55 protein-coding genes and 1 other RNA gene (2 of these 56 running past the window's edge) are annotated in these 57439 nt (G+C 57.7%); 18 read left to right on the forward strand and 38 right to left on the reverse strand.

Annotated elements, in window-relative coordinates; all coding sequences use genetic code 11:
• On the forward strand, positions 1–2802 hold the 3' portion of the coding sequence (locus SLIT_RS15290) for a bifunctional diguanylate cyclase/phosphodiesterase (protein ID WP_013030150.1). The gene continues 234 nt to the left of window position 1, outside the view; the window shows 2802 of its 3036 coding nt (coding positions 235–3036); its start codon lies beyond the left edge, outside the window; the stop codon is at positions 2800–2802.
• A gap of 49 nt (positions 2803–2851) precedes the next feature.
• Here SLIT_RS15290 and purL read toward each other — a convergent pair whose 3' ends face one another.
• Complete coding sequence (purL, locus tag SLIT_RS10120; RefSeq protein WP_013030151.1) at positions 2852–6727, reverse strand: phosphoribosylformylglycinamidine synthase; 3876 nt, start codon at positions 6725–6727, stop codon at positions 2852–2854.
• 74 nt (positions 6728–6801) lie between these two features.
• On the opposite strand from purL, the gene SLIT_RS10125 reads away from it, so the two are divergent.
• From SLIT_RS10125 to SLIT_RS10140, 4 genes are all read left to right on the forward strand, one after another.
• A complete protein-coding gene (locus SLIT_RS10125; RefSeq protein WP_013030152.1) occupies positions 6802–7710 on the forward strand; it encodes an NAD(P)H-hydrate dehydratase in 909 nt (302 codons plus the stop codon).
• Positions 7711–7714: 4 nt separating this feature from the next.
• Positions 7715–8254: a DUF2937 family protein gene (locus SLIT_RS10130; RefSeq protein WP_013030153.1), complete on the forward strand. Its 540-nt coding sequence runs from the start codon at positions 7715–7717 to the stop codon at positions 8252–8254.
• A complete protein-coding gene (locus SLIT_RS10135; protein ID WP_013030154.1) occupies positions 8251–9006 on the forward strand; it encodes a fused MFS/spermidine synthase in 756 nt (251 codons plus the stop codon). The genes SLIT_RS10130 and SLIT_RS10135 overlap by 4 nt, the downstream gene beginning before the upstream one ends.
• Before the next feature lie 118 nt (positions 9007–9124).
• The gene (locus tag SLIT_RS10140) at positions 9125–9484 is read left to right on the forward strand and encodes a DUF2934 domain-containing protein (protein WP_013030155.1); all 360 of its coding nucleotides are present in this window, start codon (positions 9125–9127) and stop codon (positions 9482–9484) included.
• Here the strand turns inward: SLIT_RS10140 and SLIT_RS10145 are convergent, their stop codons facing one another.
• The 9 genes from SLIT_RS10145 to rluD form a co-directional block, all read right to left on the reverse strand.
• Entirely contained in the window at positions 9485–9802 is a 318-nt protein-coding gene (locus SLIT_RS10145; protein WP_013030156.1) for a DUF190 domain-containing protein, read from the reverse strand.
• Positions 9803–9811: 9 nt separating this feature from the next.
• Positions 9812–10195, reverse strand: coding sequence for a fluoride efflux transporter CrcB (crcB, locus tag SLIT_RS10150; protein WP_013030157.1), 384 nt, complete (start codon positions 10193–10195; stop codon positions 9812–9814).
• Entirely contained in the window at positions 10192–10551 is a 360-nt protein-coding gene (locus SLIT_RS10155) for a YkgJ family cysteine cluster protein (protein ID WP_013030158.1), read from the reverse strand. Before SLIT_RS10155 ends, crcB begins: the two co-directional genes overlap by 4 nt.
• Complete coding sequence (rimO, locus tag SLIT_RS10160; protein ID WP_013030159.1) at positions 10527–11852, reverse strand: 30S ribosomal protein S12 methylthiotransferase RimO; 1326 nt, start codon at positions 11850–11852, stop codon at positions 10527–10529. Before rimO ends, SLIT_RS10155 begins: the two co-directional genes overlap by 25 nt.
• A 4-nt stretch (positions 11853–11856) precedes the next feature.
• A complete protein-coding gene (locus SLIT_RS10165) occupies positions 11857–12630 on the reverse strand; it encodes a ZIP family metal transporter (protein ID WP_013030160.1) in 774 nt (257 codons plus the stop codon).
• A gap of 44 nt (positions 12631–12674) precedes the next feature.
• Positions 12675–14318, reverse strand: coding sequence for a methyl-accepting chemotaxis protein (locus tag SLIT_RS10170; protein ID WP_013030161.1), 1644 nt, complete (start codon positions 14316–14318; stop codon positions 12675–12677).
• Positions 14319–14448: 130 nt separating this feature from the next.
• Complete coding sequence (locus SLIT_RS10175) at positions 14449–16029, reverse strand: MFS transporter (RefSeq protein ID WP_013030162.1); 1581 nt, start codon at positions 16027–16029, stop codon at positions 14449–14451.
• A 35-nt stretch (positions 16030–16064) separates the two neighbouring features.
• Positions 16065–16802: a peptidoglycan editing factor PgeF gene (gene pgeF / locus SLIT_RS10180; protein ID WP_013030163.1), complete on the reverse strand. Its 738-nt coding sequence runs from the start codon at positions 16800–16802 to the stop codon at positions 16065–16067.
• Positions 16789–17784 (reverse strand): 23S rRNA pseudouridine(1911/1915/1917) synthase RluD, encoded by a 996-nt coding sequence (gene rluD, locus SLIT_RS10185; RefSeq protein ID WP_013030164.1) that lies wholly within the window; start codon positions 17782–17784, stop codon positions 16789–16791. Before rluD ends, pgeF begins: the two co-directional genes overlap by 14 nt.
• Between rluD and SLIT_RS10190 the strand changes: the two genes are divergently transcribed.
• Entirely contained in the window at positions 17783–18577 is a 795-nt protein-coding gene (locus SLIT_RS10190; RefSeq protein ID WP_013030165.1) for an outer membrane protein assembly factor BamD, read from the forward strand. The genes rluD and SLIT_RS10190 overlap by 2 nt on opposite strands.
• A 4-nt stretch (positions 18578–18581) precedes the next feature.
• On the forward strand, positions 18582–19124 hold the full coding sequence (locus tag SLIT_RS10195; RefSeq protein WP_013030166.1) for an NUDIX hydrolase: 543 nt from the start codon (positions 18582–18584) through the stop codon (positions 19122–19124).
• Positions 19125–19384: 260 nt separating this feature from the next.
• On the opposite strand, the gene SLIT_RS16115 is transcribed toward SLIT_RS10195, so the two are convergent.
• Positions 19385–19558 carry a hypothetical protein gene (locus tag SLIT_RS16115; RefSeq protein ID WP_190272129.1) on the reverse strand — a complete coding sequence of 58 codons (174 nt, stop codon included), beginning with the start codon at positions 19556–19558 and terminating at the stop codon, positions 19385–19387.
• Between the two features lie 878 nt (positions 19559–20436).
• Between SLIT_RS16115 and SLIT_RS10200 the strand changes: the two genes are divergently transcribed.
• A complete protein-coding gene (locus SLIT_RS10200) occupies positions 20437–20814 on the forward strand; it encodes a c-type cytochrome (RefSeq protein WP_013030168.1) in 378 nt (125 codons plus the stop codon).
• A 93-nt stretch (positions 20815–20907) separates the two neighbouring features.
• On the opposite strand, the gene SLIT_RS10205 is transcribed toward SLIT_RS10200, so the two are convergent.
• From SLIT_RS10205 to SLIT_RS10230, 6 genes are all read right to left on the reverse strand, one after another.
• Complete coding sequence (locus SLIT_RS10205) at positions 20908–21882, reverse strand: FecR family protein (protein ID WP_150102994.1); 975 nt, start codon at positions 21880–21882, stop codon at positions 20908–20910.
• A gap of 207 nt (positions 21883–22089) precedes the next feature.
• Entirely contained in the window at positions 22090–22344 is a 255-nt protein-coding gene (locus tag SLIT_RS10210; protein WP_013030170.1) for a helix-turn-helix domain-containing protein, read from the reverse strand.
• A gap of 362 nt (positions 22345–22706) precedes the next feature.
• Positions 22707–22991, reverse strand: coding sequence for an HU family DNA-binding protein (locus SLIT_RS10215; protein WP_013030171.1), 285 nt, complete (start codon positions 22989–22991; stop codon positions 22707–22709).
• 185 nt (positions 22992–23176) lie between these two features.
• Positions 23177–24031 carry a M48 family metallopeptidase gene (locus SLIT_RS10220; protein WP_150102995.1) on the reverse strand — a complete coding sequence of 285 codons (855 nt, stop codon included), beginning with the start codon at positions 24029–24031 and terminating at the stop codon, positions 23177–23179.
• The gene (locus SLIT_RS10225) at positions 24028–24522 is read right to left on the reverse strand and encodes a hypothetical protein (RefSeq protein WP_013030173.1); all 495 of its coding nucleotides are present in this window, start codon (positions 24520–24522) and stop codon (positions 24028–24030) included. The genes SLIT_RS10220 and SLIT_RS10225 overlap by 4 nt, the downstream gene beginning before the upstream one ends.
• Positions 24519–26333 carry a CHASE2 domain-containing protein gene (locus tag SLIT_RS10230; RefSeq protein WP_013030174.1) on the reverse strand — a complete coding sequence of 605 codons (1815 nt, stop codon included), beginning with the start codon at positions 26331–26333 and terminating at the stop codon, positions 24519–24521. The genes SLIT_RS10225 and SLIT_RS10230 overlap by 4 nt, the downstream gene beginning before the upstream one ends.
• A gap of 165 nt (positions 26334–26498) precedes the next feature.
• On the opposite strand from SLIT_RS10230, the gene SLIT_RS10235 reads away from it, so the two are divergent.
• The gene (locus SLIT_RS10235; protein WP_223293787.1) at positions 26499–27188 is read left to right on the forward strand and encodes an MlaA family lipoprotein; all 690 of its coding nucleotides are present in this window, start codon (positions 26499–26501) and stop codon (positions 27186–27188) included.
• Between the two features lie 51 nt (positions 27189–27239).
• Here the strand turns inward: SLIT_RS10235 and htpX are convergent, their stop codons facing one another.
• Positions 27240–28121: a protease HtpX gene (gene htpX / locus SLIT_RS10240; protein ID WP_013030176.1), complete on the reverse strand. Its 882-nt coding sequence runs from the start codon at positions 28119–28121 to the stop codon at positions 27240–27242.
• A gap of 251 nt (positions 28122–28372) precedes the next feature.
• Between htpX and SLIT_RS10245 the strand changes: the two genes are divergently transcribed.
• Together SLIT_RS10245 and SLIT_RS10250 are read left to right on the forward strand one after the other, a co-directional pair.
• Positions 28373–28915 carry a cytochrome b gene (locus SLIT_RS10245; RefSeq protein ID WP_013030177.1) on the forward strand — a complete coding sequence of 181 codons (543 nt, stop codon included), beginning with the start codon at positions 28373–28375 and terminating at the stop codon, positions 28913–28915.
• A gap of 53 nt (positions 28916–28968) precedes the next feature.
• The gene (locus tag SLIT_RS10250) at positions 28969–29532 is read left to right on the forward strand and encodes a YceI family protein (protein ID WP_013030178.1); all 564 of its coding nucleotides are present in this window, start codon (positions 28969–28971) and stop codon (positions 29530–29532) included.
• A 127-nt stretch (positions 29533–29659) separates the two neighbouring features.
• Here the strand turns inward: SLIT_RS10250 and SLIT_RS15660 are convergent, their stop codons facing one another.
• The 16 genes from SLIT_RS15660 to gyrA form a co-directional block, all read right to left on the reverse strand.
• Positions 29660–30121, reverse strand: coding sequence for a ComEA family DNA-binding protein (locus SLIT_RS15660; protein ID WP_013030179.1), 462 nt, complete (start codon positions 30119–30121; stop codon positions 29660–29662).
• A gap of 58 nt (positions 30122–30179) precedes the next feature.
• The gene (gene rfaD / locus SLIT_RS10260) at positions 30180–31181 is read right to left on the reverse strand and encodes an ADP-glyceromanno-heptose 6-epimerase (protein ID WP_013030180.1); all 1002 of its coding nucleotides are present in this window, start codon (positions 31179–31181) and stop codon (positions 30180–30182) included.
• 1 nt (position 31182) lies between these two features.
• A complete protein-coding gene (gene rfaE1 / locus SLIT_RS10265) occupies positions 31183–32121 on the reverse strand; it encodes a D-glycero-beta-D-manno-heptose-7-phosphate kinase (protein ID WP_013030181.1) in 939 nt (312 codons plus the stop codon).
• Positions 32118–32834 (reverse strand): orotidine-5'-phosphate decarboxylase, encoded by a 717-nt coding sequence (pyrF, locus tag SLIT_RS10270; protein WP_013030182.1) that lies wholly within the window; start codon positions 32832–32834, stop codon positions 32118–32120. The genes rfaE1 and pyrF overlap by 4 nt, the downstream gene beginning before the upstream one ends.
• Positions 32831–33991 (reverse strand): lipopolysaccharide assembly protein LapB, encoded by a 1161-nt coding sequence (gene lapB, locus SLIT_RS10275; protein WP_013030183.1) that lies wholly within the window; start codon positions 33989–33991, stop codon positions 32831–32833. Before lapB ends, pyrF begins: the two co-directional genes overlap by 4 nt.
• A gap of 26 nt (positions 33992–34017) precedes the next feature.
• Complete coding sequence (locus SLIT_RS10280; protein ID WP_013030184.1) at positions 34018–34311, reverse strand: LapA family protein; 294 nt, start codon at positions 34309–34311, stop codon at positions 34018–34020.
• Positions 34312–34417: 106 nt separating this feature from the next.
• On the reverse strand, positions 34418–34705 hold the full coding sequence (locus tag SLIT_RS10285; RefSeq protein ID WP_013030185.1) for an integration host factor subunit beta: 288 nt from the start codon (positions 34703–34705) through the stop codon (positions 34418–34420).
• 9 nt (positions 34706–34714) lie between these two features.
• The gene (gene rpsA / locus SLIT_RS10290) at positions 34715–36421 is read right to left on the reverse strand and encodes a 30S ribosomal protein S1 (RefSeq protein WP_013030186.1); all 1707 of its coding nucleotides are present in this window, start codon (positions 36419–36421) and stop codon (positions 34715–34717) included.
• Positions 36422–36602: 181 nt separating this feature from the next.
• The gene (locus SLIT_RS10295; RefSeq protein ID WP_013030187.1) at positions 36603–38546 is read right to left on the reverse strand and encodes a bifunctional 3-phosphoshikimate 1-carboxyvinyltransferase/cytidylate kinase; all 1944 of its coding nucleotides are present in this window, start codon (positions 38544–38546) and stop codon (positions 36603–36605) included.
• A 16-nt stretch (positions 38547–38562) separates the two neighbouring features.
• Positions 38563–39432 carry a prephenate dehydrogenase gene (locus tag SLIT_RS10300; protein ID WP_013030188.1) on the reverse strand — a complete coding sequence of 290 codons (870 nt, stop codon included), beginning with the start codon at positions 39430–39432 and terminating at the stop codon, positions 38563–38565.
• A 3-nt stretch (positions 39433–39435) separates the two neighbouring features.
• Positions 39436–40452 carry a 3-deoxy-7-phosphoheptulonate synthase gene (gene aroF, locus SLIT_RS10305; RefSeq protein ID WP_013030189.1) on the reverse strand — a complete coding sequence of 339 codons (1017 nt, stop codon included), beginning with the start codon at positions 40450–40452 and terminating at the stop codon, positions 39436–39438.
• On the reverse strand, positions 40449–41570 hold the full coding sequence (hisC, locus tag SLIT_RS10310) for a histidinol-phosphate transaminase (protein WP_013030190.1): 1122 nt from the start codon (positions 41568–41570) through the stop codon (positions 40449–40451). Before hisC ends, aroF begins: the two co-directional genes overlap by 4 nt.
• Before the next feature lie 24 nt (positions 41571–41594).
• Positions 41595–42659 carry a prephenate dehydratase gene (gene pheA, locus SLIT_RS10315; RefSeq protein ID WP_013030191.1) on the reverse strand — a complete coding sequence of 355 codons (1065 nt, stop codon included), beginning with the start codon at positions 42657–42659 and terminating at the stop codon, positions 41595–41597.
• Entirely contained in the window at positions 42656–43846 is a 1191-nt protein-coding gene (locus SLIT_RS10320) for a phosphoglycerate dehydrogenase (RefSeq protein WP_013030192.1), read from the reverse strand. The genes pheA and SLIT_RS10320 overlap by 4 nt, the downstream gene beginning before the upstream one ends.
• Positions 43839–44921, reverse strand: a complete 1083-nt coding sequence (gene serC / locus SLIT_RS10325; protein WP_013030193.1) for a 3-phosphoserine/phosphohydroxythreonine transaminase — start codon at positions 44919–44921, stop codon at positions 43839–43841. Before serC ends, SLIT_RS10320 begins: the two co-directional genes overlap by 8 nt.
• A 24-nt stretch (positions 44922–44945) precedes the next feature.
• Positions 44946–47495, reverse strand: a complete 2550-nt coding sequence (gene gyrA / locus SLIT_RS10330) for a DNA gyrase subunit A (RefSeq protein WP_013030194.1) — start codon at positions 47493–47495, stop codon at positions 44946–44948.
• Positions 47496–47739: 244 nt separating this feature from the next.
• Between gyrA and ubiG the strand changes: the two genes are divergently transcribed.
• The 7 genes from ubiG to SLIT_RS10360 all read left to right on the forward strand — a co-directional run bounded on the left by ubiG (position 47740) and on the right by SLIT_RS10360 (position 54254).
• The gene (ubiG, locus tag SLIT_RS10335) at positions 47740–48435 is read left to right on the forward strand and encodes a bifunctional 2-polyprenyl-6-hydroxyphenol methylase/3-demethylubiquinol 3-O-methyltransferase UbiG (RefSeq protein ID WP_013030195.1); all 696 of its coding nucleotides are present in this window, start codon (positions 47740–47742) and stop codon (positions 48433–48435) included.
• On the forward strand, positions 48428–49081 hold the full coding sequence (locus SLIT_RS10340) for an HAD family hydrolase (RefSeq protein WP_013030196.1): 654 nt from the start codon (positions 48428–48430) through the stop codon (positions 49079–49081). Before ubiG ends, SLIT_RS10340 begins: the two co-directional genes overlap by 8 nt.
• Before the next feature lie 46 nt (positions 49082–49127).
• On the forward strand, positions 49128–50504 hold the full coding sequence (locus SLIT_RS10345) for a hemerythrin domain-containing protein (protein ID WP_013030197.1): 1377 nt from the start codon (positions 49128–49130) through the stop codon (positions 50502–50504).
• Between the two features lie 37 nt (positions 50505–50541).
• Positions 50542–50909: a transfer-messenger RNA gene (ssrA, locus tag SLIT_RS15665) on the forward strand.
• A 190-nt stretch (positions 50910–51099) separates the two neighbouring features.
• Positions 51100–51303: a hypothetical protein gene (locus SLIT_RS10350; RefSeq protein ID WP_013030198.1), complete on the forward strand. Its 204-nt coding sequence runs from the start codon at positions 51100–51102 to the stop codon at positions 51301–51303.
• Between the two features lie 235 nt (positions 51304–51538).
• Positions 51539–53317, forward strand: a complete 1779-nt coding sequence (gene tfpB, locus SLIT_RS10355; protein ID WP_013030199.1) for a type IV pilus assembly ATPase TfpB — start codon at positions 51539–51541, stop codon at positions 53315–53317.
• A 34-nt stretch (positions 53318–53351) separates the two neighbouring features.
• Positions 53352–54254, forward strand: coding sequence for a D-hexose-6-phosphate mutarotase (locus SLIT_RS10360; protein ID WP_013030200.1), 903 nt, complete (start codon positions 53352–53354; stop codon positions 54252–54254).
• A gap of 67 nt (positions 54255–54321) precedes the next feature.
• Here SLIT_RS10360 and efp read toward each other — a convergent pair whose 3' ends face one another.
• The 4 genes from efp to SLIT_RS10380 form a co-directional block, all read right to left on the reverse strand.
• A complete protein-coding gene (efp, locus tag SLIT_RS10365) occupies positions 54322–54888 on the reverse strand; it encodes an elongation factor P (RefSeq protein ID WP_013030201.1) in 567 nt (188 codons plus the stop codon).
• 33 nt (positions 54889–54921) lie between these two features.
• Positions 54922–56061, reverse strand: coding sequence for an elongation factor P maturation arginine rhamnosyltransferase EarP (gene earP / locus SLIT_RS10370; protein WP_013030202.1), 1140 nt, complete (start codon positions 56059–56061; stop codon positions 54922–54924).
• Entirely contained in the window at positions 56051–57250 is a 1200-nt protein-coding gene (locus SLIT_RS10375; RefSeq protein WP_013030203.1) for an ABC transporter permease, read from the reverse strand. Before SLIT_RS10375 ends, earP begins: the two co-directional genes overlap by 11 nt.
• 150 nt (positions 57251–57400) lie before the next feature.
• Positions 57401–57439, reverse strand: partial view of an ABC transporter permease gene (locus SLIT_RS10380; RefSeq protein ID WP_013030204.1) — the end only. The gene runs 1170 nt beyond the window's last position; the window shows 39 of its 1209 coding nt (coding positions 1171–1209); the start codon falls outside the window, past its right edge; it ends in the stop codon at positions 57401–57403.

A 57439-nucleotide genomic window follows, 5' to 3' on the forward strand; every position in this document is an offset into this window, starting at 1 on the left:
GATGGCAAATTGAGCGAGTTCCGCAAGCAGGTGGACGAAGTTGAAGAACGTTTTCCGGAACAATCGCTGCTGCAGATCGCCGTGATCGATGCCCAAGGTTATCTCGCCTACTCCAACCTCGGCATGAAGGAACGGGTATACCTGGGTGACCGCGAACACTTCAAGGCACATTTGGGGAGCGATAAGACGCAGCTGTTTGTCAGCGCTCCCGTGTTGGGCAGGGTCTCCAGGCAATGGTCCATCCAGTTCACCAGGCCGCTCCTGCGCCACGGCCGGTTTGCAGGTGTCATCGTCCTCTCGCTGTCGCCTGAGTATCTGCACAAGACATTGCGCGAGTTGTCGTTGGGGCGAGAAGACTCGATAGCGATCTTCCGGCAAAGCGGGGAATACCTTGCGCGTAACGTGGACAACGAGATCGCGCTTGGCAAAGCGGTAGGGCCACGTCCGTTTCTCGGTCCCGATGCGCCATCTGGCGGGCTGTTCAAGTCCAAGGCCTATTTCGACAACGTGGTCCGCTTGTTCCAATGGCGCCGCCTCAGCGATGCCCCGGTCGTCGTTGTGCTGGGGCTGAGCGAAACAGCCTTGCTGAAGCCGGTCGATGCGATCATTCACAAGAACCGCTGGCAAGCCGGTATCGCAACGGCCCTGCTCTGGCTGTTGACGCTCGGAGCCATCCTGCTGTTGCAACGCCTGAGTTCGCAGCAGAAATTGATCGTGCGGCACGCACAGCGATTGCAGGCAACGAGTAACGACCTGCAAGAGAGCGAGAAGCGCTTGCGCACCATCTTCGAAACCGAGCCGGAATGCATCAAGGTCGTGGATCGCAATGGGGAACTGGTGGAAATGAATCAGGCAGGCCTGGCGATGCTGGAAGCAGCTACCCTGGAGGAAGCACGACAGAAAAAACTGATCGACTATGTCGCCCCGGAGGATCAGGCTGCTTTTTTAGCATTGCATCGCCGCGTGATGAATGGAGAAAGCGCTGTTCTGGAGTTCAAGATCACCGGGCTCAAGGGCACTTTGCATCACCTGGAAACCCATGCCACTCCGATGCCCGATGCGAATGGCAATATCTCGCTACTGCTCGGCATCACCCGCGATGTCACAGCCAGCATGCACGCCAAACAGCAGTTGCGCATCGCGGCCACTGCGTTCGAGTCGCAGGAAGGCATGCTGGTCACCGATGCCGTCGGGGCCATTCTGCGCGTGAACCAGGCCTTCACGCGGATCACTGGTTACACCGCTGATGAAGTCATCGGCAAGAATCCGCGCATCCTCAACTCGGGCCGGCACGATGCCTATTTCTACAAGGAGATGTGGGAAAGGATCAAACGTACCGGCGAGTGGGAGGGCGAAATATGGAATCGGCGCAAGAACGGAGATGTCTACCCTGAGCACCTTACCATCACCGCGGTCAAGGACGCCGGGGGGAACGTGGTGAATTATGTCGCGACCCTGATGGATATCACCGCAAGCAAGGCATCCGAAGAAGAGATCAGGAATCTGGCTTTCTTCGATCCGCTCACCCGGCTGCCCAACCGGCGGTTGCTGCAGGATCGCCTGCAACAGGCACTGGCTTCCTGCGGCCGGTCCGGCAAGAGTGGTGCGATACTTTTCATCGACCTGGATAATTTCAAGAATCTCAATGACACGCTCGGCCATGACATCGGCGATCTGCTGCTGGAAAAGGTCGCCATACGGCTGAGCAGTTGTGTGCGCGAAGGCGACACCGTTGCCCGCATCGGAGGCGACGAGTTCGTCGTGATGCTGGAAGACCTGAGCGACAACATCCTTGATGCAGCGGAACAGACCGAATCTGTCGGCAGCAAGATCCTCGCCTCCCTCAACGTGCCTTACCAGCTTGGCATACACACCTACGACAACAGCCCGAGCATCGGTGCGACCCTGTTCAACGACAACCATAATTCGATCGACGAACTGCTGAAACAGGCCGACATCGCCATGTATCAGGCAAAGAAGGCCGGGCGCAACACCATGCGCTTCTTCGATCCGCGCATGCAGCAATCGCTCAGCGCCCGCCTGGCACTCGAACTGGAATTGCGCAAGGCGATCGAAAAAGACCAGTTCCAGCTTTATTACCAGATCCAGGTCGATGAAACGCACCGCCCGCTGGGAGCCGAGGCACTGTTGCGCTGGATGCACCCCGAGCATGGCCTGATGGCGCCCGCAGAATTCATACCGATGGCGGAAGAAACAGGCTTGATCGTCCCCATCGGCTGGTGGGTGCTCGAAACCGCTTGCACCCAGCTCAAGGCATGGGAGAAGGATCCACTCACCCGCAACCTGGTCCTATCCATCAACGTGAGTGCCAAGCAATTCCACCAGCCCGATTTCGTGGATCAGGTACAGGCTGCCGTGGATCACTATGGCATCGACCCTGCCCTGCTGAAGCTGGAGCTCACTGAAAGCATCCTGCTGGAGAATGTCGACACCACGATCAAGCGGATGTCCGCATTGAAAAAGACCGGGGTCGGCTTTTCGCTGGACGACTTCGGTACCGGTTATTCTTCCCTGCAATACCTCAAACGTCTGCCGCTCGATCAGCTCAAGATAGATCAGTCGTTCATGCAGGAGATCACTTCCGACAGCAGCGACATGGCTATCGTGAGCACCATCATCGCCATGGCTCAAAGCATGCAGATGGGTGTCATCGCCGAAGGTGTAGAGACGGAAGAACAACGGCAGCTCCTCCTGCGAAAGGGCTGCAATCACTTTCAGGGATATCTGTTCAGCAAACCCGTTCCTGTAGAACAATTCGAGAAACTGCTGCATCGTGGCTGAATAAAAAGGCGACCATCGGTCGCCTTTTCCCGTTCGCCTCCAACTATCCCTACCCCACCCATTTCCGTGCGTTCTGGAACATGCGCAGCCATGCGCCGTTCTCCTGCCACTCGCGCGGATACCAGGAGTTCTGCACGGCACGGAACACGCGCTCCGGATGCGGCATCATGATGCTGAAGCGCCCGTCCGGGGTGGTGAGTCCGGTGATGCCGTGCGGCGAGCCATTGGGATTGAGCGGATAAGTCTCGGTCGCCTTGCCGTGGTGGTCGACATAGCGCAGTGTGACCAGTGCGGCTTTCTGTTTTTTGACGCTGCCGAAATCGGCATAGCCTTCGCCATGCGCGACGACGATGGGCATGCGGCTGCCGGCCATGCCGTCGAACAGGATGGAAGGCGACTGCTGCACTTCCACCATGACGAAGCGCGCCTCGAACTGTTCCGACTGGTTGCGCGCAAAATGCGCCCAGTTCTCGGCGCCGGGGATGATCTCGTGCAGGTTGCTCATCATCTGGCAGCCGTTGCACACGCCCAGCGCAAACGTATCGCTCCGTTTGAAGAATCCTTCGAACTCTTCGCGCGCGCGCGGGTTGAACAGGATGGACTTGGCCCAGCCCTCGCCCGCCCCCAGCACGTCGCCGTAGGAGAATCCGCCACAAGCAGCAACGCCTTTGAAATCGGCCAGTTTCACGCGTCCGCTGATGATGTCGCTCATGTGCACATCCACCGCGGCAAAGCCGGCGCGATCGAATGCGGCGGCCATCTCGACCTGGCCGTTGACACCCTGCTCGCGCAGGATGACCATCTTCGGGCGCGAGGTCAGCAATGCCGGAGCGACGTTCTCGTTGAGATCATAGGTCAGTTTCACATGCAGCCCTGTATCCCTCGCATCCAGCGTGCGGTCATATTCCTGCTGCGCGCAGACCGGGTTGTCGCGCAGCTTTTGCAACTGGTAAGTGGTCTCCGACCATATGCGGCGCAGGGTGATCGCGTTCTCGCTGTACAGCTGCGTCTTGCCGCGCATGATGGTGATGCTGCCGCTGGTATTGAGACGCGCCACTTCATGCACGCTGGAAAGTCCAGCCTCGTCGCACTGCACGAAGATGTCGGCCAGGTCGTCGCGGCGCACTTGCACCAGCGCGCCGAGCTCTTCGTTGAACAGGATGTCGAGGTCGCCGCCCCTGCATTCGTCGAGCCGGATATCCATGCCGATGTGCGAAGCGAAAGTCATCTCGCACAACGCCGCCAGCATGCCGCCGTCGGAACGGTCATGGTAGGCCAGCAGTTTGCCTGCACGGTTGAAGCGCTGGATGAGGTCGAAGAAGGCCTTCAGCTGCTTCGCATCGTCGACGTCCGGTGCCACATCGCCGACCTGCTTGTACGCTTGTGCCAGTGCCGAACCGCCCAGGCGGTTGCGGCCGCAGCCCAGATCGAACAGCAGCACCACGGTGTCGGTGTCGGCTGCCAGTTGCGGGGTGAGAGTCTTGCGCGCATCCGGACAGGGGGCGAAGGCGGTGACGATGAGCGACAGCGGCGCGGTGACGGCCTTGTTCTGCTCGCCCTCTTTCCACGTCGTCTTCATTGACATCGAGTCCTTGCCCACCGGGATGCTGATGCCGAGCTGCGGGCACAGTTCCATGCCCACCGCCTCGACGGTGTCATACAGGGCGGCATCTTCGCCGTGATGTCCGGCGGCGGCCATCCAGTTGGCGGAGAGTTTGATGTCGCCGATCTTGTCGATCTGCGCCGCGGCGATGTTGGTGATCGCCTCGCCGATGGCCATGCGGCCGGAGGCCGGGGCGTTGAGCACGGCGATGGGCGTGCGCTCGCCGAGCGCGAAGGCTTCGGCGCGGTTGGTGTTGAAGCCCATCAGCGTGACGGCTACATCCGCCACCGGCACTTGCCACGGGCCGACCATCTGGTCGCGCGCGGTCATGCCGCCGACGGTGCGGTCGCCGATGGAGATGAGGAAGGTCTTGTCCGCCACCGAGGGCATGCGCAGTACGCGCTCGACGGCTTCCTTCAGCACGATGTTGCCGGTGTCGAACTTCGGCAGCTGCACTTGCTCGCGCTGCACCTTGCGCGTCATCTTCGGCGGTTTGCCCAGCAGCACGGAGAGCGGCATATCCACGGCATAGTTGTCGAACTCTTCGTCATGCACCACCAGGCTGTCTTCGCTGATGGCCCGGCCCAGCACGGCGAACGGGCATCGCTCACGTTCGCACAGCGCCTGGAATTCCAGCACGCGCTCCAGCGGGATCGCCAGCACGTAGCGCTCCTGCGCTTCGTTGCTCCATATCTGCATCGGCGACATGCCGCGCTCTTCGGAAGGAATGGAACGCAACTCGAAGAACGCGCCCTTGCCGCCGCCATGCACCAGTTCCGGCAGCGCGTTGGAGACGCCGCCCGCGCCCACGTCGTGGATGGAGAGGACGGGGTTGTTGCTGCCCATCTGCCAGCAGCGGTCGATGACTTCCTGCGCGCGACGCTGCATCTCGGGGTTGCCGCGCTGCACGGAATCGAAGTCGAGGTTCTCGGCATTGGCGCCGGTATCCATGCTGGATGCCGCACCGCCGCCCAGACCGATCAGCATGCCGGGACCGCCCAGCTGGATCAGCACCGCGCCTTCCGGCAGGTTGTGCTTGCGGGTATGCGTGGCGCTGATGTTGCCGACGCCGCCGGCCAGCATGATGGGCTTGTGGTAGCCGCGCACTTCGCCGTTCACCTGCTCTTCGAAGGTGCGGAAATAGCCAGCCAGGTTGGGGCGGCCGAATTCGTTGTTGAACGCCGCGCCGCCGAGCGGGCCGTCGATCATGATCTGCAGCGGCGATGCGATGCGTCCCGGCTTGCCAACGGGATCCGCTTCCCACGGCTGTTCGAAGCCGGGAATATGCAGGTTGGAGACCGAGAACCCGGTCAGGCCCGCCTTGGGTTTGGAACCTGTACCGGTCGCACCTTCGTCGCGGATCTCGCCGCCTGAGCCGGTCGCCGCACCGGCGAACGGCGCGATGGCGGTCGGGTGGTTGTGCGTCTCCACCTTCATCAGGGTGTGGGTGAGTTCCTTGCCGAAGGCATAGCCGCCGTCGGTGCGCGGATAGAAACGTTCGATCTCGGCACCCTCGATGACGGAAGAGTTGTCGGAATACGCGATGATCGTGCCTTCCGGGTGCAGGTTGTGCGTGTTGCGGATCATGCCGAACAGCGAATTGGGCTGCTTCTCATCGTCGATGACCCAGTCGGCGTTGAATATCTTGTGGCGGCAGTGTTCGGAATTGGCCTGCGCGAACATCATCAGTTCGACGTCGGTGGGATTGCGTTTCAGCTTGGTGAAATTCGCCACCAGATAGTCGATCTCGTCGGCGGACAGTGCCAGCCCCAGCTCGCGGTTGGCGGTCTCCAGTGCGGCTTTGCCGCCCGCAAGGATGTCCACGCTGGAGAGCGGCTGCGGCGTACCGTGCCTGAATATCCTGTCTTCGATGCCGTCGATGTCGGTGACGACCGATTCGGTCATGCGGTCGTGCAGCAGCGGCAGCACGGCCTTTTTTTCCGCATCTGTCAGTGGTTTGCCGCTCTTGCTCTTGAGGTAATACAGCACGCCGCGCTCGATGCGCTTCACTTGCGGCAGTGCGCAATGGCGGGCGATGTCGGTGGCCTTGGATGACCACGGCGAGATGGTACCGAGGCGCGGCACCACCAGCAGACTCTGCACCTTACCCTCCAGTTCGGGTTCGCCGGCGCTTTTGTCCAGGCCAAGCAAGCGATCCAGTAGGTCAACATCAGCCGGGGTGAGATCGACGGACAGTTCGGTGAAATAACAGTGGCGCGTATCTTCGAGAGTGACGCCCGACTTGGTGGCGTTCAGCGCAGTGCGCAGTTTGTCGAGGCGGAAAGAAGAAAGAGCGGCTTTACCTATCGAAGTGCGAAACATGGCATGGATAAAAGGCGTTGAAAACAGGATGCAATTATAATGCAGCCGACCTCACTAAACTCAGGGAAAACAACATGACAGCGACACGCCCCACGCCCATAACGCAAAAAAAGGTCGCCGCCTTCCTCAAACCGCGTCCGAAGGACAGTCATAAAGGCATGTTCGGCACCGTCACCGCGATCGGTGGCAGCAACGGCATGGTGGGGGCTGCGATCCTGGCCGGCCGCGCCGCGCTGAAAATGGGCGCAGGCTGCGTGCATATCGGCCTGCTGGCGGACAAGATGCCTATGGTGGACATGCGGGTACCGGAACTGATGCTCTATCCAGCACATGAAGCATTGCAAAGCATCCCCCACCCCAACCCTCCCCCGAAGGGAGAGGGGGCAAACGTGAAAAGCAATTCCAGTCCTTCTGTGTTGCTGATCGGCTGCGGCCTGGGACGCAGCCTGGCCGCGCAGAAACTGCTGTACGACGCACTGCTGCTCGACGTACCGCTGGTGCTGGATGCCGATGCGCTGAACATCATCGCCCAGCGCCCCGACCTGCGCGGCATGCTGCATACCCGCAAGGCTCCCGCCGTATTCACCCCGCATCCCGGCGAAGCCGCACATCTGCTGGCCTGCAAGGCGGAAGATATCCAGCGCGACCGCAACGCAGCCGCGCGCGAACTGGCCAAACGCCTGGGTGGCAGCGTGGTGCTGAAAGGCGCAGGCAGCCTGTGCGCCACCCGCGACGGCAAGCTGCACCTCAACCAGACCGGCAATCCCGGCATGAGCAGCGCCGGCATGGGTGACGTGCTGGCCGGCATGATCGCCGCATTCATCGCACAGGGGCTGAATGCGGACGAAGCCATGCTGCTTGCTGTGCACCTGCATGGCGCTGCCGGCGATGAACTGGCCAAGCAGCAGGCCACGCTCGGCATGAGCGCGACCGAAGTGATCGAATGGGCGCGCTGGCTGCTCAACCGTATGGCACCCAAGTGACCAGATGCCGGCCTTCCTATACCGTTACCTGATGATCGTCGTCGCCTGCATCGCCCTGTTGATCGGGCTGCAGGTACCGAATTTCATCGACCAGTACCAGAAGCGCATCGATGCCCACCTGCGCGAGGTGAGCGTCAATCTGCAGCCGTTCCAGGAGATCGCCAACAAGTACTTCAGCGGTGACATGCACAAGCTCATCGAACTGCATCGCAACAGTGAAGTGAAGGCGTTCCAGGACGAAGGTGCGGCCATCGAGAAGATGGTGCAGCGCAAGCTGCGTTTCGAGGCCGATCTGGCCGCGCTGAAGACCAGTCTGCCGATGAAAGCGCTGCAAGTGCTGCTGCACGGTGACCACGAGATGATCGACGAAGCGCTGGGACTATACAGCTATGCCGTGCCGCTGGACCAGGATGCATTGGTGTTCGGCGCATGTGCCGCCCTTGCCATGCTGCTGTTCGTTGAACTATTGCTCGCGCTGGTGCGCTTTGCCGGTGCAAGGCTCTTTCCTTCCCTATTCCACCCCATCTCCAATAAAGCACAATGAGCCACCCCATCGATATCAGCGAGGAGGCGGGCATCCGCTATCTGCATTTCGGTTCGCTCTGGATCCAGGGTGCGATGCGCATCGCGCGCCCCTGGCATCTGGAGCTCGACTACACCAGGGAGATGATGGCGAGCCTGCTCATGCGCGACGATTCGCGTTTTCCGCGCAATGTCCTGCTCATCGGCCTGGGAGCGGCGTCGATCACCAAGTTCCTGTACCGCAACTTTCCCCTGTCCAAATTGACGGTGGTGGAGATAGAACCGCGCGTGGTGGCAGCGGCCCGACAGTTCTTCAAGCTGCCGGACGACCCGAAAAGGCTGAATATCGTGATCGCCGACGGCGCGAAGTTCATCGCCGGGAACGACAAGAACTACGATCTGATCATGGTCGATGGCTTCGACGAGGATGCGCGACCGGGTGAGCTGGACACGCTGCCGTTCTACCAGATGTGCCGTGCGCGCTTGAATGACAACGGCATCCTGGCCGTGAATCTGCTGGGCCGCAGTCGCGGCTATGCGGCCAGCCTGGGGCGCCTGCGCGAAGCGTTCGAGGCGCGTGCGCTGGCCTTCCCTTCCTGTGAAAGCGGCAATGTGATCGCACTGGCTGCGACAGGCGAGCCCGTCCGCATCGAGTTGGACGACCTCAAGGAGCATGCGGAAAGATTGAAGGCGGAGACCGGCTTGAACCTGTTGCCGACCCTGGCGCGCATCGAGGAAGCGCAGACCTGTCCGGGCGGCGTGTTCTTGCTTTGACACAAATTAATCACAAACCACCGGGCATTTGTGTTTAGAATTGGCGGCGGGGGATACATCAAATTACAAGTTTCATTTCGCAAATTCTAATGAACTTAATTTTTGAAAGGTAGCGAACATGGCAACTGCAAAATCCACCACCGCAACAAAAACCTCCGTCACCAAACCCGTTGCCAAAAAGACGACCGCAGCAGCCACCGGCAAAACAGCGGCCAAGAAGGTGACCACCAAGACGGCGACAACCGCCAAAAAGCCGACAACGGCAACCAGCAAGCCTGCAGTCGCGACGAAACCTGCCGCAAGCGCCAAAGCCACCACGCCAAAGACTGCACCGACACCTGAACAACGCTACAGAATGGTCCAGGACGCGGCCTATTTCATCGCCGAGAAGAATGGTTTCGTCAAAGGTTCGATGGATTACTGGATCGCCGCCGAGGCCGAGATCGAGGCCCTGCTGACCGGCAAGGGCAAGAAGTAACTAGATCCGGGTGGTGCCGGATTCGACGGTGTAACTCACGTAGTTCAATTTGATCTTTTCCGCGCCGACCGCGGCAAGCAGCCGTTCTGCACTCTGTTCATCGATGATGAATTCGACTGCTACGGCAAGTTCTCCCGCCAGTTCGAAGAAAGTCTCTTCATGCAGTCTGCCGTGCTTGCCGAATCCGGCGATGGCGCGGAAGGCCGATCCGCCCGGCAGTTCCAGACGTTGCCCCAGACGCAACAGCCATTCGTACAGCAGTTCGCCCTGGTGATGTTGCTTCTCGGAAACGTAGAATCTGAGCACGACTGTCTGCATGTTGCCCCCCTATTGCTGTACCAGTTTGAACGTATACATCCCCAGCACCGTCATCAGCAGCGAACCGCCGAGGTGCAGCGCAATGATCGCCGTGCCCCAGGCATATTGCCCGCGCATCAACAGCGTGACGGTCTCTGCCGAGAACGTCGAAAAGGTCGTGAGCCCGCCAAGGAATCCGGTGATGATGAACAGGCGCCATTCCGGCGACAGGCCTGGGTGCTGGATGAAGAAGGCGATGGCCAGTCCGATCAGGTAGCCGCCGACGAGATTGGCGACAAGCGTGCCCGGCGGAAGCTCGGGCAGCGCCGGATTGAGCCACAGGCCCAAGCCCCAGCGCAACCAGGCGCCGACAGCGGCGCCCAGCCCTACAGCGAGGAAAGCATAGATCGTCATGAATCAATTGTAGCAGGCGGAATGATGCCGCGCAGCTTGAAGCAACGCATGTTGGGCGAGCCGTCCAGTTCGTATTCGTTGAACTCGCGGCAAGTCGTGGGACGTTGTTCGTAGATGGCGCACGAGACCTGTTTGCCGACCTCGCCGCGCAATGCGACACAGCGTACCGGATAGCTATTGGTCCCTTTCATGCACAGCATCTGCTGGTTCACTTGCTCGGTCAGTTCGGCAGGTACGATACCGCCCGGCGCTTCGGTGGATTCGCCCCAATAGAGCGAAACGCGATAGTGGGCGCAGCAGGCGCCGCAGGTTTGACAGGGATTGCCCCCGCTCACTTCTTGACCACTTCCGCCCATAGATCGTGCTCGTCGGAGTCGATGATCTTCACGGTGACGAACTCGCCGACTTCCAGTTGTTCGTCGTCGATGTACACCAGGCCGTCGATCTCCGGTGCGTCGGCAGCACTGCGTGCAACAGAGCCGTCATCATCCACATCGTCCACCAGCACGGTCATGGTCTGGCCGACTTTCTTCGCCAGCTTCCCTGCACTGATCTCTTCCTGCAGGTACATCAGGCGCGCCAGGCGGTCTTCCTGCTCGTCGGGGTCGACATGATCCGGCAGTTCGTTCGAAGCGGCACCTTCCACCGGCGAATACTTGAATGCGCCAACGCGATCGAGCTGCGCTTCTTCGATGAAATCGAGCAGTTCCTCGAACTCTTCTTCCGTTTCGCCCGGAAAACCGACGATGAAGGTGCTGCGCAGCACGATGTCAGGGCAGATGCTGCGCCATTGCTGGATGCGCTTGAGCACGTTCTCGCTGCTGGCCGGACGCTTCATCAGTTTCAGTATCCGCTCGTTGGCGTGCTGGAACGGGATGTCGAGGTACGGCAGTATCTTGCCCTCGGCCATCAGCGGGATGACGTCGTCCACGCTCGGATACGGGTAGACGTAATGCAGGCGCACCCACACGCCGAGGCTGCCGAGCGCTTCCGCCAGATCGGTCATGCGCGTCTTGAGCGGCTTGCCGCCCCAGAAGCCGGTGCGGTATTTCACATCCACGCCGTAGGCCGAGGTGTCCTGCGAGATGACCAGCAGCTCCCTGACGCCGGACTCGACCAGTTTCTCCGCTTCCAGCATCACATCGCCGACCGGACGGCTCACCAGGTCGCCGCGCAGGCTGGGGATGATGCAGAAGGTGCAGCGGTGGTTGCAGCCCTCGGATATCTTCAGGTAGGCGAAATGCTGCGGTGTGAGGCGCACGCCCTGCGGCGGCACCAGGTCGACATAGGGGTCGTGCAATCTGGGCAGGTGCTGGTGCACTGCGTTCATCACGGCATCCGTCTCATGCGGGCCGGTGACGGCGAGCACCTTGGGGTGCGTCTGCATTACGATATCGCCTTTGGCACCAAGGCAGCCGGTGACGATGACTTTTCCGTTCTCCTGCAATGCTTCGCCGATGGCTTCCAGCGATTCCGCCACGGCGCTGTCGATGAAGCCGCAGGTATTCACAACCACCAGATCGGCGTCTTCGTAACTCGGCGTGATGATGTAGCCTTCGGCGCGCATGCGCGTGAGGATGTGTTCGGAATCGACCGTCGCCTTGGGGCAACCAAGCGAGACGAAACCGATCTGCGGTGCTGTTTTGCTGGATGTCATCGAATCAACCTTCGATCAAATAGTTTGCCATCGCCACAGTGGCGATGCCCGCCGCGATCAGCAGCACTTGCTGCACGGTGTCGCGGATGTGGGTGCGTTTGTGCAGGCCGGGGATAAGATCGGCCACGGCGATATAGATCAGGCTCGCTGCAGCCAATGCCAGCAGTGTCGGCACCAGCGATTGCATGTCCTGCAGAGCGACATAGCCCAGCACACCGCCGACCAGCGTGGCGAAACTGGAAATCAGGTTGAGCTGGAAGGCCCGCTTCTTGGTGTAGCCGGAATGCAGCAGGACGGCGAAGTCGCCGACTTCCTGCGGGATCTCGTGCGCAATGATGGCCAGCGAAGTGACGATGCCAAGATGCACGTCGACCATGAAGGATGCGGCGATGATGATGCCGTCGATGAAGTTGTGGAAGGTATCGCCGACGATGACCATGGCACCGCTGCGCCCATGATCGTGCTCGCCGTGCTCATGCGGCTCGTGCGCCTCGCAATGCTCATGGTGGCAATGGCGCCAGATCAGCACCTTCTCCAGCGTGAAGAACAGCAGGATACCGAGCAGCACCGTGGCGCTGACTGCGCTCACATTGGTGGTCAATTTGATCGCCTCGGGCAGGATGTCCAGGAACACCGCCGCGAGCAACGCACCGATGGCGAAGCTCACCAGCCCGCCCAGATATTGGGCCCGGGCCGTAAGCACGAACAATGCTGCCGCCAGCACGCTCAAGATGCCGCCCAGCAGGCTGGTGGTGACGATCCACGCCAAGATACTCATGCTAGAAGACCAGAATTAGGACAGGGCGCGGATTATACCCAGTATCAATGTCTGGCGCCGAACTCTGGCTGCTTGTTGTAGTACTTGAAGCTTTCACGCATGCGCCTGGACACGTCGTCGGGCACCTGCTCGAAGGCCACGCCGCAGATGTGCTTGTCTTCCTCGACGCGCTGCCAATTGATCCGCCCCCGCAGTTTGACCGGTTGCTGGCTCTGGTATTGCCTGAGGTCTTCCTGCGGCAGATACAGTTTCATCTCGATCGGCCGATTGCGTTCCAGCGCCTTGTTCATCTGCAATCGGATGCCGGTCATGCTGAAATCAAGGCTGCAACATTCCATCGATGTGTCCCCTTGTGTCACATGCACCAACAGCCGGTTCGCCGCGCGCGGGGCGGCGCGTTTTTCGTGATGTTCGATGGGCACGGGCTGAACATGATCGAAGTTGAACCCAGTCATCAACTGGTTGAGCTTGCCGGTGACCTTGTGCAGTCCGTCGCCGATGATCGCCGTCGTTTCCACCTTCTCCGAGCTCTCATGCAGGGTCGCGAAGAGCTCCTCCAGGGTCATGCGCAGCACATCCACATTGCCTATCTGTTTGCCGCTGGCCTCGGAGATGCCGCTGTTCGCGCTGGCAGTCTCCTCGATATCCACCGAGATGCGCTCGATCACCGTGGCGGTCTCGCCGGCCAGTTTCTGGTTGTCGTGGACCTTCCCCACCACCACGTTCATCGAATCGGTCACTTCGTGCACCTGTCCTCCAAGGCGCCCGATGATCTGCGATATCTCATCCGCAGACAGCGTCGTGCGTTCCGCCAACTTGCGCACCTCGTCCGCCACCACCGCAAAGCCGCGCCCCTGTTCGCCGGCCCGCGCCGCTTCGATCGCGGCGTTGAGCGCCAGCAGGTTGGTCTGCCCGGCGATATCCTGGATCGTGGTGATGATGTCGTGTATCTGCGTTGCCGACTTCTCCAGTTCGGCGATCTTGACGGCAGCCAGATTCACTTGCTGCACCGTGTCTTCCATTTCGGAGATGCTTTTCTTGACGGTGTCGATGCCCTCGCGCGCCTTGGCTTCGGTCTCCCGCGCTCGCAGGGTCGCTTTCGTCGCCTGCTCCTGCACACTTTCCGATATCTGGTGCAGCTGACGGGTCGCGTCGTTCACCTCATCCGAACGGCTCTGTTCCTTGCGCCCCACTTCGGCGATCTCGTGCGAGATCTTGGCGATCTGGAACGCCGACTGCTCCATTTCCTTGCCGCTCTCGTCGACCTCGCGCATGATGTGGTTGAGCTTGGAAAGGACGTCGTTGAAGCTCTTTTCCAGCTCGCCGATCTCGTCGCGCGAACGGTGCTCCACTTCCCTGGTCAGGTCGCCCGCTTCGACCGCCTTCAATGCGTGGCAAAGTGCCTGGATCGGTTTGACGAACAGGTTGGCCACGAAGGCGATGATGAAGAACTGGAGCATGAACTCCAGCCCCGATTCCCAGAACGAATTGAAGATGTAGGCGCCATGATTCGCTTCGAGCTGCCGGATGACTTCCTGGCTGACCTGACCTGCACGCGCGATCTCGACCATCTTGCCCAGTTCATGCGAGGCAAGCATACGGTTGTAGACGGTAGTGACCATCGTCACCATGAAGAAGCCGATCTGCAGCTTCCAGCGTATGCTGAGCGAGTTGTACCAGTTTCTCATCCAATTCTCCAGAATAGCTCCCCACTTGTGCCAAATGAAGCCAGCATCTCTATGACGACATCATGGGGAAAAACTTGAGGGAATTTAAGCGATCCGCCCAAAACACGGGATCCAGGATATTTCCGCGGGGTTAATGCCGCAGATCGACCTTGCTGGTCTCCGGCAGGAACAGCAATCCGACCAGCGAAGCCAGGATCAGCATGCCTACCGGGTACCACAGCCCCGCCAGCGCGTCGCCCGCCTGCACCGAAAGGAAGGTGACCATGAACGGCGACAGGCCGCCGATCCAGCCGGCGCTGAGGTTATGCGGCACCGCGGCCGCGGTATAGCGCGTGCGCGCGGTGAACAATTCCGCCAGCACCGCCGTCTGCGGCCCGGTGATGAGTGCCACAGCGATGACCGGCACGACCAGCAGCAGGAACAGCATGTAACTGTTCACTTGGGTGCGGTCCGCTTTATCCACCCAGCCTTTGTTCTTCAATGCCTCACCCAAAGCTGCCGGCTGGTAGCCATATACCTCGCTATTGCCGCCAATGCTCACCACGGTGTTTTGCACCGCGAGTTGCTTCACGGTATAGGAGACGCCATTCTTGGTAAGGAATTCCTGGTTGCGTTCGCAATCGTTGGACACCTTGCGGAACGGGCCGTAATGGCAATCGGTGCCATACAGCACGACCGGAACTTCGCGATTGAAGCGTTCCTGCGCCGGGTTGCCGTAATGCTGCAGCGCCTTGAACACGGGCAGGATGGTTGCCGCACCGAGGATCAGCCCGGCCAGCAGAACGGGTCTGCGTCCGATCTTGTCCGACAGCCAGCCACACACGATGGTGAGCGGGAACAGCAGCAGGGTGCTGGTCATCACCAGCGTGCTGGCGAGTTGCGCATCCAGCCGCACCACGCTTTTCAGGAACACGTTGGCATAGACCTGCGAGGAGAAGAACAGCAACGATCCGCCGGCCGAGATGCAGAAGAACAGCAGCGCCATCCGCCCCAGCGTGCGGCGGTCGCTCAGGCATTCGCGCAGAGGCGCTTTGGAAACCGCACCCGCCGCCTGCAACTCGCGGAACACCGGCGATTCTTCCAGACTCATGCGCGTCTTGATGGAGATGAACAGCAGCAAGGCAGAGAACAGGAACGGGATGCGCCAGCCCCAGCTATTGAACGAGGGATCCGACAGGAACTGGTGCAGCAGAACGATCTGAAAGGTGGACACCAGGATGCCCAGCGGCCCCATCAATTGCAGCACGCTGGTGTAGACGCCACGCTTGCCGTGCGGCGCATGCTCGGTGAGATACACCGCCACGCCGCCGATCTCGCCGCCCACCGCGAAGCCTTGCAGCAGGCGCAACAACAGCAGCAGCAAGGGTGCCGCGAAGCCGATCTGCGCGTAGGTCGGCAACAGCCCGACCAGAAAGGTGGTCGCGCCCATCAGCGAGATGGTGGCGATAAAGATGGGACGTCGCCCGAATTTGTCTGCCAGCGATCCGAACAATGCCGAACCCAATGGCCGCACCACCATGCCGACGCCGAAAGTACCCAGGCTCATCAGCAGCGCCGCAGTGGGATTGTCCGGCGGGAAGAACAGCACGCTGAAATAGGTCGCCAGCGTGGCGAAAGTGAGGAAGTCGTACCATTCGAGAAAGGTGCCGAAACAGGAAGCGAGGACGATCTTGCGCTGGGTGGGAGTGAGTTCCTGCAGGGTCTTTTTCATGTATGTCTATTCAGTCGATCTTGATCGTAACGGCATCATGCCAGCCAGATGAACGTACCCATGCGCCCGGTCACGCCATCGCGACGGTAAGAGAAGAATTTGTCTTTCTGGTGATACGTACAGAACGTGCCGCCGAAGATGCGACTGATGCCGAGTGCTTCGAGCCGTTGGCGCGCCAGCAGGTAGATGTCGGCGCGATATTTGCCTTCAGTTCCAAGCGGGATGAACGCCTCCTGCGCCTTGGCATCATGCGCCATGAAAGTCGCGCGCACTTCGGGCCCCACTTCGAATGCATGTGGGCCGATCGCCGGTCCGAACCAGGCCATCAACTCTTGTGGCGCCCTCCCCATCGCCTTGACCGTCGCCTCGATCACGCCAGCCGCGAGCCCCTTCCAGCCTGCATGCACCGCACCGACCACGGTGCCCGCCTCATCGCACAGCAGCACCGGCAGGCAATCCGCCGTCATCACCACACACACTGAGCCGCGCTGTCTTGCGATGCAGGCATCCGCATGCACACGGCATGCCGCCGCATCGGCATCCGCCACGATCGTGCCGTGCACCTGCTCCAACCACACCGGTTCGCTCGGCATGAACGGTGCAAGTGCCTGGCGATTGCGATTCACCCGCACGGGGTCGTCGCCGACATGCAGGCCCAGATTGAGCGAGTCATAGGGGGCGGCGCTGATGCCGCCACTGCGCGTGGTCTGCAACGCCTTCACACCTGCCGGCGCGGGCCAGTCGGGATGGATGAAGGTTTCACTCAATTGCATCGCTCGCCTCGTCGATCTGCTCCAGCAATTCTTCCATATCCTCCGGCAACGGGGAATGGAACTCCATGCGCTCGCCGGTAACCGGATGGTTCAATGCCAGTTGCGTGGCATGCAGCGCCTGGCGCGGGAAACCATTCAACAGTTCACGCAATTGCGGCGAGCATTTCTGGGTGCCGCGCTGATAGACCGCATCGCCTATCAACGGGTGGCCGATGTGGGTCATGTGCACGCGTATCTGGTGGGTGCGTCCGGTCTCCAGCCGGCAGCGTACCAGCGTGCAGTAGGGGAAGCGCTCCTCGATGCCGACGTGGGTGATGGCTTCCTTGCCGCTCTCGGTCGTGGCCATCTTCACGCGCTGCGAGGGATGACGGCCGATAGGGACGTTGATGGTGTAGTCGCGGTCCAGTTCGCCCCAGACCAGCGCGAGGTATTCGCGCTTGACGCTGCGCGCCTGCATCTGACGCACCAGCGCGGTCTGCGCAACAAGCGACTTGGCCACCACCATCAGGCCGCTGGTGTCCTTGTCCAGCCTGTGCACGATGCCAGCGCGCGGCACATCGGCGAGTTGCGGAGCATGATGCAGCAATGCGTTGAGCAACGTGCCTTGCCAGTTGCCGCTGCCCGGATGCACCACCAGGCCGACCGGTTTGTTGATGATGAGCATGGCATCGTCTTCGTAGACGATGTCGAGGGGAATGTCCTCGGCATGGTAGGGCTGTTCGGAAGGATGTATCTGCGGCGATACACTGATGTGCTCGCCGCCCCATACCTTCTGCTTGACGCTGCCTGCCTTGCCGTTGACCGTGACCAGGCCTTGCTCGACCCAGTCCTGCAGGCGGCTGCGTGAATATTCGGGAAACAGCTTGACGAGGGCCTGATCGAGACGCAGTCCGCCGTGTTCCATGGGCACCTGCATCTCAAGCAGGTCGGCAGACTCTTCGTCTTTGCTATAATCGGATAAATCTTCTTCGGGTTCTATCATGCGCCATAGTTTAGCCGTTTTCCTCCTGCTCACGTTAGTTGCTTGCAGCTCCGACCCCTCAAAAGAGGGGCAGAACCTGACTGCGGACGAGTTGTACGCGAAAGCGCAAGCCTCGATGCAGGATGAAAATTACGAAAAGGCGGTCAAACAATTCGAGACGCTGCAGTCACGATATCCGTATGGGCGTTATGCGCAGCAGGCGCAGATGGAAATCGCCTACGCCTACTATAAGCACAGCGAACCGGCACCGGCGATAGCCGCACTGGACCATTTCGCAAAGATGTACCCCATGAGCACGCATCTGGATTACGTGCTCTATCTCAAGGGGCTCATCAACTTCAACGAGAACATCAACAGCCTTTTCGGCACCATGTTCAAGCAGGACCCATCGGAACGGGATCCTTCGGCATTGCGTGAATCATTCAATTCGTTCAAGGAACTGGTCACGCGCTTTCCCGACAGCAAATACGCACCAGACGCCAAACTGCGCATGCAATACCTGCTCAATTCACTGGCCAGTTCGGAAATACATATCGCCAGCTATTACCTGCGGCGCGGAGCCTATGTCGCTGCCGCCAATCGTGCCAAGAGTGTATTGATCGACTTCCCGAATACTCCGCAAACTCGCGAAGCCCTGCAGATACTGGTACAGGCCTACGATGCGATGGGGATGGAAGTCCTGCGCGACGACACGCAGCGTGTACTTTCCCTTAATGTCGCCAAAGACGGCAACCAGCCCGCCATCAAGGAAACACCACGGAACAGCTCGCCGTGGTGGGAATTCTGGGACTGATGCCGTGAAGTTCTGTCCGGAATGCGGCGCCCCCGTCGCGTTGTCGCTGCCACAGGATGACCACCGCGAGCGTCACGTCTGCACCGTCTGCAACACCATCCATTATCAGAATCCCAAACTCATCGTCGGCGCGATCCCCGAGTGGCAAGATGGGCGTATCTTGCTTTGCCGCCGCGCCATTGAACCGCGTCATGGACTGTGGACACTCCCTGCGGGGTTTATGGAGAATGGCGAAACAACGGCACAGGCAGCCGCTCGCGAAACGCTGGAAGAAGCCAATGCCCGCATCGAGATACTTGATCTCTATGCGATGTACAACCTGCCTTACATCAATCAGGTACAACTGCTTTATCGGGCAACGCTGCTCGATCTGGATTTTTCACCTGGCGTGGAAAGTCTTGAAGTGGAACTGTTCGGCGAAAACGAGATACCATGGGACACGCTCGCCTTCCGCCCGATACGCTACACTCTGGAACACTATTTCGCCGACCGCAAACGCGACGAATTCATTTTCCGCAACACCGATCTGACGCCCCCGACACGCTGAACCCACAACGGAATATCTGAATCAGCAGATCAGCTTGTTGTCGCAATTCCGGGTTTGATAATGCAGCTTGCATGCACTGACCAGCCAGGCAGTCTGGTGAACGAATCGAATCGCATAAATGATCAGACAAAAAAAGAAGAAACAATGATCAATATAAATAAAGCTGCAAGACCCACGGCTAGTTTTTTTAATGACTGTTCGGTTTGTTTTTTGTGTTGAGCGTATAGATCTTCGAAATTGTTTGGCAAAATGACTTCCCTTTAGAATGTATCCGGTTTCGCTTCCGGAGCGAATGTGCGAACTTTGATTCTTTCCCGTTTATAGTTCGCTGCGCCCACTTCAAGGCTGTCGGAAATAACAGCATCACAAAACATACTTCTCTCAATCCAGCCGGGTTCGGACTTGTGCTTCTCCTGAAAGTTCAAGGTAGCCATCAGTTTTTCTGGAAGCCCCTGCTCTGGTCAAAACTGCAAATCAAACATCGCCGCGTATTCCAATTCAGATCGCATGCACTTTCGTTGCATATGTATTTTCAATTGATCAGGCGCATTCAAATAACATGATTAATATTCATATGGTTGACCTGGCTAAGGTGCGTTATCCAGCGCTGTCTTCACGGGGTAATACTTGACTTTATTTCTTGGTTATGGCAGTGTATTTTCACATCAGCTATCGCTCAACACAGAAAGTAGTAGTCGCATGGCGAGTTCTGATTGCCACTTTTCGTAACAGTAATGCGTACAGGAGGTAATCATCATGGACACGACCTTAAAATCCAGCCACGGCAAAACATGGCTCGCAGATGATGGAAATTTCTATACTGAGCTTGGCGCACTTGCAGTCGATTTGTTATTGATTTCTTTTTTGCTGGTTTGATCTGAGTGATCAATTTCGTTGCTGGCCATTCGTGCCGGTGCAACAAAGTGTATTGCCAGTACTGTTTTGATGCAGTGCGAATTTGAATCGAAAATTAGGACAATGCAGGTTAGGCGCATGTGGTGAAGCCTGTGTGCATTTTTTCAATCGAAGCTGACTATCCCTTGTTTAAATCCTCATTATCATCACTGATTGTTTTCCGCCTTGCATTTTGTCTATGCAATTATCAATATTGATAAAAGGCCTAATACAGGCCCCTCTACACTGTTTTTTATAGCATCACATTTTCTTTACGCTATATTGGCGATGCCTTTACGGAGCCGCTGGTAGCATGTTTCCAGTGGGCTAACCGAAATCTCTAATGCCCTCTCTGTATCCTTGCGATAAAAGGACAGAAATAATTCATCCGCACTTCAACTAAACTAAAAGGGAAATCATGAAATCAGTTATCGTCAGCATGACAGTAGCAGCAGGATTGATGGTTGCAGGTAGCGCAATGGCAACCGAGATGCCAGCTTTGGCCAAGAAGAACGGCTGTACCGCTTGCCACGCAATCGACCATAAGGTGGTCGGCCCGGCATGGATGGATGTGTCCAAAAAATACAAGGGCGCAAAAACATATAAATATTCCAACACTGGCTCGGCTGCCGCCAATGCCAAGGAATATCCCCTGGTTGAAGGCTTGATGATGAAGGTTTCCAAGGGTGGCCATGGTAACTGGGGTTCTGCAGCCATGATCCCCAACGATCCAGCCGGCAAGAAGCAAGGCGAGATCAAGGAGTTGGTCGAGTTTGTATTGGGCCTGGACAAATAAGTCTAGGACGAACAATAAAAAAGCCGGCAATAGCCGGCTTTTTTATTGTTCAAAATTCAGATGACCACGTCACAGTGCACATGTAATTCCGATTCAGTTCGCGCGATGGCCGCGCTCAAACCTGTCATGCCTTTCTTCGGAACTGCCAGATTTTCCCCGATTGAACTTTCTGCGTCGATCTGAACTGGCTTTGAACATTTCCAGATTCTGCCCACGCCTGCGCTCAAACTCCATTCGGCGCACCTGTGACGACCGCGACTGCTCCAGCCGATGCTGGTCATTGCGTCTTCCTGCTACCTGCCCTTGACCATGTCCTGACACACTCCTGCGCTGGTTCACGATGTGACTGAGCCGCTCCCTATGCAGAGACCTGAATTTCCTGATGCGATCTTCGCGCATCTGATTGAGGCGGCCATGCAATATTTCTTTACGTCGCTGAATGCGCTCTTCGATCCGGAGTCTGCGAACTGCGAAGAAGTGCGGACGCCGGGCAAGGAAGAAAGGAGCGATCACTCTGCCTTTAGGAGCAAATGCATACTTCCCCGGCGTAACTTCGGCTTCGCCTTGCGCCGTTCGCAGCACAGTCGCCCCTTCGTTGACATTGTCATAGGTACCTGGCTCATCGCCATCTCCCTTATCAATCACGGTGGTCTCATGGTCGGTACCCCGGATGCCGATCGTGGCAGTAGGCGTAGTCAATCGATAGGCAGAAGTATTGAATTTCCCTATCCAGCCGGTGATGGAGCGAATCGAGCCTTTGAGCAGCGACATGAATATCTTGTCAGATGAATCGCCCTCAGCCTTGTATTCGTCCACGCGAAATACGCTATTCGGCCTGATCGCGATGATGCCACCATCTTCTGTTACAAGATGAACTTCGCCTTCGGACCCGGAGTTTATCGTCTGACCTTCGAATATCTTCAAACCGACAGAAACAACTGTGGTCTTGCCTGACTGATCTGCGATATAGGCCTTGCCGGAAAGGGCGTCAACGGTACCAAACAGCTCCGCCGAATACGCGAAATTGCAAACCATCAGTGACGCCAATATTGCAAGTACGTTTCTCAATGGCCCCTCTCGAGTTCTTGCGCGACCCCGTTTCGTTTCAGGATTTTATTTTAATGCAAACACGACGAATTGGTCATTTACGGCAAGATACGTTGATCAACTGGATCGAGTTCTCCAAATCGACCATCGCATGGGACACTTTGGGCAACCGGAGCAGAGGCGGCCGAGATCGCTATGCCACCTGTTCCGCCCAAATGGGAGATCAAATTACGATAGCTTCAATTGTGCCTTTGATTTCCGGCCTGGAGTTGCGGGAGGAATGTAGCCAGATATCCGGCATTTTATCCCCTCTATCTTCTTGCCCTTTTCAAACCTGATAGAAAGGCATGACATCACCTGACCCTTGGCAGTCAGTTCAGATAGATATACCCGCGTCTTGGAAAGCGGGATTCCTGTAGCTTTAGCTATTTCAGAATCGAGATGCTCACCACGCGTTTTCAGGTATTGCAGTATTTCGTTCATAATTATCGCCTGAAGGAATCGATTTCAAAATGATAAGAGGCGGTTCTCACCGCCCCTTGAATGAAAACCAGTCTTGAAGATCAGACTTTAAGCAAGGCCAGCCCACGCGGCAATCGATGCTGCAGCAGCAGCAAGCCAACCAAATGCCAGATTAAACTTTGCATCTTCTGGAATGTAATTGCTGTTTGTTTTGTCGCTCATTCTGAATCTCCTTTATCTAAAGTCACCGTTAGAAATCTAACGCTAAACCCGCCCTTAACTATCTGGGCAACGATATGACTGGAGATTCAGACTTTAGTTCTACCGCTCGTCCCTTGAGCGTTGCCGCCTGTCGGTGACGCCTGAAAGCCATTTATGATCAATTACTTCTTTGTTCCGTTAACTGTTGCCTTCAGCGTTGCACCAGCCTTGAATGCAGGAACTTTGGATGCTTTGATCTTAAGTTCAGCACCTGTTGCCGGGTTGCGACCAGTTCGTGCAGCACGCTTGCGCACTTCAAATGTCCCGAAACCAACCAGAGCTACGTTATCGCCTTTCTTGAGTGTTGCGGTAACGATGTCGATCAATGCAGCGATATTGCGATCTGCGTCAGCCTTGCTGCTCCCAGTCTTTTCTGCCAATGCGTCGATGAGTTCTTTGCGGTTCATGAGTAATGACTCCTTGTTGTTATGGGTGAAGTACCGACACGGATTGTTGTAGATATTGGCGTGGCTGGCAAGGGAGAATTAGCCTTATCCCAAGAAGGTCAATGCTCCGATTCCTATCCCAAGGCCAATCGTTAATCACATGCTATTGATAATTATAATAATTTGCAGAACAAGCCCTGATTCCGCTACTTCCTGCTTATCCCCATGGCTTTAAAAAATCGTGGCGCAAGATCGGGTTGATTCTCCTGATTGGCAAAGTGCCCAGTCATCTCCTGGTCAAGCAGGCTAAGGCGATCCGCCAAAGCTGGGTGCGTCTTGAACATCAGTGCCACACTGGAGTCGCTTGGATTGATCGATTGCAGGGTCTGCAACACCGCAGGCAGGCCATAAGGATCGTATCCTGCACGAGCAGCGATCACCACGCCCATACGATCGGCCTCGAACTCGTCTTGCTTGTCCAGACCACGCGCATACACCTCTGTGCCCGCACTGACCAGTTTGGAGAATCTGGGATCCCCACCATTGCTCCTGATCGCATCGTTCGCCAAATCTGCCAGCAACTCGGTACGAGCCCCCTTCTTGATGGCCTGCAGATGATGTTTGCGCAACACGTGTGATATCTCATGTGCCAACACGCCAGCCAACTCGGCCTCGCTGTTCATCTGGGCCAAAAGCCCTTTGGTGATGAATACATAGCCACCAGGCGCAGAGAATGCATTCACATCGTTGTCGTCGAGTACACCAAACTGCCACGGTAGATCGGGGCGTTCCGTTTGCAGGGTGAGCCAGCGTCCAACACGATTCACATATTCCTGTACTGGGGGGTTATCGAGCAGTGGCGCAGCACCCAGCAAGTTGCTGGCAATGCCCTCTCCCAAAGAGATCTCCTGCGGCTCGTTGATGTCTGCGTTGGCCTTCTGGACTTTCTGAACGGCTTCCGCCGCTTTTTTCCAGTCAATACTGCCGAAATCAAAGGCGGCGGCTGGAAGCATGCTACCCAGCAAGCACAACATGGCTATCGCTTGATTCGTTTTCATCATTGGCCTCCGTTCAGATAACCGACGCTCTGCGCGTGCAGCTTGCCTTCCGCAGCAAAGCGTTGCGCCTCCTGACGGCTCACCACATAACGTTTCCCTGCCTGCAATGCCTGCGGGTTGGGTTTGGTGTTTTTCAGTTGCTCCTCCGAGAGACCACGTATGCCGGTGGTCACCGTACTGTTGCTCCTGCCGGTGGAAGCAACGTTGAACAAGGCCATCAGTCCGTTGTCGCCGCGCTTGCCTTGCCCGTTCGCTTCCAGACGCAGGCTCAACATCTTCACCCAGCCGGTGAATGAGGGTGATTTGACTTCCGTCCAGCTTGCACGCCGTCCCAGAACCTCGACTCTGCTGCGTGGCGGCAACGATGTCAGCGTCTGCGCATCGCTATATGGTTTGGCTTTGAGTTCGGTAGGACGTATGGTGTAAGCATATTCCGCTGCCCAGACTGTCGGCACCAAGCCGAACAGTAAACAAATTGCGATGATGTGTTTCATTCCTGCTTGCCTCCTTTTTCGACTGGTGCGAACAATTCCACCTCCTGCTCGCGCCCTTTGACTTTGAACGACCCAAATGATTTGAACTCGAACGCATCGCCACATGCGTCTTTGGTCTCGCGCGACACCAGGATCCGCGATACCCCTTTGGTCAGTCCTTCGATGCGGCTGCCCAGATTAACGGTATCGCCAATGGCGGTATATTCGCGGCGCTGATCGGACCCGATCAAACCCACCACCGCGGGTCCGGTATGGATACCGATACCGACATCAAAAGCAGCATCTTCCTCGCCCAACTCATGCTTGAAGCGCTGCAACACCCGCCCCATCTCCAGCGCCGCTTCCACGGCATGGCGCGCATGATCCGGGTCATCCAGCGGCGCGCCCCAGAACGCCATGATGCAGTCACCGATGAATTTATCCAGCGATCCTCCATGCCGGAAGACTACTTCGACCTGCAAAGTGAAATAGCGGTTCAACAGGTCTACCACCTGCTGCGGTGTGCGTTTTTCCGATAGCGTGGTGAAGCCGCGAATGTCGGAGAACAGGATGGTGATCTGGCGGCTTTCACCTGCGCGACTCAAACCGCCGTGCGCCACCAGTTCCTGTACCACGTGTGGATTGACGAAGCGGCTGAACATCTGCACCGCCTGCTCGCGCGACTTGCGTTCGCGCAAGTATTCTTGCAGTGCAAAAACGAAGTAGCAGCTCCATGCCAGCAGCAATGGAGACAACACAGGAAGCAGCAGCAACTGCGCGACTGCCCAATACGACCCCAACAACAGCAACAGCGTGACCGCCAGCAAAACCAGGCCGACTTTGAGTGCGTTCACACCCCGCATGAAAGCGATGCTCAACAGCCCCAGCATCAACAGGGAGATCCCGACAGCAAAGCCTTCATCGGCCTGGCGCATCATGCGACCATTCTTCAGGTCATCTATCGCTGTCGCCAGTATCTCCATCCCGGGATACAGACTTGCCATCGGTGTTACCCGCACATCATGCAACCCGGTAGCTGCAGTCCCGATGATGACAATCTTGCCTTTCAGCTCGTCAGCCGCACGCTGGGGATGTTCACGATTGAAGTCCTCATACAGGTCGGCATACGAAACATGCTGAAAAGAGCCTGGAGCTCCGCGCCAAGCCAGTATCAAGTCCGGTTGCTGCGGTACGGCATAACCCAAATCCTTGGCCACCCTGGCCGGTAACGATGGAATCAGCCAGCCATGAGCATCGTTATACAACTGGTAACGCCGCCCCACCCCGTCGGAATCCTGCACAAAGTTGATCGTACCTGTACGCCAGTGAGCCGGATCGACTGCCAAGGGTGGCAATATGGCAATGTGCGCATCTTCATCGGCATGGTCGGTGCGCTGCAAACCCAGCAAATCCGCCACCTGGGAGGCAGGCGCCCCCTGCCGGTCCATCTCCGCATCGCGCCTGACCATCGGAAAATAAACGTTGCTCACGCCTTGCAGGGATCGATTGAATTCGCGATCGCTATCCGGACGGAATTCATCACGCTCGCTGAACAGGATATCGAACACGATGGCTTTGGGATGCTGCCGTGCAATGCCTCTTACCATTTCACCATGCACTGAACGCGGCCACGGCCAGCTGCCGGCACTTTCCTGCATGCGCGCAAGGCTGGAATCGTCAATATCCACGATGACGATGTCTGCATCCGGTTTCAGGCTTTGTGCCTGTTGGCGCACGAACCAATCGGACAAACGATGTTCCAGCGGGGAGAGCGCGTGCAGCCAGGACAACTCAACAATGGCCAGAGTAAGGAACAAGGCACCGATACGCAATGAAGTTCGGCGCCTGTTTGAGGTGGGGGAAATATCCATAGATGCACATACTAATCGCTTTGCACGGATTGCAACAAGATGGATGCAACAAGCCATGCTTTCCCCCTATAATCACGGCTATTCTTAAGTTCCGTCCAACTTTACATGCCCCAGATGCGAATCTTCATGCTGCTTGCAAGCCTGTTGCTGACAGGTTGCAGTTCCGTCAGTCTTAGCAATTATGGACAGCAGAAAGACCCGTTCGAGTCGTTCAATCGCGGTGTTTTCGTATTCAATGACGCGCTTGATCGGGCTGTTGTCAAACCGGTAGCAAAAGGTTATAGCGCAGTGATGCCAGTTCCTGCAAAGACCATGGTCAACAACTTCTTCTCCAATCTGGACGATGTGGTGGTCACCGCCAACGATCTGCTGCAACTGAAATTCAAGCAGGCTATCAGCGATGCCAGCCGCGTGATCTTCAACAGCACGTTTGGTGTGTTCGGCCTGTTTAACATCACTGACCGCCTGGAAAAGCATAATGAGGATTTCGGCCAGACTTTAGGGTACTGGGGAGTACCTACCGGCCCGTATCTGATGTTGCCGATACTGGGACCGAGCACGATCCGCGATGGAACGGGACGCTATGTAGATGGCTTCTCCAGTGTCATCAGCAACACCAAGCATGTTCCAACGCGCAATACCGCCTGGGCCGTTGAAGGTGTGGATACCAGAGCCGGTCTGCTGGAACAGGAGAAAGTGCTGGATAGCGCGATCATCGATCGTTACAGCTTCATACGGGATGCCTATCTGATGCACCGGCAAAGCCTGGTCTACGACGGCGACCCGCCGCGACAAAAGTTCGATGATGATGAATAAGAAAACGGCGGGTATTCCCCGCCGTTTTCATTCCGCCGAATTCCCGTTCGGTCACAACCCGCTACGCAACGCCTCGATCCGTTCATCCAGTGGTGGATGGGTCATGAACAGCCTGGAAAACCCGCCTTGACTGGAGATTGCCATCGCCGCCATGTTCTGTGGCATCGCGGCCTGCTCATGGTTCAGCTTCAGGCGCTCCAGAGCGGCAATCATCTTTTGCCTTCCGGCCAGATTCGCGCCGCCTGCATCGGCACGGAATTCACGTTGACGCGAAAACCACATGACGATCATGCTGGCAAGGATACCCAGTACGATCTGGGCGGCGATCTCAGCCACGAAGGCGCCGACACCGGGGCCGTTGCGCGGGTCGTTCTTGAGCAGCACACGATCCACCAGGATACCGACGATCTTGGCAAAAAAGACCACAAAGGTGTTGACCACCCCCTGGATCAGCGCCAGCGTCACCATATCGCCGTTGGCGACGTGGCTGATCTCATGGCCCAGTACTGCTTCGGCTTCATCGCGGCTCATGCTGTGCAACAGGCCAGTGCTCACGGCAACGAGCGCGCTATTCCGGTTCCAGCCGGTGGCAAAGGCATTCACGTCCGGCGCATCATAGATCGCCACTTCCGGCATGCCGATACCCGCAGCCAGTGCCTGACGGCGCACGGTTTCAACCAGCCAGCGCTCGGTCGGATCCTGCGGGTTTTCGATCACCTGGGCGCCAACCGACATCTTGGCCATCCATTTGGACATCAGCAGCGAAATGATGGAGCCGGAAAAACCGATCACTGCCGACATCACCAACAGCGCATTGAAGTTGATCGCACCACTTTGATCCAGCACCCGATCCACACCCAACAGGCGCAACACGATGTTGATGACCAGCAAGACCGCAATATTGGTCAGAACGAACAAAAATATACGTTTCATTGCTTAACTCTCCAAAGGTACGAATTTACGCGGCGCGCAGTGTAACACTCTTGCCGTGGACTGCCAGATGCGGGCAAACCCACGGTTTTTCAAGCCCAAGAGTCTCTACACTCAGCCATTTTTGAATGTCCGTAGCGCAAAAAGTTGCATCACCTTGCCAGCCATGGGGAATCATCGCCTAAACCAAAACTATGATTGACATTTGGTCGAGCACATCACTAGGATAAGCAAAATAACTCGAGGTGACTGAAATGGCCGATCGTTACACGCATACTGCTGTCACCCTGCACTGGCTGATCGCCCTGCTGATCTTCGCCACTTTTCCGTTAGCGCTATACATGACCGGCCTGCACCTGTCGCCTCTGAAATTGCGCTTGTATGCCTACCACAAATGGGCGGGAATGATCGTGCTGATGCTCGCTTTAGTCCGCATATATTGGCGTGTCACGCACCGTCCTCCAGCCATGCCGGATAGCATGGTGAAATGGGAGAAACTCGCCGCTCATGCCATGCACCATGCACTTTACTTGCTGATTTTCATCATTCCCATCACCGGCTGGCTGATGAGTTCCGCCAAAGGTTTCCCGGTCGTCTTGTTTGGGGTACTGCCTTTCCCGGACATGGTTGGCAAGAACAAGGAACTGGGCGATCTGCTGCAGGAAGTGCATGAAGTGCTCAATTACACCATGCTCGGCTTGGTGATTGCCCACGTCGCTGCTGCGCTCAAGCATCACTTCATCGAACGCGATGACATCCTTAAGCGTATGGTTCCATTCCTCAACAAGGGGGCATAAGGATACAATCCTTTTCCCGCATCTGGAATTGATAACATTCAAGGAGAACTGCCATGAGTAAATCACTGCCAATCCTTCTTGGTGCGTTACTCTCCATTCCTGCTTATTCAATGGATAACTACACCATCGATCCGACACATACCTGGCCCATGTTTGAAGTGAATCACCTGGGTTATTCGACACAGCGCGGGCGCTTCAACAAATCGAGCGGCAAGATAACCCTCGATATCGCTGCCAAGCAAGGGAGCGTAGATATCACCATTGACGCTGCCTCGCTCGACATGGGTTTCGCCAAGTGGGATGAACACATGAAGGGCGAGGAGTTCTTTAATGTCGTGCAATATCCGACCATTCACTTCATTTCCGACAAACTGATCTTCGACGGCGATAAAGTTGTCGGAGCGGAAGGCAAGTTCACTTTGCTTGGCACGACCCGTCCGCTTTCCTTGCAGGTCGATAACTTCCATTGCGCACCGTTTCCGCTGACCCGAAAGATGCACTGCGGTGCGAACATCTCCGCAACCATCTCTCGCACCCAGTTCGGCATGGCCAAGTTCGTTCCCATGGTCAGCGACGAGGTCAAACTCTTTTCCCCGATCGAGGCCGACAAAGATTAAAGCCAGTCTCGAACCGAAAGGGAAACCGTCTCGCAGCAAGGACTACAGTCAACTCATAGTATTGAAAAGCAATAAGCCCACCTGATTCAAAACCAGGCGGGCTTATTGGGGAATTCCGGCTTGAAACTTATTTCTTGTCAGTAGATTGCCTGGCTTCCTTGTCGGCTTTCTTCTTGGCCTTCTTTGCTGCTCTGGCGGCTTTCTTGTCTGCCTTTGCGCCATCCTTGGCTACCGGCTCCTGGCTTGCCTTCTCGGCCTTTGTATCAGCCTTCTTGTCATCCTTGCTCTTCCTCTTGTCAGCCTTGGCGGGCTTCTCTTCCTTGCCTGTGGTGCTCGCACCGCTCACAGACAGCTCGGAACGCATCTTAGCCACGGTCTTGTCGCCGAAACCTTTGACATGCTTCAGATCTTCCACACTTGCAAACGGGCCATTCTTGGTGCGGTAGTCGATGATGGCCTGCGCCTTTGCAGGACCGATACCCTTGACTGCATCCAGCTCATCCTTGCTCGCCGTATTCAGATTGACCGCTGCAAACGCCATGCCGGTAAATGCAAAGAACATAGCCAGCACCGACAATAACTTCTTCATGCTTTTCTCCTTTTCTATGAACGACAGATGTCGCACAGAAGAAACGCAGTAGCAATCATTAAGTTGACCGTTTCAGCAAATGATTTACATAGCGTGCTGTGCCTTGCTCAACGGTCAGGAACGGCTGCTCGTAACCGACCTCGCGCAGGGCAGTCATATCGGCCTGCGTGTAGCTTTGATACTTTCCCTTCAGCTGTTCCGGGAAAGGGATATATCGTATGAGTTGCTGCTGATGCATCTGCTCCAGCGTCAAAGCACCTTCACTATTGGCTGCGCGCAGGGTGTTGATGGTCGCCATGGCCACATCGTTGAAGCTTTGTGCGCTGCCCGTACCCAGATTGAAGATGCCGGATTTGCCGCGATGATCCAGGAAGTGCATATTGACCTTGACCACATCTTCCACCGAGACGAAATCGCGCAATTGTCCGCCGTTCGCATATCCGTCGCAGCCTTCGAACAGCTTCACGTAGCCGTCAGCACGGTACTGGTTGAAGAAGTGATAGGCCACCGAAGCCATGCGCCCTTTATGCTGTTCGCGCGGCCCGTACACATTGAAATAGCGAAAACCCGCGATCTGCGATGTGCGGCCAGCCCAGCGACGACGTACCACCTGGTCGAACAGAAACTTGGAGTAGGCATAGACATTGAGCGGCGACTCGAACTCGCGGCTCTCCTTGAACACCCCTCCACCGCCATATACGGAAGCTGAAGAAGCGTACAGGAATGGTACATCCTCGTTCTGGCAATGGTTCAATATCTCCAGAGAATAGCGGTAGTTGTTCTCCATCATGTAGCGACCGTTGGTCTCCATGGTGTCCGAACAGGCGCCCTCATGCAGCACTGCCTCAAGGATGCCATCAAAGGATCCATCCTGCAGCAGCCCGACGAAATCCTCCTTGTCGATATAGTCGGCGATCTCGCAATCGGTGAGATTCCTGAACTTGTCGGCATTATTCCCCAAATTATCGACGGCGATGATGTTGGTCTCGCCGCGCTCGTTCAGCGCCTTGACCAGATTCGACCCGATAAAACCAGCGGCGCCCGTCACAACGTAATACATATCAGCTCCCCATATCTTCAAGTATCTCTTCGCGCGACACGACTGCCGTGCCCAGTTTCCCAACCACGACACCCGCCGCGCGGTTGGCAATGCGGACAGCATCTGCCATACCTGCCCCACTCGCCAGCATCACAGCCAGTGTAGCGATGACGGTATCACCCGCTCCGCTCACATCGAACACCTCGCGCGCATGTGTCGGTTCGTGCAATACGTCCTGTTCACGGAACAGCGACATCCCTTCCTCGCTGCGCGTGACCAGCAAGGCTTCCAGCTTCAACTCTGCGCGCAATTTTTGGGCCTTAGCAGTCAACTCGTCCTCGTTCTTCCAGCTGCCTGCCACATCGCGGAACTCGCTGCGATTCGGCGTCAGCAGGGTCGCCCCCTGATAACGTGCATAGTCGTCGCCTTTTGGATCGACTAGCACAGGTTTGCCTGCCGAGCGTGCCGCTTTGATCATTTCGGCGATATGGGCAAGTCCACCCTTGCCATAGTCAGACAGGATCACCACATCGGCGAATGGCAGCTTGGCATGGAAGTCCGCCAGCTTGGCATTCAGCACTTCATGGCTGGGCGGCGTCTCGAAATCGATGCGTAATAGCTGTTGGTGGCGAGCGATGGCGCGCAGCTTGACGATGGTAGAGATGCTGTCATCGCGATGCAGCATGGCTTCCACACCACCCTGTTCGGTCAGCAAACGTTGCAGGCAATCTCCCGCCTCGTCCACTCCGACCACCGACAACAGTGTGCAGTGCGCCCCCAATGATGTGATGTTGCGAGCGACGTTGGCTGCGCCACCCGGGCGCTCCTCCACTTTGCTGACTTTCAATACCGGCACCGGCGCCTCTGGCGAGATGCGCGTCACATCTCCGAACCAGTAGCGATCCAGCATCACATCGCCGACCACAAGAACCCGTGCCTTATCGAATGATGGCAGCTTCATGCCATGTCTCCTGTCTCTTTCAAAATATCCTGCAATGCCAGTAAAGGATCGGAAGCCTGGGTGATCGGACGCCCGATGACCAGATAATTCGCGCCGTTCTCCAGCGCGGCACGCGGCGTCATGATGCGCGCCTGATCGTCTGCCGATGCGTTCGCCGGACGGATGCCGGGCGTGACCAGACAGAAATCGCGGCCCAACTGCTGGCGCAGCACGAATGCTTCCTGCGCAGAACACACCACTCCGTCCAGGCCGCTATCATTTGCCAACCCGGCCAGTAGCGGGACCATCTGCGCCGGGCTGGCATTGATGCCGATGCCGTGCAGATCTTCCTGCGCCATACTGGTCAGTACCGTCACCGCGATCAGCATCGGTCGTTGCCCGACGTTCGCCAGCGCTTCGCGCGCTGCTTCCATCATGCGTTTGCCGCCCAACGCGTGCACGTTCACCATCCATACCCCCATTGCTGCGGCGGCTTTGCAGGCTTGCGCCGTGGTGTTCGGGATGTCGTGGAATTTGAGATCGAGAAAGATTTCGAAACCGCGCTGCTGCAATTGCTCGACCAGTTGCGGTCCCGCAGCAGTAAACAACTCCTTGCCGACTTTCAGGCGGCACAACGCGGGTTCCAGCCGTTGCGCCAAAGCCAGCGCCGGTGCGGCTTGCGGATAATCGAGTGCGACGATGATTCTTGGGTTGATTTTAGAATCATCGTTCATATCGCCACTCCATTCTCTTCGCTGCGTTTCGGAGAGTAGCTCTCCCAACTGTGGCAAGCCGGGCAATGCCAATAGAACTGCCGCGCCTTGAAACCGCAATGCTTGCAGCGATACATCGCCAGTCCGCGTGTACGCTGAAAGATCAGGTCTTTCACCAGCTCGAGGTCTGCGCGGCGTTCGCCGGCGATATCCAGCAGTCGCGCTTCCAGCAATTTATCCAGGCCCAGCAGCGTTGGATTGCGCTTCAGCTCGTTGCGTACCATGACGTAAGCCGCTTCCGCCCCATCACGCTGCACCAGCACGCTGAACAGCACGTTCATCAGATCGAGTGAAGGGTATTTTTGCAGCCAGGTTTGCAGCAATGTCACACCCCTGGCTTCATCGCCGCACTGGCGGCAGGCCTGCAGCACGCGTTCGGCCACTAGCGGCAAATATTGCGCATCCTGCTGTTCAACATGTTTCCAAACCTCGATGGCACGTTGGGCGCCACCTGCAGACAATTCGATGTCGCCCAGCATGATGCTGGCGCGCACGCTCTGCGGATTGACATTGAGCGCCTGTTCCAAATGCACTACTGCCGCCTCTGTCTGCTTGGCGGCGAGTTCGCCCGCTGCCAGTTCGCAAAAGAAGAAAGCAGCTTCCTTGCCGTGCGGCTCCCCGGTCAATGCAGTAAGGCGTTGCCCGATGTCGATCGCTTTGAGCCAGTCTTTTTCCTTCTGATATATCTCAAGCAGAAAATCCAGAGACTCCTTCTCGTAGGGCGTGCCATGCAGTTCCAGAAAAGCGGCTTCTGCCCTGTCCAGAATACCTGCTTTAAGATAATCCTGAGCCAGCTCGAACAGTGCCTGATGCCGCTTGTCCTCTTCCAGATCGGTTCGCTCCACCAGATTGAGATGCATGCGGATGGCACGGTCCACTTCACCGCGCCGCCGGAACAGGCTGCCCAGCGCGAAGTGCAACTCGACCGTTTGCGGATCGACCTTGACCACTTCGATGAAGGCTTCGATAGCTTGATCCTGCTGTTCGTTAAGCAGGAAGTTCAGTCCCTGAAAATAGGAGCGCGGCAAGGCGCTGGACTCGGTGATCAACTCCTTTATATCGATACGCGCCGCCAGCCACCCCATACCAAAAAAAAGGGAAAGACCAGCAACATCCACGGTTCGAAATCCATTAGCGCAATATCTCAGAAGGGTTGAATTGGCGGATGCCGGTCATCGATCTCCGACAACTTGTTTTTCAATTGCAGCTCGCGTTTGACGGCCGAATATTCCCGGCGCTGACGGAGCAAAGTAGTCAGCATGGCCAGCAGGCCGATGGCGACACCCAGCGTGAAAAAGCATAGCAACACGACAACAAGGGACGTCTGCCATTCGTAGCCGAAGAAATATCGCAGCACGACGGGTTGGTCGTTCTTCATCGCAAAGCCCAACAACAAAAGGAACAGGGCAGCGCGCAGTGACCAGATCAGATATCGCATGATGACTTTATCGCTTGTAAATCGGTGCGCAACGATAGCATGAACAGATAAAAAATTGGCGGCACATCTTGCGACAGGCCGCCAATCGGATCACATCAAAAATGTATCAGGCAGAAGGATAATCCACCCGCTCGCGCAGCTCCTTACCAGCCTTGAAGTGCGGCACATACTTGGCAGGCACTTGCACCTTGTCGCCGGACTTGGGATTGCGCCCCAGCCGCGGCGGCCTGTAGTTCAGTGCAAAACTGCCAAAACCGCGGATCTCGATACGCCCGCCGTGCGAAAGTGTCGCCGACATGCTGTCCAAGATCACCTTCACAGCCAACTCGGCATCCTTGCCGAGTAGCTGTGTGTAACGGTCCGCAAGCTTGGCGATAAGATCAGAACGGGTCATCGTTCCTCCTTATTGCGAGTCAGCCTTGCTGGAATCCAGTTTCGCCTTCAGTAGCGCACCCAGATTGGTGGTGCCGGCAGTGCTGGTGTTCTCTGCTGCGAACTTCTGCATCGCCGCTGCCGTGTCGGCCTTGTCCAGCGCCTTGATCGACAGGTTGATGCCGCGATTCTTGCGGTCCACGTTGATGATGACAGCCTTGACGGTGTCACCTTCCTTCAGGTGGTTGCGGATGTCTTCCACGCGGTCAGCGGAAACTTCGGATGCCTTCAGGTAGGCTTCCACATCGCCATCCAGACCGATCACTGCGCCCTTGGCATCCAGCGACTTGACCACGCCAGTCACCACTGCACCTTTGTCGTGTCCGGTGACATAGCCGCCGAACGGATCACCTTCCAGTTGCTTCACGCCCAGCGAGATGCGTTCACGCTCGACATCGATGGCCAGAACCAGAGCTTCCAGTTCGTCACCCTTCTTGTAGTTGCGTACTGCTTCTTCGCCGGGGATGGACCAGGACAGGTCGGACAGGTGCACCAGACCGTCGATACCGCCATCCAGACCGATGAACACGCCGAAGTCGGTGATGGACTTGATCGCGCCCTTAACCTTGTCGCCCTTCTTGTGATTCAGCGCGAAGTCGTCCCAAGGATTGGACTTGCACTGCTTCATGCCCAGGGAGATACGGCGGCGTTGCTCGTCGATCTCGAGGATCATGACTTCCACTTCGTCGCCCAGCGCGACAACCTTGGAAGGATGTACGTTCTTGTTGGTCCAGTCCATTTCGGACACGTGTACCAGACCTTCGATACCCTGCTCGATCTCCACGAATGCACCGTAGTCGGTCAGGTTGGTCACCTTGCCGAACAGGCGTGTGCCTTGCGGGTAGCGACGTGCCAGACCATTCCACGGATCGTCGCCCATTTGCTTGATGCCCAGGGAAACGCGATTCTTCTCTTGATCGAATTTCAGGATCTTGGCTTCGACTTCGTCGCCAACGGTTAGAACTTCGGATGGGTGCTTCACGCGACGCCATGCCAGATCGGTGATGTGCAGCAGGCCGTCGATACCACCCAGGTCAACGAACGCACCGTAGTCGGTGATGTTCTTGACGATACCCTTGACGATCGCGCCTTCCTTCAGGTTTTCCAGCAGGGACTCGCGATCGGCACCTTGCGATGCCTCCAGCACAGCGCGGCGGGAAACCACCACGTTGTTGCGCTTGCGATCCAGCTTGATGACCTTGAGCTCCATGGTCTTGTTTTCATACGGCGTGGTGTCCTTGACCGGACGTGTATCCACCAGCGAACCGGGCAGGAATGCGCGGATGCCGTTCACCATGGCAGTCAGACCGCCCTTGACCTTGCCGCTGACATAACCTTCAACGATACGGCCTTCTTCCATTGCCTGTTCCAGATCGATCCAGGCAGCCAGACGCTTGGCCTTCTCACGCGACAAGCGCGTTTCGCCGTAGCCGTTTTCCAGGGATTCGATGGCGACGGTGACGAAATCACCGGCCTTGACTTCGATAGCGCCCGTTGCGTCCTTGAATTCTTCAACGGGAATAAAACTTTCGGACTTCAGTCCGGCATTCACGACCACCACGTTCTGTTCGACACGAACAACCTGGGCAGTGATCAACTCGCCTGCACGCATTTCCTTGCGGTTCAGGCTTTCTTCAAACATTGATGCAAAATTTTCCATTTCAGCGACTGCAGTCATTTCGGTATACCTTGAGGACAATCCCGGTGTGAGCGGGGGTTAGTTAATCAACCCAAACAGAAAGGCTCTATTTGGACTCCTAACGGGCCTAAGAATCTCCCGTATTTAACAGCATGCCCGTTTCCCTCACCTCAATCCTCTCCCAGAGGGCGAGGACGCAAACGAAACGCTGCGCGTGTTATTACTTCACTGCCTGGTAGCGGCTTAGCACTTCCTGAACTGCCTGCTCAATGTTCAGAAAGGTCGTATCCAGCAAGCTCGCACCTTGCGCCTGTTGCAAAGGAGCCACGCTACGTTGAGTATCTCGCTCGTCGCGCGCCCGTATATCTTGCAAAAGGGCGGCGATATTAGCACTCATCCCTTTTTCTTTCAACTGTTTATATCGGCGTTCCGCGCGCGCCTCGGCGCTGGCGGTCAGGAATATCTTCAGCACCGAATCCGGGAAAACGACCGATGCCATGTCGCGCCCGTCCGCCACCAGCCCCGGGGCTTGGCGGAAAGCCCTTTGTTTATCCAGCAAAGCCGCGCGCACCTTGGGTAAAGCCGCAATCTTCGAGGCTGCCGAACCCGCTTCCTCGGTACGCAACTCGTCGCCCACCTTGACTCCATCCAGCCAAATATCCTCACCCTTGAAGCGGATATCCACCCGCCCTGCCAGTTCCGCCAACTTGTCTTCCGCCTCCAGGGCGATGCCGCGTTTTTGCGCCGCCAGCCCCAGCAGACGATACAAGGCACCGCTATCGAGGTAATGCATGCCCAGCGCCGTCGCCACGCGTTGCGCCACCGTACCCTTGCCGGAGGCGGAGGGACCATCGATGGCAATGACCGGCACGGCCTGTGTCACCTTGGCGAATTCGATGAAATACTCAGGAAAGGTCTTGGCCACACACTTCGGGTCGTTGATGCGCACGCCCGCACCACCGAAGGCGGCCAGCGAAAAGCACATCGCCATGCGGTGATCGTCATAGGTGTCGATGGCAGCATGTTTGATCTGTGCAGGCGGCGTGATGCGAATGAAATCCGCGCCCTCTTCGACTGTCGCCCCGACCTTGCGCAGTTCGGTCGCCATCGCCGCGATGCGGTCGGTCTCTTTAACGCGCCAACTGGCGATATTGCGCAGCGTGGTTGTGCCGTCGGCGAACAGAGCCGCAACGGCTAGTGTCATCGCTGCATCGGGGATGTGGTTACAGTCAAGGTCGACGGCTTTGAGTTTTCCGCTGGCCGGACCTTTGGCCACTAATGAGTTATCACCCCACTCAACTTCGGCTCCCATCTTCTTCAATTCATGTGCAAAGTGAACATCGCCCTGAACACTGTTTGATCCTACGCCCTCTACTCGTACCGGACCTTTGCCAATGGCTCCCGCAGCCAAGAAATATGAGGCTGACGAGGCATCGCCTTCAACATAAATTTCATTCGGTGGAACGTAGCAACTACCTGCCCTTACGGTAAAACTGTGCCAATCTTCTCGCTCTACGACTACGAGAAAGCGCGCCATCATCGTGAGAGTAATTGCGATATAAGGTTGGGAAATCAGTTCGCCCAGCACCTCGACTTTGACAGTGCGATTCAGCAACGGCAGCGCCATCAACAATCCAGTGAGGAACTGGCTGGAAACGTCGCCACGCACCTGTACCGTATCTCCTGCCAACTTGGCAGGAGATATCTGCAATGGAGGAAAACCTTCATTGCCCAGATAGCGGATATCGGCCCCTAGTTGCCTCAGCGCATCCACCAGATCACCGATGGGACGCTCGTGCATGCGCGGCACACCGGATAATTCATAACTTCCGCCGGACAAAGCCAGTGCAGCGGTCAATGGACGGAATGCCGTGCCCGCATTGCCAAGGAACAGCTTGGCATTCTTGTTCGGGAAATTGCCGCCGCAGCCCGTGATGCGATAGGCGTTATCCCCCAGCTGCTCCACCTCTACTCCCAAGGTACGCAACGCATCCAGCATGCGCTCGGTATCGTCTGAGTGCAGCAGGTCGCGCACCGTGGTCGCGCCCTGTGCCAGCGCCGCCAGCAACAACACGCGATTGGAGATGCTCTTGGAGCCGGGCAGGCGCACGGTACCGCGCGCCGACATCAAGGGAGGAAGCTCAAGGAATTCTTGCTGTGACATACGAAAAGAAATGTAGTTATTGTTGAGTCCAGGCACTGCGCACTTCGCGCGCCAGGCTGAATATTTCTTCCAGCTTGGCGGCATCGTTGTTTTGCAGAGCCTGATAGACGACATAAAGCTCGTCTGCATAGCGTTTTACTTCCTGCAGCAAGGCCTCGCGATTGGCCAGACTGATGTCGCGCCACATCTCCGGGCTACTGGCTGCGATGCGGGTGAAATCGCGGAAACCGCTGGCGGCGAACGAAAGCAACTGGTCGCGGTTGTCGCGTTGCGCCAGGTCATGCACCAGCGCGAACGACAGCAGGTGCGGAAGATGGCTCACAGCGGCGAACACCTCGTCGTGCTGTTGAGAAGTCAGCTCGCTGACCATCGCACCACACAACTCCCAAGCCTTGCGCACTCGCGCCACTGCTTCCTTCGAATTTTCCGGCAACGGAGTGAGCACCACTTTCTTGCCTTGATACAGCTCTTCAAGCGCAGCAGCGGGTCCGCTCTGCTCTGCCCCTGCAATAGGGTGGGCAGGAACGAAATGAGCGATCCTGTCCTTCAGATTGGTGCGCGCCGCGACGACCACGTCACTCTTGGTGCTGCCGCCATCAGTAACCAGCGTATGTGCGCCAAGATGCGGCGCAATGCGCATAAAGATGTCTGCCATCTGCGCCACGGGAGTAGCCAGCAGCACCAGACTGGCGTCCGCCACCTCATGCGCCACATCTTCACCCATGCGGTCGATTATGCCGAACTGTTTGGCCTGTTGCAGCGTAGTGGCGCTACGCCCGAAGCCGACCACCTCGCCTACCGCTCCTGCCTTGCGCAACGCCAATGCAAACGACCCGCCGATCAGCCCGACGCCGAAGATGACGACTTTGCGAAAGGCGGGTTGCATGACTTACAGGGTCCGTCCGATCGCTCCGGCGATCGCACCCAGCGTGCCCATCAGCTTTTTCAATTCGTCCGGGGTCAGTGCCTGGTCGGCATCACACCATGCGTCACACGGGCTGGGATGCATCTCGATCAGCAGTCCGTCTGCGCCTGCGGCGATGGCTGCCTGCGACAACGCCGGCACCATCCATGCCTTGCCGCCTGCGTGCGACGGATCGACGATCACCGGCAGATGGGTTTCTTTCTTGAGCACCGGGATGGCCGTCACATCCAGCACATTACGGTAGGCAGTCTCGAATGTGCGTATGCCACGCTCGCAGAAGATGATGTTGTGGTTGCCGCCTGCAGCGATGTATTCCGCCGCCATCAGCCATTCGCTGATGGTAGCCGACATGCCGCGCTTGAGAATGACGGGCTTGTTGATGCGTCCGACCTCCTTGAGCAGATCGAAGTTCTGCATGTTGCGCGTGCCGATCTGGATCACGTCGACGTCGTACTCGATGAAGGCATCCAGCTGGCGGGCATCCATCAGCTCGGTGACGATGGGCAGCTTGAATTTGTCCGCCGCCTTGCGGAATATATCCAGCCCCTCCACGCCGTGTCCCTGAAAGGCATATGGACTGGTACGCGGCTTGAACGCACCGCCACGCATCAGACGGCAACCGGCCTCTTTCACGAATTTCGCCGACAGATCCATCTGCTCCTGCGTCTCCACCGAGCATGGTCCGCCGATGATCTGGACCTGATTCCCGCCCAGCGGAACGCCGGCGATGTCGATGATGGTGTTCTGCTTGTGCGACTCGCGCGAGACGATCTTGTACTGCTTGGCGATATGCATCGCCGATTCCACGCCAGGCAGAGGCGTGAACATCTCCTCGCTCAATTGGCGCTCGTCGCCGATCGCGCCGATCACGGTGCGTTCGATACCGCGCGAGATGTTGGCCTTCAGACCGGCCGCCTCCAGCTTCTTGACCACAGCCCCGATCTGTTCGTCAGTGACTTCCCTGCCCATTACGATAATCATTTGTTTTCTCCAGTAGCTTGCTGACTGATGCTTTTTTCCAGTGCAGCCAAAAATTTTGCGTTCTCGCTTTCCAGACCGATGCTGACGCGCAACCAGTCCGGCATATCGTAGTTTGCTATCGGGCGCACGATCACACCCAGTTCGAGCAAGCGTCGGTACATCGCCGTGGCATTGCCGATGCGGAACGCCACGAAGTTGCCGAACGACGGAATGTATTCCAAACCCAACCGGGTCAAGCCTTCGGTGATCTGCTGCATGCCGCGCCGGTTCAGTTCGAAGGTCCGTTTGACGAAGGACACATCGCGCAGGGCCGCCACCGCTGCCGCCTGCGCCACGCTGTTCACATTGAACGGCTGGCGCACGCGATTCATCATGTCCGTCACCTGCTCATGTGCCAAAGCGTAGCCGACGCGCAAACCGGCCAGACCGTAAGCTTTTGAGAAGGTACGCGAGATGATGAGATTGGGGAATTCCTTCAGCCAGCTTACGCTGTCATAGCGCATGTCTTCCGGCAGGTATTCGTTATAGGCCTCGTCCAATACCACCAATATCTCTGCCGGCAGTCCGCGCATGAACGCCAATAGCTCGTCTGCACTCAGGAACGTACCCGTCGGATTGTTCGGGTTGGCGATGAAAACGATCTTGACCTTGTTGCCTTTGGCTGCCTTCAACATCGCAGGCAGGTCATGTCCATAACCTTTGGCGGCTGGCACGCTGATGCCCGTCGCACCTACGGCCTGAGTGGCCAGCGCATAGACGGCGAATGCATGTGCCGAGTACACCACCTTGTCGCCGGGCGCCAGGAAAGCACGTGCAGCGAGCTCAAGCAGATCGTTGGAGCCATTGCCCAAAGTCACATTGGCATGCGCCACACCGTAGCGCTTCACCAATGCATCCTTCAGTTCGAAGCCGTTGCCATCGGGGTAAAGGGCGATGGTCTTGATCGCATTCTGCATCGCGGCGACCGCAGCCGGACTTGCACCCAGCGGATTCTCGTTCGAAGCCAGCTTGACGATGCCGGTGATGCCGAGCTCTCGCTCCAGCTCGGAGATAGGCTTCCCGGGCTGATATGGCGCGATGGCGCGAATATAGGTTGGTGCCAGATCACAGTAATTCATTTGATACCTTGCTATTTGAAACGATTAGACAGCGACCGGGTACGAACCCAGCACCTTGACGAAGGAAGCGATCTGCTTGAGTTGCGCCAGCGAAGCCGCAACCTTGGCATCGGACTGGTGACCTTCGATGTCCACATAGAACACGTATTCCCACAGTCCGGTGCGCGAAGGACGGGATTCCATCTTGGTCATCGAAACTCCGTTTTGCGCAAACGGAGTCAGCAGATCATGCATCGCACCGGGACGGTTCGCGGCAGACATCGCCAGCGAAGTCTTGTCCTTGCCGGATGGAGCCACATCCTGCTTGCCGATGACAAGGAAACGCGTGGTATTGCGCGCATCGTCCTCGATGTTCCGGGCCAGCACCTTCAGCTTGAAATGCTCGCCAGCCTGCTCGCCGGCAACCGCGGCAGCGAAAGATTCTTCCGCGGCCAATCGCGCTGCATCGGCATTGCTGGATGCAGTGATGCGCTCGGAGTGCGGCAGATGCGCATTCAGCCACCCCTGGCATTGGCCGAACGATTGCGGATGCGAATAGACCTTGCGGATAAGCGACAGGTCGTTCTCGTTCGACAGTACGCATTGGTGCACTTGCAGCAACACCTCGCCGCAGATATTGAGATTGCTGTTCAACAGCAGGTCGAGCGTGCGTCCGATCGCGCCTTCGGTGGAATTCTCCACCGGCACCAAGCCATAGTTTGCCATGCCGCCTTCAACAGCATCGAATACGCCGTCGATGGAGTCGACCGGAACACCCTCGGTCGCCTGGCCGAAACGCTGGAATACAGCCGCCTCGCTGAAAGTACCGTGCGGCCCCAGATAGGCCACGCGCAGCGGCGCTTCCAGCGCGCGGCATTGCGACATGATCTCGGTGAACAATGTCGTCACCCCCTGGTTGGACAACGGACCGGCATTCGCCCGTGCCATGCGTTGGAGCACCTGCGCCTCGCGCTCGGGACGCAGCACCGCACCGTTGCCTTTGACGTGTCCGATCTGCTGCGCCAATCCGGCGCGCTGATTGATCAGCTTGAGCAACTCGTCGTCGATACGGTCGATCTGCTCGCGGTATTTTTTCAATTCATCGCTCATTCATCCGCCTCCAGCGGCAACGCACGCACCATCAGCACACCGGGAATGGCGGCGACCTGCGCGATCAGGGTTTCAGGCAGCGCGGTATCGGTATCCACCAGGGTGTAGGCCATCTCGCCGCGCGACTTGTTCGTCATGTTATGGATATTGATGCTCGCTTTCGCCAGTGCAGTGGAAATCTGCCCCAGCATGTTCGGCACATTACTGTTGGCTATGGCCACGCGGAACGCCGATTCGCGCGACATGGAGACATTGGGGAAATTCACCGTGTTGGTGATATTGCCATGTTCCAGATATTCGCGCAGTTGCTCTGTCACCATCACCGCACAATTCTCTTCCGCTTCTTCGGTGGAAGCCCCCAGATGCGGCAATGCGATGATCCTGTCGTTGGACAGCGACTTGCTGCTGGGAAAATCGCACACATAGCAACGCAAATGTTTTTCTGTCAGGCCAGCGATGACTGCGTCCTCGCTGACAATGCCCTCGCGCGAAAAGTTCAGCAGCACCGCCCCCTGTTTCATCGCGGCCACGCGCTTGTCGTCGATCAGGTTGCGCGTCGCATCCAGCAACGGCACATGCAGCGTGACGAAGTCGCTGTGCCTGAGCAACTCCTCGATACTATGCGCCTTCTTCACTTGCGAGGGCAGGCTCCACGCCGCATCCACCGTGATCTCCGGATCGTAACCGACCACCCTCATGCCGAGACCGATTGCCGCATCCGCCACCAGTCGGCCGATCGCCCCCAAACCGACGATGCCCAGTGTGCGTCCCAGCAACTCGGTTCCGGCGTATTCTTTCTTCCCGTCCTCGACCTGCTTGCGCATGGTCGCATCGTCACCCATCAGTCCCGCAGTAAACCTCAACGCCGGCACAATATTGCGCGAGGCCAGCAGCATCCCGGTGATGACCAGTTCCTTCACTGCATTGGCGTTCGCACCCGGCGCATTGAACACCGGCACGCCACGTGCACTCATCTTTTGCACCGGTACGTTGTTCGTCCCGGCCCCGGCGCGTGCGATCGCCACCACACTGGAAGGGATATCCATCTCCAGCATGTTGTGCGAGCGCACGAGGATCGCATCCGGCTGCGCGATCTTGTCTCCCACCTGATAACGTTCCGCAGGGAGGCGCTTCAGCCCCGCCTGCGAGATCTTGTTCAGCGTGAGGACACGGAAAGTCTTAGCCATGCTTGCTGGCGAACTCGTTCATGAAGCCCACCAGAGCCTGCACACCCTCCAGCGGCATGGCGTTATAGATCGAGGCGCGCATGCCCCCGACCGAGCGGTGCCCTTTCAGCTGCAGCAAGCCGCGCGCATCCGCCTGTTTCAGGAAGTCGCCATCCAGATTGGCGTCTTTCAAGGTGAACGGCACGTTCATGCGCGAGCGGTCTGCCTTGTTCACCGGGCAGTTGTAGAAGCCGTTGCTCGCGTCGATGGCAGCATACAACAGATCGGCTTTGGCGATATTGGCGCGTTCCATCGCACCGATGCCGCCGTTCTTCTTCAGCCACTGGAACACCAGCCCTGCCATGTAGATGGCAAAGGTGGGCGGCGTGTTGTACATGGATTCGTTATCGGCATGCGTCTTGTAGTCCAGCATGGTCGGCAGGCGCGGATCGGCATGCCCGACCAGGTCTTCGCGCACGATCACCAGCGTCAAACCAGCCGGCCCGATGTTTTTCTGTGCGCCGGCATAGATCAGCCCGAACTTCCATACGTCTACCGGACGCGACAGGATATTGGAAGACATGTCCGCCACCAGCGGCACATCGCCCGTATTTGGAATCCAGTTGAACTCGACTCCGCCGATGGTCTCGTTCGGCGTGTAGTGCACATAAGCCGCGTCCTTATCCAGCTTCCAGGTATCGAAGGCCGGCACATAGGTGCAGTTCCTGTCGGTGTTGCTCGCTGCCACGTTCACATTACAGAACTTCTTCGCCTCGCCGATGGCCTTCTTCGACCATTCGCCGGTGTTCGCATAATCGGCGGAAGATTTGCCGCGCAACAGGTTGAACGGGATCATCGAGAATTGCAGATGCGCCCCGCCTTGCAGGAACAGCACCTTGTAGTTGGCGGGAATGGCCATCAGCTCACGCAGGTCTGCCTCTGCCTGGGCATGGATGCCCATGTACTCCTTGCCGCGATGCGACATTTCCATCACCGACATGCCGCTGCCGTGCCAGTCGATGAGTTCCGCCTGTGCCTGCTGCAACACTTCCCTCGGCAACACCGCCGGTCCCGCGCTGAAGTTATAGATCGCCATGCCGTTTTCTCCTAGCTCAGTTGTTTACTCAGATTCTTCTTCCGTCTCGGCAATGCGGCTCAATCCGGCCAATTTTTCGCCTTCACCCACATTCATCAAGGTCACCCCCTGGGTCGCTCGGCCCATCTCGCGGATCTCGTTGACGCGGGTACGGATCAGCACGCCGCTGGTGCCGATCAGCATGATCTCGTCTTCAGGCTTGACCAGCGTCGCAGCAACCACCTTGCCGTTGCGCTCGGAAGTCTGGATCGCGATCATGCCCTGCGTGCCGCGGCCATGGCGGGTGTATTCCGAGATCGGCGTGCGTTTACCGTAACCGTTCTCGGTCGCCGTCAGCACCGACTGCTCTTCATTCTCGGCCACCAGCAAGGCGATGACCTTGCCGCCCTTGGCCAGATTCATGCCGCGCACACCCCGTGCCGTACGGCCCATGCCGCGCACATCGTCCTCGTCGAAACGCACTGCCCTGCCTTCATCCGAGAACAGCATCACGTCGTGCTTGCCGTCGGTGATCGCCACGCCGATGAGGAAGTCGCCCTCGTCCAGGCTGATGGCGATGATGCCGGCCTTGCGCGGATTGGCGAAGTCGGACAGCGGTGTCTTCTTCACCGTACCCTCGCTGGTCGCAAAGAAGATGAACTGATCCTCGGCGAACTGCTTCACCGGCAGGATGGCGTTGATCTTCTCCCCCGCCTCCAGCGGCAACAGGTTCACGATAGGCTTGCCGCGCGAGATGCGGGTGCCTTGCGGCACGTCATAGACCTTGAGCCAGTACACACGACCGCGATTGGAGAAACACAGGATGTAGTCGTGCGTGTTGGCGATGAACAGGTTGTCGATGAAATCGTCTTCCTTGGTCGCGGTGGCCTGCTTGCCGCGCCCGCCGCGCTTCTGCGCGCGGTACTCGTCCAGCTTCTGCGCCTTCATGTAACCGCCATGGGACATGGTGACCACCACGTCTTCCGGCGCGATCAGGTCTTCCATGCTCATGTCTTGCGTATGCGTGACGATCTCGCTGCGGCGCTTGTCGCCGAACTGCGAGCGGATGGTGATCAGCTCGTCGCCGATGATCTGGGTCACGCGCGCCGGTTTGGCCAGGATGTCCAGCAGGTCGGTGATCTTGTCCATCACTTCGCGGTATTCGCCGACGATCTTGTCCTGCTCCAGCCCGGTCAGGCGCTGCAAACGCAGTTCGAGGATAGCTTGCGCCTGCGCATCGGAAAGGAAATAACCGGTTCCTTTCACCAGACCGAACTCGGGGGCCAGCCCTTCCGGACGCGACGCCTCGTCGACGCGGGACAGCATGTCTTCCACCAGAGATGAGCGCCAGCCGCGCGCCATCAGTTCACGCTTGGCATCCGGCGGCGTCGGCGCCGCCTTGATCAGCGCAATGATCTCGTCCACGTTGGACAGCGCCACGGCCAGACCTTCCAGGATGTGGCCGCGTTCGCGCGCCTTGCGCAGTTCGAATATGGTGCGGCGAGTGACGACTTCGCGGCGGTGGCGCAGGAATGCCTCGATGACATCCTTCAGGTTGCACAGCTTGGGCTGGCCGTCGACGATCGCGACCATGTTGATGCCGAAGCTGTCCTGCATCTGGGTATCTTTGTACAGCTGATTCAGGATCACGTCGGCGTTCTCGCCGCGCTTCAGCTCGATCACCGCACGCATGCCGGACTTGTCCGACTCGTCACGGATCTCGGAGACGCCTTCGATGCGCTTCTCGCGCACCATCTCGCCGATCTTCATCAGCAGGTTGGCCTTGTTCACCTGATACGGCAGTTCGTCGATGATGATGGCCTGGCGATCACCCTTGCCGATGTCCTCGAAGTGGGTGCGGGCACGCATCACCACGCGGCCGCGGCCGGTGCGGTAACCTTCCTTCACCCCGGCCAGGCCGTAAATGAAGCCAGCAGTCGGAAAGTCCGGTGCGGGCACCAGCTCGATCAGCTGTTCGATATCCATGTCCGGATTCTTCAGCAGCGCCAGACAGGCATCCACCACCTCGGTCATGTTGTGCGGCGGGATGTTGGTCGCCATACCCACGGCGATACCGGAGGAACCGTTCACCAGCAGATTGGGAAAACGCGCCGGGAACACCAGCGGCTCGTGCTCGGAACCGTCGTAGTTCGGCCCGAAATCCACCGTTTCCTTGTCCAGGTCGGCCAGCAGCTCGTGCGCGATCTTGGCCATGCGGATCTCGGTATAACGCATCGCCGCCGCATTGTCGCCGTCCACCGAGCCGAAGTTGCCCTGGCCGTCCACCAGCGTGTAGCGCAACGAGAAATCCTGCGCCATGCGCACGATGGTGTCGTACACCGCGGTATCGCCGTGGGGGTGGTACTTACCGATCACATCACCGACGATACGCGCCGATTTCTTGTAGGCGCGGTTCCAGTCGTTGGAGAGCTCGTGCATCGCAAACAATACGCGCCGGTGTACCGGCTTCAGGCCATCGCGCACATCCGGTAAAGCACGTCCTACGATCACGCTCATCGCATAGTCCAGGTAGGACTTGCGCATCTCTTCTTCAAGGCTGACGGGGAGGGTTTCTTTGGCGAATTGTTGTTCCATGAGCGACCTAATTGAATGAGACATAACGGCAAAAAAACGAAGTCCGCATTCTAACACAGCAGCCCTGACACGGTGCGGCGGAGCCGACGGTGCGGGAAGGGCTGCCGGCGGTCGCTCCCGCAATCGGCTGCCGAAGCGGTAACGACTCGTCCCTCCGCCCACTTCCCGTCGGACCGCCTTGTTTGTTTGGCTATTGGCGGGGAGTTTTGTTAAAGTCGCCCCACATTCAAACGAGGCCAAAACCATGTCCAACGCCGACCCCATCGAATTGGAAAAATTCTCCCAACTCGCCCACAAGTGGTGGGACCCGAACAGCGAATTCAAGCCGCTGCATGAAATCAACCCGCTGCGTCTGGACTATATCGATCGTATTGCAGGGCTATCGGGCAAGACCGTGCTGGACGTTGGGTGCGGCGGGGGTATTCTGGCTGAAAGCATGGCCGGAACGGGGGCTACCGTCACCGGCATCGACCTGGCCGACAAATCGCTGCAGGTCGCCAGGTTACACCTGCTGGAAAGCGGCAACAAAGTTGAATATCGCAAGGTGGCAGTGGAAGTACTGGCAGCAGAAACCCCGGCACATTACGACGTGGTGACCTGCATGGAGATGCTGGAACATGTCCCAGACCCTGCAGCCGTGGTCGCCGCCTGTGCCCAGCTGGTGAAACCCGGCGGCCACGTATTTTTTTCCACGCTCAACCGCAATCCAAAATCCTACCTGTTCGCCATCCTCGGCGCGGAATATGTGCTCAACCTGCTGCCACGCGGCACCCATGATTTCGCCAAATTCATCAAGCCGTCGGAATTGGCACAATGGTGCCGCAATGCCGGCCTGAACGTCTCCGACATCACCGGCATGAGCTACAACCCGTTGAATAAAAGCTATTCGCTCGGTCGCGACACCGGCGTCAATTACCTGATGGCTTGCCAACGTGGTTGAAGCCGTCCTCTTCGATCTCGACGGCACGTTTGCCGATACTGCGCCCGACCTGGGTGCGGCAGTCAACCATGTGCGCGCACTGCACGACCTTCCACCACTGCCCATAGAGGCCATCCGCCCCCAGGCTTCGCACGGTTCGCGCGGCCTGCTGAAGCTGGGCATGGGCGTGGAACCGGGTACACAGAATTACGACGAGGCGCGCGATGCGTTCTTGCAACATTACGAGGCCCATATTTGCGATCGCACCAAGTTATTCCCCGGCATGGCTGCACTGATCGCCGAGCTGGAACGGCACGAGTTGCCCTGGGGCATCGTCACCAACAAACCGCATCGCTACACCGTACCGCTGATGGAGAAACTCGGCTACGCCAAGCGCGCGGCCTGTCTGGTCAGCGGCGATACCTGCGCACGCTCCAAACCCCACCCGATGCCGTTATTGCATGCCGCCGAACTGATGGGCGTCTCTCCCGAGAGCTGCCTTTATCTGGGCGATGACTTGCGCGACATGGAAGCTGCGCAGGCCGCAGGCATGATGGGCATCATCGCGGCATATGGCTATATCGATCCTGCGGCCGATTTGGCCACCTGGCCAGCCGCCGCCAGAGTGCCGACCCCGTTCGCATTGCTGCGTTACATCCAGAGCTGAACAGCGGTATGATGCCCGCCATAATGAGAATGTTGGGCGGAGGAGAATGAACGAAGGACGCAGCGGGGAGGAAATCCCCACCAATCCGACGCAGGACAGCATCCAGGAGATTTTGCACAAGGTCATCATCGCGCACCAACAGGCGCTGTCCTTGCTGCAACAGACCGAGGCGGCATATGGCCGCCTGGTTCCGCACCAACTGCTCAATCTGCTCGAAGCCAAAAGCATCGTGGATGTGAAGCTCGGCGACCAGGTTGAGCGCAAGATGACCATCATGTTCTCGGATATACGAGACTTCACTCCGCTGTCGGAGTCGATGACGCCCAGCGAGAATTTCGAATTCATCAACTCCTACCTCAGCCAGATGGAGCCGGTCATCAGCCGCCATCGCGGCATCATCGACAAGTACATCGGCGACACCATCATGGCGCTGTTCGAACATGGTGCGGACGATGCCGTAAGCGGCGCTATCGCGATGCTGGAACGTCTGGCTTATTACAATGCCGGGCGCGAACGCGCCGGCTATGCGCCGGTCAACATCGGCATCGGCCTCAACACCGGCGTGGTGATGATCGGCACGGTGGGCGGCATCAACCGCATGGACAGCACGGTGATCGGGGATGCGGTGAACCTGACCGCTCGCCTGGAAGAAGCCACCAAGACCTACCATGCGCCGCTGATCATCAGCCAGAACACCCTGTACGATCTGGCTGATCCAAAGAAATACGACATCCGCTTCCTCGACCGCATCCGCGTGAAGGGAAAATCTCAGCCGCTTTCCATCTACGAGATATTCGACAACGACCCCGAAGAGCTGCGCAACAGCAAACGCGACACTCTGGCGATGTTTGAAAAGGCAGTCGCCTATTACCACCTGAAAGACGTCGCCAAATCCATTCCCTTGCTCAAACAGTGCATCGATATCTCACCCAACGATTACCCTGCGCTCATCTACCTGGAACGCTGTTATGAATTTCAGGCCACCGGACAGCACTTCGGCACGGGCGAATTGCAGAACGGCCTGATGTGGAAAGAGGAACACACCGGATTGGCCAAAGTCGACGATGCGCACCGCTTGCTGATGGAACGCATCAACATCCTCACCGCGCGGATAGACCAGAACGAATGCGGCGATTTTGCCGACATCTTCCCCTTCCTCACCCAGCATGCCCAGCATCTGTTCCCCATCGAAGAAAAACTGATGCGGGAACACAATTATCCCTTTGCGGAAGGCCATGCCCAGGAACACAAACGCTTCATCGAAAACTTTACCGAGCTGGAAAAGAAGGCCGGCAACCATATGGAAGACCCTCGCTACCTTGCCTTCCGCACTGAACTGCTATTGCTCGACTGGTTTGCCTCGCACGCCACCAAGGCCGATCGCCACTTCGCCCGCTCGCTGCTGACTAACAAGCCGAAGTAATGCTGTTATAATGTTCCCGCTAGTAGCAAACTGAACCGGGGGCGACCTGGCTTCGACGTGGGTTACAAAGCAGCGTAGGGCATACCGAGGACCCGCCACCTCGTAAATCAGCTGGAAAACCAATAGTCGCAAACGACGAAAAGTACGCTCTAGCCGCCTAAGGCTGGACCTCACACCCTGCTGTCCGTGGAGGGGCTCGATACCGCAAGGTTGAGATGAGTGAGGTCATTTACACGGAATCGTGTCGTGCAGGGTTACTTTGCACGAAGCTAAAATCAAGGTGACTCGTCCTGTAGCAGCCTGTCGGTTGGCGTCTGCAGGATAAAATCAAATAACCAGACTAAGTATGTAGAACTGCCTGTAGAGGGCTTGCGGACGCGGGTTCAATTCCCGCCGCCTCCACCAACAATACCCCAATGGGGTCCAACGCCGTCCGAGTGACGGCGTTTTTATTGGCTTTGTGACATATTCGTTTTGTATTGTCTGATTACAGTTCTACAATTGAAGGACGGCAAGAAGTCAGGCGTGCCGTGTATTTTCTATTGATGAAGGGCCGGATCCCATACAGGCTCAAGTTGGAGGAAGGAACTGCAAAATGAATTTCGAATATCTGATCATACCGGGGGTTGTCATCGTTGGCCTTGGCGGAGGTTTATTCCTGATCAAGGAATCGAGGAAGTACAGGTTGCGTCGCGACAAGGCCAAGGCTATCCAACTCCATCAGGAACTGAGCTCGCTAAGGAAGGCAATGGAAGAGGCCGATGACGGGCTCCTTTCTGCTCAAGCTGATATTCCATAAAAGAATGATGTAATTCAATAATATTCATCAATCTTCATTTTTTTTGCAAAATCGATGACGCAAGGATTATGAAGCAACGATATCGCTGATTCCGAGTGCAATTTAATGCTTCCCATCACATCGACGCCGGGCATTTTTCGATTGCCCACAGAATTGGTACACAACCTGAATATGGTTGATTGAACCCACCGCCCGATACCGGTATAGTCCGCCAAACCTCGATCAAGGTACGAATATGGCAGCTCAAGAAGTCGCAGAACACAAGCTGAAACTTGCCGAAGTGCTGGGCATGCTGGTCGCGGACGGCATGGTCGGCAAAGCCGAAGCTGATGCGCTCATCGCCGAACGCCGCCTCCATCGACAAGACTCGCATCCGCTGGTGGTCATCGCGGAGAAGCGCTGGAAGTCGCTAGTTTCCCCTTTCCGCATCCTGACGCTGGAACCACTGACCGAATGGCTGGCAAAGCATGTCGGCATGGAATATTTCCATATCGACCCGCTGAAGATCGATTTCACCGATCTGACCGATCTGATGTCGATCGAATACGCGAACCGTTTTGCCATCATGCCGCTGCGTATCGACGGTGGCGATCTTGTCGTTGCCACCTCCGAGCCATTCCTGCGCGCATGGGAAGAGACGCTCAAGCACACCTCGCGCAAGCGTATCCGCCGTGTCATTTCTTCCCCAACCGATATCAATCGCTATCTGGTCGAGTTCTACAATCTGGCACGCTCGGTAAAGAGCGCGACCAAGGCCTCCACCGGCTCCTCAAGCCCTGCTTCATTCGAGCAACTGGTGGAACTGGGCAAGACCAACAAACAGTTCGACGCCAATGACCAGCACATCGTCCACATCGTGGACTGGCTGTGGCAATACGCTTTCGATCAGCGCGCATCGGATATCCATATCGAACCGCGCCGCGAGGTCGGCATCGTGCGTTTCCGTATCGACGGCGTGCTGCACCAGGTGCATCAACTGCCGATGTCGGTGGTCAACGCGATGACCAGCCGCATCAAGTTGCTGGGACGCATGGACTTGATGGAGAAGCGCCGCCCGCAGGATGGCCGCATCAAGACGCGAACCGAGGACGGCCAGGAGATCGAGCTGCGCCTTTCCACCCTGCCCACCGCTTTCGGCGAAAAGCTGGTGATGCGCGTGTTCGATCCTGAAGTGCTGCTGCGCGACTTTTCTGAGCTCGGTTTTTCCGAAGACGATCGCGCGCGCTGGCAATTGATGACCTCGCAGCCCAACGGCATCATCCTCGTCACCGGCCCTACCGGCTCAGGCAAGACCACCACGTTATATTCGACGCTCAAACATCTGGCGACCCCGGAAGTAAACGTCTGCACGCTGGAAGACCCCATCGAAATGGTGGAGCCGGCATTCAACCAGATGCAGATACAGCAGGGGCTGGACCTGACTTTTGCCGAGGGCGTGCGTGCGCTGATGCGGCAAGATCCGGACATCATCATGGTAGGCGAGATACGCGACCTGGAGACCGCCGAAATGGCGATCCAAGCTGCGCTGACCGGTCACCTGGTGCTCTCCACCTTGCACACCAACGATGCGCCTTCCGCCATCACCCGCCTGCTCGACCTCGGGGTGCCGTACTATATGATCAATGCCACATTGCTAGGCATCATGGCGCAACGCCTGGTGCGCACGCTGTGCCCGCATTGCAAGAAACCGATCCCCATGCCGGAAAGCGATAACGATGTGTGGGATCATCTGGTCGCCCCCTGGAAAGCCGCACGTCCAGCCCAGTTGCAGACTCCGCAAGGTTGCCTGGAATGCCGCAAGACCGGTTATTCCGGCCGCGTCGGCATCTACGAGATATTGCTGATGTCGCCGGCACTGCGCAAGATCATCAGCCCCGACACGGACATCACGGCATTGCGCGACCAGGCAAACCGCGAAGGCATGAAGCCGCTGCGCATCTCTGGCGCGCAAAAGGTGGCAGCCGGACTCACCACCCTGGAAGAAGTGCTCAAGACCGCCCCGCCTGCCGACTGATCAATACCCATTCATCAAACCCAAAGGAACATCCATGAACCAAGCTGAACTCAACCAGCGCTACGCCATCGGCAACCACGTGCAATTCAAGGAGATCGCCGCCGGCATGATCGTCGCCGAAGTCGCCAACCAGCACGCCCTCGCCAACATCGCATTGCAGGGCGCGCATATCGCCACCTTCCAGCCGCGCGGCGAGGAGCCGGTGATCTGGCTGTCGCCGCTGGCCAAATTCGTACCAGGCAAATCCATCCGCGGCGGCGTGCCGATCTGCTGGCCATGGTTCGGCCCGCACAAGAGCGACAGCAAGCTGCCCGGTCACGGCTATGCGCGCACCGTGCCTTGGGAAGTGCTGGAAACCATGGCGCTGAGCGATGGCTCGACTTTCCTGCGCTTCGGCCTGGTCGAGAGCGATGCCACCGGCGCACAATGGCCCCACTCATCCTCGGTGCAACTGGAAGTGACTGTGGGCAAATCATTGCGAGTGGAACTGGTTACCGTCAATACGGGTACGGCGGCATTCGAACTCGGCGAAGCGTTGCATACCTACTTCCAGATCAGCGATGTCGCCAAGATGACCATCCGCGGCCTGGAGAACTGCGCCTACCTGGACAAGGTGCAGGACTTCGCGCGTTTCACCCAGAAGGACGGCATCGTCATCGAAAGCGAAGTGGATCGCGTGTACATCAACACCGCAGCGGATTGCGTGATCGAGGACAAGGGCATGAAACGCGCCATCCGCATCGCCAAGCAAGGCAGCATGTCCACCGTGGTGTGGAACCCGTGGACCGAGAAAGCCGACAAGATGGGCGACTTCGGCGAAGATGGCCATCGCGGCATGGTGTGCGTGGAGAGCGGCAATGCGCTGGAAAACGTCGTGGTGCTCGCACCGGGCGAGACGCACAAGCTGGTGGCGGTATACAGCGTCGAAAAGCTGTAACAGCGTTGCCACAAAACAAAAGAGCCGCTTTGCAGCGGCTCTTTTTTATTGCATCGCAGAAGCAGGCTTAGTTCGCGCGCTTCTTGTACTCGTTGGTGCGAGTGTCGATCTCGATCTTGTCGCCGATCTCGATGAACGCGGCCACGGGCAACTCGAAACCGGAACCCTTCAGGCGAGCAGGCTTCATCACCTTGCCGGAAGTGTCGCCGCGCACGGCAGGCTCGGTGTACTCGATCTCGCGCACGATGGTGTTGGGCAACTCGACCGAGATTGCCTTGCCGTCATAGAACACCACTTCGCAGATGTCTTCCATGCCGTCGGCCAGGTAGTTCACCACGTCGCCGACGTTGTCCTTTTCCACTTCGTACTGGTTGTATTCGGTGTCCATGAATACGTACATCGGATCGGCGAAATAGCTGTAGGTGCATTCTTTCTTGTCGAGAATGATCTGGTCGAACTTGTCGTCTGCTGCATAAACCGTCTCTTTGGCGGTTTCGGTCAACAGGTTCTTCATCTTCATCTTGACCACGGAACCGTTACGGCCGGAACGGCTGTATTCGGCCTTCAGGATCACCATCGGATCGCCGCCAACATTGATCACGTTACCGGCGCGAAGTTCTTGTGCTGTTTTCATGTTTACTGCCCCTCAAAATTCAAGGCGCGGATTCTATTCACTTTGGCGGTAAAAATCCAGCAAATTCAATGCAAGATTATTGCCCGCCAGCCGACCCGCCCATGCCTTTCCGTGCCGGACCAGCGCCCCGTGGTGTGCCAGAAAGTGAGTCCATGCTGCGGCGATATCCTGCCCGCCATTCCAGGCTAGCCACAAATCCCGTATTGAATGTGTGGTTTCTGGCGGCAACCCCGCCGTATAGCGCTTCAGCAAGGCGTTCAGCTTCGCCAGATGCACCCCGTCGTGCTGCGGGTATATGTGCCATATGAACGGCTTGGCCGCCCATTGCGTTCGTACGCAGGAATCCTCGCCGCGCACAAAATTGACGTCGCACGCCCACAACAGCTCGTCGTAGCGCTCCTGCTCGACGAAAGGCAGCACATGCACGCGCAGGTTGCCGCGCTGCCAGACATCGCCCGCCTTGCCCTCACCCTGTCCGAAATACCCGGCCACCTGCGGCAAGGAACGCCCGACCGGCAGCAGACAGGTCACCGGCTGCTCACCCCGCTCCCAGGCACTCAGCAAACTGGCCATCGCCTCGTTCTCGTAGCTGAACAAGGACACCCGCACCTCGCCCGCCACACGCTCCGGCACCCCCAGGCCATTCCAGTAGCGCCGCTGCACCACCATGTCGGACTGGAAAACATCCCGCTGCGCCAGCAGGTCGCGTTCCAGCAGCAATCCGCCGGTTCTGGCGGTGAAACCGGGGAAGAAGAAATATTTGGTCAGCGGCAGGGTCGGATGCGGCGACGGCAACTTGTGGCAGCCCTCCACCCAGTCCTCGGCTGACAGGTATTCCAGATTCAGCCAAACCGGTTTGACCTCTCTCGCCGCCATCCTCGCCACATAAGACTGCGGCAAGCGACAGGCGAAAGCCTCGATCACCAGACCGGCCGGTTCTACTGCAGGGAATTCGGCAGGCCAGCGACGCACCTCCACCCCGCGGCGGCGCTGCATATCCAGCGCCGCATCCGCATCGGGACAAAGACGCTGAAAACTGGCCAGATCATCCACCCACAGCCGCACATTCACTTCGCACTCGTTCGCCAGCTGCCGCGCCAGGCGCCAGCACACGCCGATGTCACCGTAGTTGTCGATGACGTTGCAGAAGATGTCGCATGATTCATTCCGCATGCAATGCCTCCACCGGATCGAGCCTCGCCGCGCGCATGGCCGGTACCACACCGGCCATCAGGCCGATGCTGACCGCAGTCAGTTCGGCCAGCACTGCAAACGGCCACGGTGTATGCACCGGCAAAGCAGGAAACAGCCAGTGCAGCCCCTGCGCAATGCCGATGCCGATGAGCAGCCCCAGCACACCTCCCATCGCGGACAGCAGCATGGCTTCGCCCAGGAACAACGTCAGCACCTGATTTTTGCGCGCCCCCAACGCACGTAGCAGGCCGATCTCGGCGGTGCGTTCAGTGACGGCCATGGTCATGATGGTGAGGATGCCGACCGCGCCGACCAACAGCGAAATCCCGCCCAGCGCACCGACGGCGAAAGTGAGTATGTTCAGCACCGAACTCAGCACTTCCAGCGCCTGTTCTTGCGAGATGATGGTGAAATCCTCGCGTCCATGCCGCTCTTTCAGGCGTTCGGTGAGGATGCGGATGACCGTGTTGGCATCGACATCGGCGCGATAACTGACGTTGACCTCCATCAACCCAGGGCGATTGAACAGCTCCATCGCCCGTGCGGCCGGGATGAACACCGTATCGTCCATGTCCATGCCCAGTATCTGCCCTTTCGACTCCATCACACCAACCACGCGGTAGCGCTGCCCGCCGATGCGCAAATATTGCCCAAGCGGGTTCGTTCCGGCAAAAAGCTCCTGCTCGATCTTCGCTCCGATCACGGCCAGTGCGCGCGCCTGTTCGTTGTCTGCATCGACCCAGAAACTGCCGCTCTGCACCTTCATCGTGAACGCATGGCCAAAATCGCGCCCCTCCCCCAGTACCATGGTGCGCCGGGTTCTGCCCTGGAATTTCACCTCGGCATTACCCACCAGACTGGGAACGATATGTTCCACATAGGGCAGGCGTCGCAAGGCATCGGCATCTTCCAGCGTCAACGGCCTGACCGAGCCGAAGATGCCGACGTTGCCCCCCTGCGTCTGGGTCTTGCCTGGTTGCACGCTGATGATGTTGGTGCCGAATTGCGAAAATTCGGACAGCATGAACTGGTGCAGCCCTTCGCCGATGGAAGTGAGCAGGATCACCGCGGCGATACCGATGGCGATGCCGAGCCCGGTGAGGAAGCTGCGCATCCGATAGGTTAGGAAGCTGGAGGAAGTAAGGGTGATCAGGTCGCGCAAGAACATATGGGGTGCCTCTAAAAATCCAAATTTCGTCGCAATACTGCGTTGCTCACAAAAAATTACTCCTTACATATTTCATAATTTGCCGCGTCGCAATTTTTTGCTCGCGCCTTGTCTTGCTTAGAACTTTGAACTTTTAGAAATACCCATAGCTCACTTGCCCGCGAGTGCTGCTACCGGGTCGAGCCGTGC

The sequence above is a fragment of the Sideroxydans lithotrophicus ES-1 genome, from assembly GCF_000025705.1.
Classification (GTDB): domain Bacteria; phylum Pseudomonadota; class Gammaproteobacteria; order Burkholderiales; family Gallionellaceae; genus Sideroxyarcus; species Sideroxyarcus lithotrophicus.

Excerpts from the sequence above, each read along its gene's own strand:
- SLIT_RS10125 (WP_013030152.1), top strand. The coding sequence starts at position 6,802 with ATGACAGCGACACGCCCCACGCCCATAACGCAAAAAAAGGTCGCCGCC.
- hisC (WP_013030190.1), bottom strand. The coding sequence starts at position 41,570 with ATGAATTACTGTGATCTGGCACCAACCTATATTCGCGCCATCGCGCCA.
- SLIT_RS10200 (WP_013030168.1), top strand. The coding sequence starts at position 20,437 with ATGAAATCAGTTATCGTCAGCATGACAGTAGCAGCAGGATTGATGGTT.
- crcB (WP_013030157.1), bottom strand. The coding sequence starts at position 10,195 with ATGACGATCTATGCTTTCCTCGCTGTAGGGCTGGGCGCCGCTGTCGGC.
- pgeF (WP_013030163.1), bottom strand. The coding sequence starts at position 16,802 with ATGCAATTGAGTGAAACCTTCATCCATCCCGACTGGCCCGCGCCGGCA.
- SLIT_RS10235 (WP_223293787.1), top strand. The coding sequence starts at position 26,499 with ATGCTGCTTGCAAGCCTGTTGCTGACAGGTTGCAGTTCCGTCAGTCTT.
- SLIT_RS10245 (WP_013030177.1), top strand. The coding sequence starts at position 28,373 with ATGGCCGATCGTTACACGCATACTGCTGTCACCCTGCACTGGCTGATC.
- SLIT_RS10220 (WP_150102995.1), bottom strand. The coding sequence starts at position 24,031 with ATGATGAAAACGAATCAAGCGATAGCCATGTTGTGCTTGCTGGGTAGC.
- SLIT_RS10140 (WP_013030155.1), top strand. The coding sequence starts at position 9,125 with ATGGCAACTGCAAAATCCACCACCGCAACAAAAACCTCCGTCACCAAA.
- SLIT_RS10170 (WP_013030161.1), bottom strand. The coding sequence starts at position 14,318 with ATGAGAAACTGGTACAACTCGCTCAGCATACGCTGGAAGCTGCAGATC.
- SLIT_RS10375 (WP_013030203.1), bottom strand. The coding sequence starts at position 57,250 with ATGTTCTTGCGCGACCTGATCACCCTTACTTCCTCCAGCTTCCTAACC.
- rfaD (WP_013030180.1), bottom strand. The coding sequence starts at position 31,181 with ATGTATTACGTTGTGACGGGCGCCGCTGGTTTTATCGGGTCGAATCTG.
- SLIT_RS10190 (WP_013030165.1), top strand. The coding sequence starts at position 17,783 with ATGCGCCATAGTTTAGCCGTTTTCCTCCTGCTCACGTTAGTTGCTTGC.
- SLIT_RS10285 (WP_013030185.1), bottom strand. The coding sequence starts at position 34,705 with ATGACCCGTTCTGATCTTATCGCCAAGCTTGCGGACCGTTACACACAG.
- SLIT_RS10175 (WP_013030162.1), bottom strand. The coding sequence starts at position 16,029 with ATGAAAAAGACCCTGCAGGAACTCACTCCCACCCAGCGCAAGATCGTC.
- SLIT_RS10145 (WP_013030156.1), bottom strand. The coding sequence starts at position 9,802 with ATGCAGACAGTCGTGCTCAGATTCTACGTTTCCGAGAAGCAACATCAC.
- SLIT_RS15660 (WP_013030179.1), bottom strand. The coding sequence starts at position 30,121 with ATGAAGAAGTTATTGTCGGTGCTGGCTATGTTCTTTGCATTTACCGGC.
- htpX (WP_013030176.1), bottom strand. The coding sequence starts at position 28,121 with ATGAAACGTATATTTTTGTTCGTTCTGACCAATATTGCGGTCTTGCTG.
- SLIT_RS10155 (WP_013030158.1), bottom strand. The coding sequence starts at position 10,551 with ATGGGCGGAAGTGGTCAAGAAGTGAGCGGGGGCAATCCCTGTCAAACC.
- rimO (WP_013030159.1), bottom strand. The coding sequence starts at position 11,852 with ATGACATCCAGCAAAACAGCACCGCAGATCGGTTTCGTCTCGCTTGGT.
- rpsA (WP_013030186.1), bottom strand. The coding sequence starts at position 36,421 with ATGACTGCAGTCGCTGAAATGGAAAATTTTGCATCAATGTTTGAAGAA.
- rfaE1 (WP_013030181.1), bottom strand. The coding sequence starts at position 32,121 with ATGAAGCTGCCATCATTCGATAAGGCACGGGTTCTTGTGGTCGGCGAT.
- SLIT_RS10135 (WP_013030154.1), top strand. The coding sequence starts at position 8,251 with ATGAGCCACCCCATCGATATCAGCGAGGAGGCGGGCATCCGCTATCTG.
- purL (WP_013030151.1), bottom strand. The coding sequence starts at position 6,727 with ATGTTTCGCACTTCGATAGGTAAAGCCGCTCTTTCTTCTTTCCGCCTC.
- SLIT_RS16115 (WP_190272129.1), bottom strand. The coding sequence starts at position 19,558 with ATGGCTACCTTGAACTTTCAGGAGAAGCACAAGTCCGAACCCGGCTGG.
- SLIT_RS10225 (WP_013030173.1), bottom strand. The coding sequence starts at position 24,522 with ATGAAACACATCATCGCAATTTGTTTACTGTTCGGCTTGGTGCCGACA.
- SLIT_RS10300 (WP_013030188.1), bottom strand. The coding sequence starts at position 39,432 with ATGCAACCCGCCTTTCGCAAAGTCGTCATCTTCGGCGTCGGGCTGATC.
- SLIT_RS10320 (WP_013030192.1), bottom strand. The coding sequence starts at position 43,846 with ATGGCTAAGACTTTCCGTGTCCTCACGCTGAACAAGATCTCGCAGGCG.
- ubiG (WP_013030195.1), top strand. The coding sequence starts at position 47,740 with ATGTCCAACGCCGACCCCATCGAATTGGAAAAATTCTCCCAACTCGCC.
- gyrA (WP_013030194.1), bottom strand. The coding sequence starts at position 47,495 with ATGGAACAACAATTCGCCAAAGAAACCCTCCCCGTCAGCCTTGAAGAA.
- pyrF (WP_013030182.1), bottom strand. The coding sequence starts at position 32,834 with ATGAACGATGATTCTAAAATCAACCCAAGAATCATCGTCGCACTCGAT.
- rluD (WP_013030164.1), bottom strand. The coding sequence starts at position 17,784 with ATGATAGAACCCGAAGAAGATTTATCCGATTATAGCAAAGACGAAGAG.
- serC (WP_013030193.1), bottom strand. The coding sequence starts at position 44,921 with ATGGCGATCTATAACTTCAGCGCGGGACCGGCGGTGTTGCCGAGGGAA.
- SLIT_RS10345 (WP_013030197.1), top strand. The coding sequence starts at position 49,128 with ATGAACGAAGGACGCAGCGGGGAGGAAATCCCCACCAATCCGACGCAG.
- SLIT_RS10360 (WP_013030200.1), top strand. The coding sequence starts at position 53,352 with ATGAACCAAGCTGAACTCAACCAGCGCTACGCCATCGGCAACCACGTG.
- tfpB (WP_013030199.1), top strand. The coding sequence starts at position 51,539 with ATGGCAGCTCAAGAAGTCGCAGAACACAAGCTGAAACTTGCCGAAGTG.
- SLIT_RS10350 (WP_013030198.1), top strand. The coding sequence starts at position 51,100 with ATGAATTTCGAATATCTGATCATACCGGGGGTTGTCATCGTTGGCCTT.
- earP (WP_013030202.1), bottom strand. The coding sequence starts at position 56,061 with ATGCGGAATGAATCATGCGACATCTTCTGCAACGTCATCGACAACTAC.
- SLIT_RS10215 (WP_013030171.1), bottom strand. The coding sequence starts at position 22,991 with ATGAACCGCAAAGAACTCATCGACGCATTGGCAGAAAAGACTGGGAGC.
- SLIT_RS10280 (WP_013030184.1), bottom strand. The coding sequence starts at position 34,311 with ATGCGATATCTGATCTGGTCACTGCGCGCTGCCCTGTTCCTTTTGTTG.
- SLIT_RS10165 (WP_013030160.1), bottom strand. The coding sequence starts at position 12,630 with ATGAGTATCTTGGCGTGGATCGTCACCACCAGCCTGCTGGGCGGCATC.
- SLIT_RS10295 (WP_013030187.1), bottom strand. The coding sequence starts at position 38,546 with ATGTCACAGCAAGAATTCCTTGAGCTTCCTCCCTTGATGTCGGCGCGC.
- SLIT_RS10250 (WP_013030178.1), top strand. The coding sequence starts at position 28,969 with ATGAGTAAATCACTGCCAATCCTTCTTGGTGCGTTACTCTCCATTCCT.
- efp (WP_013030201.1), bottom strand. The coding sequence starts at position 54,888 with ATGAAAACAGCACAAGAACTTCGCGCCGGTAACGTGATCAATGTTGGC.
- SLIT_RS10210 (WP_013030170.1), bottom strand. The coding sequence starts at position 22,344 with ATGAACGAAATACTGCAATACCTGAAAACGCGTGGTGAGCATCTCGAT.
- aroF (WP_013030189.1), bottom strand. The coding sequence starts at position 40,452 with ATGATTATCGTAATGGGCAGGGAAGTCACTGACGAACAGATCGGGGCT.
- SLIT_RS10130 (WP_013030153.1), top strand. The coding sequence starts at position 7,715 with ATGCCGGCCTTCCTATACCGTTACCTGATGATCGTCGTCGCCTGCATC.
- pheA (WP_013030191.1), bottom strand. The coding sequence starts at position 42,659 with ATGAGCGATGAATTGAAAAAATACCGCGAGCAGATCGACCGTATCGAC.